We start from the raw sequence: 57,671 nt of genomic DNA on the forward strand, positions 1-57,671 counted from the left end.
TCTTGGTATTCATGCTCATCTGGAATTGGAAGATAGGATTGGTTGCAGTCTGCGGTTTCCTTGCCTTTTTCCTGGTGAATGCAAAGATACAGAAAGTTTCTGCATCCATTACTTCAAGGAAAGTCAAGGCCGATTTGGACATTACTGATGCCATATTGGAATTTGTCCAGGGGATTTCAGTGATACGGTCCTATAATCTTGTTGGAACTTCAAGTCGGAAAGTACAGTCAAGCATTGAAGAATGTACTGCCGTAAACTATAAGATGGAACGCAAGTTCATTCCATGGATAGGGTTGCAGAAGTTTGTCCTCAAATTTGCATCCTTTATGATTATCCTGATGTCAATCAAGGTGTATCTGTCAGGAGAAACAAGTCTTCTGCTCAGCACGATGTTCATCATAGCTGCTTTTGGTATCTTCCAGGATCTTGAACTTGCAGGCGGCATGGCTACCTTGTTGAGGCTGTTGGACAGGAATATTGATCGGATACAGGCCCTTCTGGAAGCTGACGGTATGTCGGAAGGTTCACGTACTTCTGCGCCTGTAAGACATGATATCAAGATTGAGGACGTGACATTCAGCTATGAAGCCAGACAGGTCATAGACCATGTCAGTTTTACTGTACCGCAAGGTACCACTACGGCTCTTATCGGTCCTTCCGGTTGTGGTAAAACCACTATATGCAATTTGATTGCCCGTTTTTGGGATGTGGATGGTGGTTCAATCAGCATCGGTGGCATAGATGTCAGACATTACTCATTGGATGAACTGATGGAACAGATCAGCATGGTATTCCAGGAAGTCTATCTGTTCAATGACACTATAGAGAACAATATCCGTTTCGGAAGTCCGCAGGCAACCCATGAAATGGTTATAGAGGCGGCACGGGCTGCCTGCTGTGATGAATTCATTTCCAAGTTGGAAAACGGCTATGACACGGTAGTCGGTGAAGGAGGTGCAACTATTTCAGGAGGAGAAAAACAAAGGATTTCCATAGCAAGGGCTATATTGAAAGATGCGCCCATTGTCATCCTTGATGAGGCAACTGCCAATGTCGATCCTGAAAACGAATCAAGGTTACAGCTTGCCATTGAGCGGTTGGCTAAGGACAAGACGCTGCTTATCATTGCCCATCGCATGAATACGGTACGTAATGCTGACCAGATCATTGCGCTCAAAGACGGAATGATAGTACAGCAAGGGACCCATGATCAACTGATGAAGATGGGTGGGCTTTATGCTGATTTCATTATGACCCGAGAAAAGAGTATTGGCTGGAAGCTTGCCTGATAGCTATGTCCATCCTGGCAGGCTGGTGCCAGGCCAGCCTGCTGACATGGTTTTTTGTTGAGTAGTTGTTCGGAGCTTACCACTTGTTTTGGACTTTTTCCGCAAAACCAAGCAAGTGTGGAATCTGAAGTACCGTCCCATCGTCAAGGACTGCAGTTCCTTCAAAGGTACCGAAGACCTGATGCTGGAGACTTTTTATTACCTTGAAGTTGAAATGTGAATTTCTGTCCAGGGTAGGGGTGAAACTGAGATCCAATCGCCGTGGGCTCTGAATTTTCCACGGTCCTTCGGTATAGCCCTTAGGAATGGTGAAGGAAACTTCTTCCAGTTTATGGATCTTTCCATCATAAAAGATGACATTTTCACTTGCACTGGTCCGGTCGGAAAATCCATAGCCCAGATTCAAGCCGAATGGCACCTGGTCAATCAGGCCTGATGTGCTGGCCCAGTACCATGTATTGCTGTATGTCCAGTTTCCCCGTCCCCAGTCCAATAGTGAGAAAGTCGTGTCCTTTTCAATTGTCTCCGCAGCAAACCCCCTGCGGATGATACCTGTTGTTTCCATACAGTTGACTTTTTGGTTGAGGTAGAAAGCTTTTCTGTTTTCTTTCCAGCTGGTGGCAATGTTCATGGTTTCCATTGTCTGTGGTTGCTTGAGGGCGATATTGACGTCCAGACCGACTGAACCGTCCGGTAGTTTGAGTTCAGGTGCCGCAAAAATAAGCCGTCTGACATTTCCTTTTCGTATGAACGATGCCCGTAGCGGTGGCTTAGAAACGGCAACGGCGCTGTCAGCTGAACAATTGGAAGAAAGATGAACCCTACCCAAAGGAAGCGGCCAGTTTCGGCTTGTCTGTGAGACTGTTTTCCTTTTGTAATCCATGTAGGCGATTGCAATGAATCCATCATAACCAAGGTCACTGATGGTAGCTGAAATAGCGTAGCCTTTCTGCTGGTTTGTCAGGAGGTAATAGTCCCATTCCTTGAGCCGCACACGGCTTGCCCGCGCTTGTTTGCGGTCATATTGCCAGTAAGGATATCTTGCCCATCCTTCTTTTGTTACATGACCTTTTTCATTCAGCAAGGGAATTTCTTTGGTTATTTCATACTGCATGGGTGGTAACCTCTTTTCCATATTTTAGCTTGAAAACAGGATATTGCAAGTGCAATCAGAACACAGCCGTCATAAAAGAATCAGGACCTGCTCTATACAGATCCTGATCCTTTTTATTACGTCAACAAAAGCAATGCTATTTGCCTGAGGCTTCTGTTGAAGTCGTACTGGTTCCTGTCGTCGATGTCGACCCGGAATCGGTTTTTGCCGTACTGTTTTCTGTTGTTCCTGATGCGGCAGATGCATTATTGTTGGTGAAGTTCGTCTTGCTGAAGATTTCATTGATGAATACATTTGTGAAATCATTCTTGAACTTTGGATTGTCATCGCTGAGAATTGCATTCTGTAAGTCAGATTCCATCAACTGTCCTGCATAGTACGGATAAGCCTTCTTTATGTAGTCTCCCATACCTGAAGCCTTGTCTTCCTTGACGACCTTTACTACTACATAGGAACTATTATACTTGATCGGATCAAGGATTGAGCCTACCTTTGCCTTGAAGAGTTTCTTCATATTGTCAGCATCAGAAGAAAGGGCGGTAAGGTATTTACCGGAATCACTGTAGGAGAAACTACCCATGAACTGACTTCCTCCGATATTGGCCGGTGTAGAGGAAACAGAAATCGCCTTGAGGTCTTCGTCCTTTGCTGCCTTGTCGAAATCCGTTGTTGCTGCATCAGTGAATTCCTTGGCTTTTGACAGTAGGAACTCATCCATCAGGGAACTGTCCTTGAGAGAGATATAACTCTTGATTTCGGTAAGTATCTTTGCATCAGTATAATCTGGATCGGTTGCTTTCGTATCTATCTCGTAGAGTGCATAGCCACCATCAGCAGTTTCATAGGGACCGAAGACAGAGCCTTTGCTACCGCTGAGCAATACGGTTGCTTCATCACTGTTTTTGAAATTGCTCAGGATGCTGTAGTAAGGCATGATTCCCAGCTTACCGCCTTCAGCGGCATAGCTGTCTTTGCTTGAAGCTTTGGCAACTGTTGCAAAAGCTTCACCGCCGTTGATCTTGTCAAGTGCGGCTTGGGCATCATCCTTGCTGGAAGCGGAGAGTACGGACAGACCAATCTGCTGGAACAGCTGTGGATTTGCCTGTGCATATTTGGTTGCCTGATCATCAGGATAAGAAGTAGGAGAAAAAACGACGTACTCAAATGAACGGGTGTCATCGGACATGGATGCTACGTAATCGGCTTCCGCGTCACTGGTAACGCCGGATGCGATATCATTAAGGACTGTTGATGAAGGCAGGTTTTCTTGTACTGATGCACGTATGCTTTCTTTTGTGGAAACATCGGCATTCTTGTAGGCGTTTACATCGAATTTGCCGTTTTCATCATTATAATAGCCACCTGCTTTTATTGCTTCATTGATGGTCGTGTCAGTGGTGATGATACCGGCTTTCTTTGCCATATCGGAAAGTGCGGTGTAGATTACCGTGCTCTGGAAAGCTGATTCCCATATCTGGAACATGGCAAGCTGTGGACTGCTGCTGGACGAGCCGGAATAATTCTTGCTGTAGTTCTCGTATTGCTTTGCGAAGTAGTTGCCCGGAGCATAGCTGATATCCTTGCCGTCGTATTCACCGAATTTGATTCCTGCACCGTTCTTCCGGCCTACGATAGCTTCAACAGCCGGTGCCGCGACGAAGGTCAAAGAAACAAGTATCAGGATGACCATACCGAATATCCAGCCTATGCTTTTTCTTTCAGCTTTGGCTTTTCCGGCGGATATGTTGGTTACTTTCTTGGTATCTGCCGTAGTTTTTTCAGTTTCAGTTTTCTTGTCTTTGGAAGGCATTGTCTGATATTACCTCTCTACTAATAGTTGGTGTCCACATGATTCATTGGACATATCTTATGAAAAATACCATTTCAGCAGTCAGCTGTCAATGAAAAGAACCGGTATCAGTGGTTTTCCTCATTCATTTGACTGCCTGTGTGTTATTTTTGTCATTTCTGATGGGAGTTGAAATCCCATACATTCCCTCTGCTGCCCGTATGCCGCTTGCCCACGCACCGGTAATACCTCTGGATGTACCCGCCCCGTCACCGGCAAAATATACGTCTTCTGCGACCTTGAACTGCTCATCCAAGTAAATAGGTTTGTTCGCATAGAGCTTGATTTCGGGATAGTACATGATCGTTGAAGGATGGAGTACGCCCGGTACGATAGTGTCGAGGTTCTTCATGGCTTTCCAGATGGCGCGGAGTATCTTGGCCGGCATAGCCAGGGAAATGTCACCGGGACAGCAGCTCGGAAGGGACGGCTTGAAGTCATATAAGTCGTCATTGAAAGAAAATTCCTTGCTTCTTGAACCAAGCCTGAAATCTCCGACCCGTTGCATGAGCGGGCGGCCGCCTCCCAGTTGGGCTGCAGTCGTGCCCAGGTTCTGCGCATACTGCTGGCCTGAGGCGAGCGGGGCTGTGAGCCTGACTGTTTTCAGAAGTGCAAAATTGACAAGTCCGTTGTTCTTTGAGGATTCTTCGGAGTAGGCATGTCCATTCACCGAGAACCATTTTTCATTTCTTTCGGTCAGATATGTTTCCTTGACTACATGGGCCCTGCCGCTGTTTGTACAGAAGGTCCTTACTTTTTCAGGGAAATAGAACTTCGGGTCATAGTAATCCTTTACGATCGGATAATGTTCAAGTCGTGTTTCGACTCTTATGCCGATATCGACGATGTTGTCAACAAAGCTGACTCCCATATGGTGCATTGCCTGCTGAAGGAAACGAAATCCATGTCTTCCTGGGGCTACCAACAGTTTCCCATAGGTCAACTGTCTTGTATCCGTTACGATCGTGTGTGCCTTGTCATGGATGGAAAGTACTTCTTCTCCCAAGGCAAGGACGACGCCTGCATCAGAAAGCTGTCGTAGGAGTTTCTTGATCAGCTGCAGTCCTCCATCCGTACCCAGGTGGGTCTGTTGGATTTCTACTAATCTGCATCCTAGCCTTTCTGCTCTTTTTTGATATCTTGCGATATTGTCTTTTTGCATGAAATTCGGCTTGAAGAATGCAATCTGTTTGTCCAGATATGTTTCAGCCTGTTCCTGTGTCCAGTATTCTTCAGGGAATCCGATAGGATAGGTAAAGTTCATCTTGCAGTCGTTTCGCATGCCGCCTGTCGAGTAGCTTTCCTTGTCAAGTATCAGTATATCGCTGCCTTTTACAGATTTCTCAAGCAGGGCAAAGGCGCAGCCCATTCCTGCCGGGCCTGAGCCGACGATTATATAATCATAGTGTTCCATTGAAGACAAGGTCCTTTTTTTAAGTATACCCTGCATTATCCATCAATTGGCTTCCTTGGTCAAACGGCCTTTTCTTACTTGCCCAGCTACCATGCAAATGGTATCATTTCACCCAGATTACAAGTCTGGAGGAGCGTCTTGGAATATATCAATATCAGACAAGCCAGCCAAAAATGGGGTATTTCTGAACGAAGGATCAGGATTCTATGCAGCGAAGGACGGGTAGACGGAGTAACACGGTCCGGTTGGGCCTGGAATATTCCTGCCACTGCCCCAAAACCATCAGATGGCCGTACGCTCAGACATCTGCGGAATTTTGACCTGAGAATCGGAGGTATTGATTTCCGGGAACTCGAGGAAATGCAGTCCAGATTGTCAACAGCCAAGCTTGATGAGGGTTTCCGCCGTTCCTGTTGGCAGAACAACCTACACAAGTTCCTCTATCTGGCTTTGGCAGATGAAGGCTATGGAAAAGATGACATTGATTCTGCATTGTCTGGCGTGATTCCCGAAGGCATGGGTGTCCGTCGCTTTCTTCTTGTCATCAATGCACACAACATCCTTGTCGAATTTCTCCGTGGCAGCAGGAATACCGGCGGAGAGAAGACTTTCTTCAGTGAGGAACGCCTGTATGAAACCTATCGGCAGCTGTTCCGGGGAATCGATGATTATATTGAACCTTCCTATCGGAATGTAAGCATACCTCATGCCGGTGCCTGGAGTGGCGACAATCGAAGTTATAGCGTCAGTGTGCAGATGAAGACGTTGTTCATCCAATATGAAAGGGAATGGGCTTTCCTCAATCCTGTTGTCCGTGCAGCTTTCATGTTCGGTGAACTGCTTCGGATTCAGCCCTATGAAGCGCACACTTATCTGTTTGCTTTCCTTGTGCTTGCCGGTAATCTGTTGGATGCGGGCTATCCGCTTCCGATACTTGCTCCGGACAGGATAGATGAACTGAAAGCAGACCTTGCGCTTACGCTGAAGCGGGGAAACTACAACAAGGTACTCAGGATATTTGAGGAAGCTTTGGTCTTGGAATTTTCCGTGTTTTTACAGGGAGAAGGAGAGAATGAAAAAAAATAATGGTACTGTTACCCTTTTGAAGGGCTGTACGATAGCTGATGGTACGGGCAGGCAGGCTTTTGTCGGCGATGTTGCCTTGAATGGTAGTGAAATTGCAGCAGTTGGAAAAAATTTAGGAACTGACGGGACTGTGGTAGACTGTGCAGGGCTTCATCTGATGCCTGGTTTCATTGATATACATGGGCACAGTGACCTGAAGGTCCTGAAAGATCCTTCAATGACCTGCAAGCTACAGCAGGGTATTACGACTGAAGTAGCAGGCAACTGCGGCGTAGGGACTTTTCCCCTCTGTGCGGAAAGCAGGGAAGTGACCTTGCTGGATACGCGTGATGTACTTGGAACTTATGATTATGATTGGACTGATTTTGCGTCCTATGCCTCGAAGGTGGAAGAGCAGGGAAGTGGTACAAATATCCTTTATCTGCAGAGCCATACAGCCTTGCGGACCTGTGTATTGCATGACGATTGCAACAGGCCTGCGACGAAGGAAGAAATTACGTCCATGTGCCATCTGCTTGATGTGTCACTGTCACAGGGATGCATCGGACTTTCAAGCGGGTTGTATTATGCTCCATGTGTATTTGCACAGCGGGATGAACTTGAAGCATTGCTGCGTGTCGTCAGTTCCCATGGAAAGCTGTTTGCTGTCCACCATAGATGTGAAGGTGATGAAGTAGTTTCATCCCTGCAGGAAGTGCTTGACCTTGCCCGGAGCACAGGGGTACGTCTTGAAGTCAGCCATCTCAAGGCCATAGGCATAAAGAACCAGCAGTATGTTCCCCGGCTGCTTACCATGTTGGAGGAAGCCCGAAGAGAGGGAATTGATGTGGCCTTTGACCAATATCCATATGATTTCGGTTCCACAAGCCTGTTCAGCCTTTTGCCACCCCAGTATCTGCGCCTGTCTCATGACCAACTGCATATGGCCTTAGGTAACAGGGAAGACAGGAAGAGGATGTCTGCTATGATCATGCATCCCCAAGGATGGGATTCGCTTGTCGAACTTTGTGGTTTTGACAAGATCATACCCATTGTCCTGGAAGGTCAGGAAAACTATCAGTACAAGACATTGCGGCAGATTGCCCTGGAAATGAAAGGAAGCAGTACCGATGAGGCTTGCATGGATGCTTTTCTTACCTTGCTTGAAAACGAGCAGGGTGTTGCCTTGATGGTTGACACTACCCAAAGCGAAGAGAGCCTTTGTACTATCATGAGACATCCTCTCATGTGTTTCGGCACTGATGCATTGTATGCAAGCAATCTGTGCCATCCCCGTTCTTACCAAGCTGCAATACATATGTTGCAAGAATATTGCCTTGGTCAGAAAGTGCTGGGATTGGAAGAAATGGTACATAGGATGAGCGGCAAGACCGCACAGCGACTGGGCCTTTCTGACAGAGGCACAATAGAAGCCGGGAAGAAGGCAGATATTGTCTTGCTTGATTTGTCCAGGCTTAAGGATAATTCTACCTTGACTGATCCCGCGGCAAGACCTGATGGAGTTGAAAAGGTTTTTGTCAACGGCCGGCTGGCCATTGAGGACGGAAGGCTTGTTGCCTCCTGTCCGTTCGGAAAGATACTGAGAATGCTGTAATGCAGGAATTGTGGCAATATGCGGAACCGTATTGCCGCCTCAGGTCCTGTATCGTGTAAGGAATTGTCTTGTCCTTTCATGTTTCGGATTGCCGAATACTTCTTCTGGCGTACCTTCTTCCGCGATGAGACCGTCATCCATGAAAATAACCCTGTCGCTGATACCTCTGGCAAAGGCCATTTCGTGGGTAACGACGACCATGGTCATCTTTTCCGCGGCCAGTTCCCTGATGACTTTCAGGATTTCCCCGGTAAGCTCGGGATCCAATGCACTTGTCGGTTCATCAAACCATAGGACCTGAGGTTTGAGCGCAAGGGCCCGTGCAATGGAAACCCTCTGTTGCTGTCCTCCTGACAATTGGCAGGGATAGCTGTCAGCTTTGTCAGCAAGCCCCATTTTTTCAAGTAATCCCATAGCTGTGGCATCGGCATCAGTTTTTTCCTTGTGCAGTACCGAAACCAAGGCTTCCGTGATGTTCCTTTTGACACTGAAGTGGGGAAAAAGGTTGAAATTTTGGAAAACCAATCCGCACATGAGCTGAATCTGCCTGAGTTTGTCAGCAGAAGGCTGGTGACCGTTGTCGTACAGGATTTCTCCGCAGATAGTCACTTTTCCTCCCTCGATGCTTTCCAATTGGTTGATGGCCCTGAGCAATGTGCTTTTACCTGAACCGGAGGGACCTATGATCGAAAGGACTTCTCCTCTGTCAACGTGGAATGAAATATCCTTGAGTACCCTGAGGTCTCCATAGTTCTTGACCATGTGTTCGACGTTTATCATCCTATCCATTTCAACATTCTCCCGTTCAATTGTAGTAATCAAGTTTTTTCTCAAGAAGATCGAAAGCCTTTGAGACAACACCGTTCATGACGAAGTAGAAGATTCCCGCGACAAACAGCGGTGTAGTGGAGAACTCCCTTGCCGAGGCTGTCTGGGCAACCCTGAAAAGCTCTGCAACACCGATAGTCTGGGCCAATGCGGTATCCTTGACCAGGGTAATCACTTCATTGCCCATGGCCGGAATGATTTTCTTGACTACCTGTGGCAGTACTATGTGGGTGAATGTATGAGATTTCGTGAATCCCAAGACCTTGCCTGCCTCATATTGTCCTTTCGGTATGGATTGGATACCACCTCGGTAGATTTCAGCAAAGTAAGCCGCGTAGTTGATGACATAAGCGATGATGGCTGCTGTAAAACGGTCTGTTGAGGAGCCGAAGACGTAGTAGGGTGCAAAATACACGAAGATGAGCTGGAGGATCAGCGGTGTGCCTCTCATGATCATGATGTAGATGTTGACGATTTGAGAAATGATCTTGATGTGGCTCATCCGCCCTTTTGCCACGAGCAAGCCAAGTGGCAGGGCAAACAGGAGCGTAAGGAAAAAAATCTGGAAACTTACCACAGTTCCTTGGAGCATTTGTTGGAGAAGCTTTTCCACGTTGACCTCCGTAGGTTAAAAAATTCATTCTACTATAAGCGAAAAGTTCCGGGATACGCAACCCGAGGGACAAAAACAAGCAGGGGATGCTTCAGCATCCCCCGCATTTCATTCCTGAATGATGTTATTTCCCTATGACAGTGATATCGCTGCCGAACCACTGTGTGGATATCTTTGCCATTGTACCATCATTTGCCATGGCATCCAGTTCTTCCTGTACCTTGTCTCTCAATGCAAGGTCACCTTTGCGGAAGCCCACTCCGAACTGTTCGTCGGCAAGTGTCTGCTTGAGAATACGGAAATCCTTGCCTGATCTCTTGATGTTGTCAGTAGCGACCATGAGATCCACTGCAACTGCATCGACGCCGCCGCTCTGCAGGTCCATCAATGCCGTCAGGTTATCCTTGAAGTCAATGATCTGCTTCAGGCTGGATTTGAACTGCACATTTGCGTCAATGGCATCATTGGAAGATGAACCAGCCTGCACGCCGATGGTCTTGCCGGCAAAATCAGCCAAGGCCTGGTAAGGGGCATTGCCTTTTACGACCAGGACCTGTGCATTGTTCATATATGGCTTTGTGAACGTAAGGACCTTTTCCCTTTCTGGGGTGATGGTAAAGCCATTCCAGATACAGTCAATGTTACCGGTTGCCAATTCCTGTTCCTTGCTGTTCCAGTCGATAGGCTGGCATTTGAGTTCCACACCCATTCTCTTGGTGACTTCCTTTGCCAGGTCTATGTCAAAGCCTACGATTTCATTGTCGTCATTGCGATATCCCATGGGAGGGAATGAATCGTCAAGTCCAAGTACGAAAACACCCTTTTTCATTACCTTGTCCAAGGAATCATCCTTCCCCGGGACCTCTTGGTTACCGTTGGCAAAGAGAGCCAGGCCTGTGACTGCCACAAGCAGAACTGTAAGAAATCTTTTCATCTGTATGTTTCTCCCATAGTGTGTGTAAGGCAATTGCCTTGTTTCTGATACTATCGGAAAAAACACATCGTTTCTAGAGTCGTGATGCATAAATATACAAAAAAGTGTAATAATATGCAGAAATCGTAACCAACCCTTTGCCTAAGGTCTCCGGTCGCAATGCTCACAATCCTGTTCGCCATGGCAGAAGGTACAGTTGCATTCCTTGTTCTTTTTCTTGGTACGGATTCCCTTTATTGCAAGGAGGACCATTGTTGTTATTGCAGCCAAGACTGCAATGTTGGCTATAACTGAAACGAATGACATCAGAACACCCCCTTGGCAATAGTATATACCACTAAGGAGACTATGTAAGCCAGGCCTGTCTGCCAAAGAATTGTCAAAAAGAACAGCTTTCGGTCTTCAAGTTCACTTGCCATGGCCGACAACGAAGCTATGCAAGGAGAGGCAAGCAGTATGAACAGCATATATGAAAGTGCCGAAGCCGGGGTCAGAAGCAATGAAAAAGGTTGTCCTTGCATCGTGACGCTCAATGTGCTGACAATTGATTCCTTGGCTGCAATGCCAGTCAACAGTGCGACTGAAAGTTGCCATTTCCCGAACCCAAGAGGCTTGAATATCGGGGCAATGAATTTGCCGATTTGGGAAAGCATGCTTTTTTCAGCTTCGACTTCCATAAAACTGAAGCTGTATGTCTGCAGCAGCCAGATTACGACGCTGGCCAGCAGGATGGTGGTTCCTGCCTTGAGCAGAAATCCCTTTGTCCTGTCCCATGTCTGTATGGCAGTGTTCTTTAATGTCGGTACTTGGTAGCGTGGCAGTTCCATGATGAATGCATTGTTTTCCTTGTGCGTATCAAGGGCTTGTGCCAGGATACCGGTCAGCATGATAGCCAAGATACCTGTAAAATACATCAGCGGAGCCATGTACCATGCATTGTTGAAGAAATAAGTAATCATCAGCGAAAAAATCGGAAGCTTTGCACTGCAAGGAATAAACGGGGTGACGGCTATGGTAAGCCTGCGCATCTTCGGATGTTCGATGGTTCTGCTGGACATGATGGCAGGCACGGAACAACCGGTTCCGATGACAAGTGGAATGATGGATTTGCCGCTCAGTCCCAAGTCTCTCATCATCCGGTCCATGATGAAGGCTATACGGGCCATGTAGCCGCAGTCTTCCAATATCGAGAGGAGGGCAAAAAGCACGATGAGCTGGGGAACGAAAGAAAGCACGGAGCCACAGCCGGCTATGATACCGTCTACCAGCATGTGAGATAGGAAGGGAAGTACACCAAGCTGGGCAAACCATGTGGTAAGCGATTGCCTGAGTACCAGGATTCCTTTTTCAAAGAGTGGGACGGTCGCTCCTCCCACTATGCCGATGCTGAGAAAGAAAACCCCTGCCATGATAAGGATGAACAGGGGAATTGCCAAAATCCTGTTTGTCAGTATGGTATCGAGTGTAAATCTGTCTTCTGATTTCAGCTTGATTTGACAAGCCTTGCTGACTCTTTCGGCTACATGGTAGCGCTGGTCGATGATAATTGCTTCTATGTCATCATTGAATACTTTTTCCAGTTCAGTCCTTTCTCTATCAAGGACTTTGTGCAGTCTTTCCGGAACCGGTGGCATGTGAGTCCTGAACAGTTCATCCCGCTCAAGGAGCTTTATGGCACACCAACGGGGAGGATACCCGACCGGGATTGTATGGAGATAATCATCTTCGATCAATCGGGTGATGCAGGTTTCGACCGGAGGAGCAAAAATAGGACAGCTTGGAGCATGGGGATCAGCAAGAAGTTTTTCAGCTACTTTGGTAAATCCATCCAGCCCGATTCCCTTGCTGGCGGAAATTGATACGACCGGAGTTCCGAACATCTGGCTGAGCTGCTTTTCATCCAGCTTGATGCCCTCTTTTTCCAGCAGATCCTGCATGTTGAGTACCAGGATCATCGGCCTTGCCAGTTCGCTTAGCTGTGAAGTAAGATACAGGCTTCTTTCCAAGTTCGTGGCATCGATGACATCAACGACGATATCCGGTTTTTGATCCAGGATGAAACGTCGTGAGAGTTTTTCTTCCGGACTATAGGGAGAAAGGGAATAGATCCCCGGCAGGTCAACGACCTTGTGGCCTCTCCATAGCCCATCCTTTTCTTCTACGGTGACTCCAGGCCAGTTGCCTACATGTGCTGTCGTACCTGTGAGTTGATTGAAAAGAGTCGTCTTTCCGCAGTTCGGGTTACCGATCAAGGCTAGTGTCTTCATCTTTACCTCTACCGCAGAACCAGGTTTTCAGCCTGTTCATTCCGAAGGCAGAGGTGGTATCCTCTCAGCGACACTTCGATAGGATCACCCATCGGAGCCCTTTTGACTACCGAGACCTTGATGCCTCTGGTAAATCCCATGTCCATCAGCCGTCGCTTGATTTCCTTAGGTGCATTGATTGCCCCTATGGTTCCGCTTTGACCGACATCCAGTTTAGCCAGTGTCTTTGTATTTTCCATTTCAGCTATACTGTACTGAAATGGGCCGCGTTGGGCAATACAAAAATAAGCAAATGCTAACATTTTTCATGTATTTTTCATGTATCAGTATCCTACCCTTGTGTCAGAAAGGGGGCCGGTGTTTTTTCCTGTCTATATCGGCAGGGTAGAGAACTGTTTTCTGAAAGCCTCATGCAACCTGTTGTTACGTTGTGGACCTTCATAAAGGAGCGTGGAAATGCCTACTTCCGCTGCAGCTGCCCGGTTTTCAGCAAGGTCATCGATAAAATATGTCTTGTCTGCAGGATATCCCTCTTTCTTCAATATGTAGCGGAAAAATGCCGGTTGAGGCTTATATAAGCCGATTTCATTGCTTGCATATACAGCGTCAAACAATTTGCTGAAGCCAAGCTGTCCTTGGAAAATTTCCAAGTGCGGCTGGAATGTGTTGGATCCGAGAACCACTCGTTTACCTTCTGATTTCAATAATTTGACCAATGCCATCGTCTGTTCATTCAGCATCGGATGGAAGTGTTTGGCAAACGGTTCTCCTTCTACCCTGATGCCGAGCATATGTTCCAGATGCTTCCAGTACGCTGGTGTAGAAATATTGCCATCCATCAACGGGGCCGCATATGCCGTAAAATCAGCGAGGAATTCCTTTTTTGTCTTGCTGTCCATTCCATATTCCTTGATGATGCCTTCCAAACAGCTGATGCTGTCAATCATGACATTGCCTGCATCAAAGATGAACAACTGCGCAGAAGAAGTGGCGTCGCTGATATTGTCGTACAAGCCTTTCCATGACAATATATCTGAAAGACCTTGTATCGTCCGGTTACCTTCAGTACCGATGCCGACGGTATACATGCCTGCCTGATGGGCTGCTTCGATTCCGGTGGGCGCATCTTCATAGGCTACGCAGTCACATGGTTTCTGTCCAAGCATGGCTGCAGCTGAAAGAAAGATAGCGGGATTCGGTTTGCCTTGGCTGATTTTGCTTATGTCTACGATTTTGCTGAAGTAGGGCATGAGACCTGTCTTTGTAAGCACAAATGAGGCATTGGCACTTGCTGAAGCAATTATCATCGGTATGGAAGCTTCTGCCAGACGTTCAAGAAGGGCGACTGTGCCCGGAAGTACCAAGGATTTTCCCTTTTTGCTGACAAGTTCCTGGAATACTTTGTTTTTCCGTTCAGAAATACTATGGATGTTTTCCTCTGTCGGTGACTGTCCTACGGCTGTCAGAAAATTCCTTGCTCCTTCTTTTCTCAGGACTCCTCGTAGCCCTTCCAGGTCTTTTTCAGTCAATTCCTTGTTGAATTCAGTTCTTCCGAGCTCAATGTAACAGGATTCATGCAGTTCCTGGGTGTTGCACAAGACTCCATCCAAGTCAAAGACAGCAGCTTTCATACGTGGTACCTCCGGATTTTCCCTACATACTACAGGATGAAGGCAGATATGGAAAGTCTGTTTCCTTTTCTTTGTTTTCAATTTTACCTGCGGAGACAGCGGACTTATCGGAGATTGGTTTTATTTAGGTTCAAAACATAAATCCGATGATACTGAATACCATAGCAGCTGCCAGCATGATGATCTCAGGAAGGGGCAGGATCATATGTCTGACTTGTTTCTTATAGAGTCCATATGTTTCCTTGAATATCGGAATCAGTTGCTTCTTTTCCTCAAAGACTGCATTTATATATTGGAAGATCGCTATAAGCAAGGCAATTGCCATCCCTATGGAAGATCTGAGGGAAAGCATGAGTCCTGCCTGCAGTATAACGAACGTGCCATACATGGGATGCCGCACTTTTGCATAGTATCCGTCAGTTACGAGAGTAATGGGAGATCTTTTGTCATCCTTGCTTTTTGCCTTGTGGTTCTGTTGCGTTGCCTGTGAAAGTTTTACCATGCCATAACAACTCAGGATAAGGCCATATGTGAAGTAAGGTAGGTCAATTTTTGAGAATTCCACGCCAATGAAGGAAAACCATACAGGAAAAACGTGCCAAGGTCGGAAATCCGGTACAAAGCCAAGCAGATACTTGATGAGGTAATAGAGTAGGGTATATTCTACGATTCCCCATGCAAACATACTGAATGTGTGCAGGAAGCTACTTGACTGTAATTTTTCATATTGTTTGTCCCAGTGTAGCTTTTCTTCATATTTTAACAAAGTTGTTACCTCGTACGCCAAGATTCTATGCTATGGGGGCAATTGAAACACCCAGCATAAGCAATTTTTATCTTTTAGCAAATTCTATCTTTTAGTACAAGTGATAGATTGTATGGTAACGACATATTCTTGTGATTTTTGTGGCATCATGTAATTTAGGTTAATAAAAGAAGAACGTATGGATAAATCAATGAAATTTCAACTGTTGCGATCAATCAAGGTAGGTGCTACCATGACAGTCCTCTGGACTGTTGCCTTATGTCCAAGCAGGTCCACCATCATCCGTGCTGCAGAATTTCCCATCTGTGCAGGGTTCTGTGAGATTGTTGACAAATTCCATGCCTTTGTATCATTGATACCGTTGAATCCGATGATCCTGACTGTCGAGCCGATGGCCCTGAGATGTCGGAGAATGTCGATTGCAAGTTCATCATTGCAGCAGGATATGCCTGTGATGCCATGTTTTTCTACGAACCAGTCCAATATGAGGAACCTGTCTGCCTGCCTCATGGAAAAGGAACAGCTGTAGCAACGGCATTGTCCTTTGGCCTTTAGCTCATCACGGAATCCTTTTTCTTGGGATGTCAGTCCGTTGATGCCTTTGGCTTCACAGATGTACAGCAGGGAAGAGCAGTTCTTGTCCAGCAGGTAGTCTGCGGCCAATTTACCTCCCAGATACTTGTCACTTTGTATAGACGGATATCCTTCTGCCATGCAGCTGAGGAATACCATGGGGATGTTCTTCTGTGACAGCAGTTTGATGTCACTTGTTTCCGGTAGTACGGAGAGAAAGAGCAGGCCTGATACGGGAATATCGGCAAACTGTGGCAGGAAGGATTCTTTTTCCTTCTGATAATCCATGAAAATAAGATGGATCTGTTTCTGCTGGAGCATCTGGTAGACTTCCTCAAGCAGGTCATATGTATACCGGGAGAGAAAATCGTGTGTCACAAAGCCGATATAACTCTGGCAACTTGCTTTCATTGCCAGATGAGAAGCCATGGAATTGGGCTGGAAATCATATGCCCTGATGACACTGAGGACTTTCCCCTTGGTCTTTTCGGAAATATTCGGACTATTGTTGAGGACCCTGGACACTGTGCCTATACCGACATGTGCCTCTTTTGCTATTTCCTTGATGGTCAGATGCACTTCCTTCATATCGGAAAGTATGGATTCTTGCAATAAAGCTGTCAAGTTGCATGGTTTTTCTTTTTCAAGTGGCTGAAGTGAATTGACAGGTAAGCCGAGTAGGTAGATAATGCATCCCGTGGAAGCGTTTCCAAATTAAAACAAACATAGGAGTTTTCTATGAAGATTGTACTAGTAGGTGCCGGCAGTGCCCAGTTTGGTGCCGTGACATTAGGGGACCTGTTCCAGAGCGATATTCTGGCAGGAAGTGAGATCGTACTGGTAGATATTGACTGTGAAGCCTTGGACAAGATGCTCCATGCGGCACAGGATTACCTTGCAAAGACCGCACGTCCTTATTCTGTTTCTGCAACGACGGACCGTACGGAAGCCTTCAAAGGTGCTGATGCCGTTGTCATTTCAATTGAAGTCGGCAGTCGTTTTCCGCTATGGGATATGGATTGGAGCCTGCCGCAACAGTATGGGATCCATCAGGTATACGGCGAGAACGGAGGAGCCGGAGGAACGTTCCATGCCCTGAGGATCGTACCTGTGATAGTCGGGATCTGTGATGATATCGTCAGATATTGCCCGCAGGCCTTGGTCCTCAACTATTCGAATCCGATGAGTGCAATCTGTACGACGGTGGAGAGAAAATATCCAGATCTGAAATTCATCGGACTTTGCCATGAGATCGCATCCCTTGAACGCTATCTTCCAGGCATGCTTGGTACTTCCTTTGACAATCTTTCGCTGAGAGCTGCAGGCCTCAATCATTTCAGCGTCCTTCTGGAAGCAACCTACAAAGATTCCGGTCGGAATGCCTATCCCGATATCCTTGCCAAGGCCGATAGTTTTTTTGAAAAGGAACCGGGTTATTCCGCTTTGCTGGACTATTACAGGAAAAATGGGAAGTCGGTGGAAACGGAAGGAAGCCATGAAAGGGTAGCAGGGCTGGACAGTGGCAAGCCTTGGGCAGACAGGACATTGTTCGAAGTAATCCTGCACCGGTATCATCTGCTTCCCATTACCACCGACAGTCATTTGGGTGAGTACATTTCCTGGGCTGCCGATGTAGCAGACCATAAGGGAATCAAGGATTTTTACAATTACTATCGCTTGGTCTTGGGGAACAAGAAAGTGAAGATTGACAGTTCTATACATGAACGGCTAGCCTATATTCTTGAAGGATATGCAGAAAACAGCGGTTATGAAGAACCTGCAGTCAATATCCGCAACGACGGCTTTATACCTGATCTGCCATCTTGGCTTTCTGTTGAAGTGCCTGCACGGATTACGGAAAAGGGTGCGGAAGGCATAGCTTTCCCCGATTATCCCAAGGGGTTTCTTGGCCTTTTGCGGAATTATAGCAGCAGCTATGATCTGATTGCCGAGGCGGTATTGCATGGAAGCAAGGAATATGCATTGCAGGCTCTTATGGCAAATCCTGTCATTGACGTCTGTGCACAGCTTCCTGAGTTACTTGACCAGGTGATTGCCATGCAGAGTCCATGGCTTGACTATCTCAAATAGCGGTACCATCAGCTGTCCCGGTCCACAAGGGTCGGGACTAAGCTGATGTGCAACTGTGGTTTGCTACGGTTTGCAAGAAGGGAAAGTATTGCACGGACAATGACTGCACCCAATTCATGCGGACCTTGGGAAATCGTGGACAATCCCCAGGCCTGTGTGATGCCCAATCCATCATAACCGATGATCCTGATATCTGCCTGTTTTTCCCGTATTGCCTGCAGTACGCCGATGGCGATTTCGTCACAGTATACGAAAACTCCGTCATATTTCCCTTGGAAACTGATTTCCTTGCCAATCCTATAGCCGTCTGTTTCTGCAATATCTGCAAAAAATTGTCTTGGCTTGCCATATCCCAGTTTCTGCAGTTCGTCAAAAAAACCTTTGTGCCGCTCTGAATTTGAGGAAGAATCTCCTGCCTGCTCAACAATGCAGGGGTTCCTTACACCTTTTTGGAACAAGTAACGGGCAGCAAGGCGTCCACCTTCTTCATTGTCGCATACAATACAGTTTTCTCCAGGAAAATCCTTGTCTGCAAATAGTACCGGTATGTTCCTGTTCTTCAGAAACTGTACTTCCGCAGAAGTCGGATCGAGACTGAAGAACACGACTGCCGAGAGTTTCATTTCTATGATTGTCCTGATGAAATCTGATGTTTTCCGCGCATAGTCAAGTATGACCAGCTGGTAACCGGATTTCTGCAGGTTGCCATAGGTGTTCTCAAAGATTTCGTAAAAATAATGTATGGAAAAGTTAGGTACGACCAGACCTATGCGTTTGTTCGGTTTCCTATTGCCTGCCAATGCCGTTGCCGAAGGGTTTGGTATGTAGTGGAGTTCCTTTATTGCTTCAAGTACCTTTTCCCTTGTTTCCTGTGATGTGTGAGGATTTTGGTTGAGGACACGTGAGACGGTGGCAATGCCCACCTGTGCCTTTGCGGCAATTTCCCTGATGGTTACCTTTGTTTCCGACATGGAAAAATCATACGTTTGCTTTTCCTGAAAGTCAATGTACGTGGTATCGGTAAGTCTTGCAGGAGCCTGGTTCCGGTATTTTGACAATTGCAATCATCCTATGTGAAGATACCGATGAAAAACGATGACAAAAACCCAAAAATAAGATACGATTGACAGCATGTATAAGTCGGGTGAAGATTATCTTGAGGCAATACTTGTTGTCGAAAATGAGAAAGGAAAGGTCCGCTCCATTGATATCGGACGTCAGCTCGGTGTCTCCAGACCTAGCGTGAACCGTGCGGTCAATGTATTGGCTTCACAGGGATATCTTGAACATGAGACGTATGGCAATGTCGTACTTACGGACAAAGGAAGACGTTATGCCCAGCGTGTATATGGACGGCATACTGCCCTTGCTCGTTATCTGCACGAAATCCTTGGGGTAAGCCAGGAAATCAGTGTCAGGGATGCCTGTCTGATCGAACATGATGTATCGCCCGAGACAATGGACAGGATCAAGGAACACTTGCAGGCTTTCGATGCGCAGAACAAAGGGAGCAAGGGCTGACTGTATCGGATTCCCTATTGGTTGTTGTTTGTCAGCTGGCTACGATATACACTCGGTGTCAGACCGCAGAAACGCTTGAATATCCTTGCGAAATATCCTGGGGTAGGGAAGCCGCTCAGAGCAGCAATTTTCTTGACGGACAGTTCCTTGTTGAACATGAGTTCAACGCTTCTGTTTACTCTCCAGGCGTTAAGGAACTGGAGAAAATTCATTCCCGTATACTGACGGAAAATCCTTGAAAGGTGACTTTCACTGACATTGAGGAACGTCGCTGCTTCCTGCAGGCCGATATTCTTGTCATAGTTGTCCCGGATATAGTCAATGGCCTTGTTGGCCAACTTGTTATCTGTCGTCAATGTCAGAGGAATTGCATCATCGGCAACCAAAGCATTGACTACTGATTTGATCTGACAATCCCTGACTTTGTCAAGTTTGTTGATCATTGCCTGCAGTACCTTGTCAACAAGCAGGAAATCAACCGGTGGAATTATGGTCCTGAAAGGGCCCTCAAGATCCTGTGAGGCAATGACGACCGTATGCTGGAGAGAACACTTGGAAAGGAACAATTGCCCTTCCGCATCCTTTACCTTGTCATCTGTGATCATGATGTCACAGCTGAGCAACTTAAGTAATTTTGAACCTATTTTGCCGTCTCCGGTGCTTCCTGCAAGTTCTAGGTCCAGGCTTTCCCATCTGATGTTGTCTGTCAGGCCCTGTCTGAGGCCATTGTCCTCGAGTACGATCAAAACTGTATGATGTCCCATAGCCAACCCCTTTGCCATTTACTGAAATGCAGACTTGTCATGATGCTACCTTATGATTCCTGATGAATCGGTAGGTATACATCAAATTCAAGACTTGGCGATATCAAATTTATGACAGATTTGTCGAAAAATGTCAATGATACTGCATATTCAAGGAATATCTATGCAATAAATGAATATTATTGATTTTTATTGCAATTTTGGGTTGACAAGGAAACGAAATTGAGTCTAAGGTAGTGACACCAGCTGAAAAGCGTATCTATCGCAAGGAGCACAGGATGAATACCGCATATATATCTTCTGTATCGCTATCCATTATTCCTGTCCATGTAGTAAACATGGTAGTAGCTCTGTATGCTGTCGTAATTCTTATTCTAGCAAGCCTACTAATTATTATTTAGCCACGGTACGTCAGAGATAAACAGACAAAACCGTGGCAAGCCTCCCCCAATCAGACCGTGGGAGCGTTTTTCTATATCCAAAGGAGAATCAAAGATGGAAGACAAGAAGGAACTGAGATACACACTGGCATTGTTGGTCAAAGACCATGCAGGTGTCCTTCAACGCGTAGTGGGCCTTTTTTCACGGCGTTGCTACAACATTGTCTCTCTCAGTGTCGGTCCTACCTCTACGGAGGGAATCAGCCGGATTACCATTGTCGTCGGTGGCAATGAATCCATAGTACGGCAGATCAAGAACCAGCTTGAAAAGCTTATAGATGTCCATCGGGTCGTCATACTGGACAGTGAAAGGTCAGTCCAGTCAGAACTCCTGCTTGTCAAGCTTCAGACCAAGGACGGCAACCGGAGCCAGGTGCTGGAACTTGGTGAGGTGTTCAAGGCAAAGATTGTTGATGTCACTCTTGAAACAATAACTTTTCAGATGATCGGGGGACTGAACAAGGTCCATTCATTCCTTGATTTGGCCAAACCTTTCGGCATTGTAGAAATGGCTAGGACCGGTATGACGGCGCTTGAGAGAGGACCCCTTCCTCTTTCGCTTCATCCCTATGATGAGGATGATGACTGAAACAGGTATTTTCGCGCATGCGAAACAGATATGAAAATTCAATGGCTGGAAGCCAAAGGACAAAAAAATGAGCAAGATGTATTATGACTCAGATGCAAACCTTGATTTTCTCAAGGGTAAGAAGGTAGCTATCATCGGGTATGGTAGCCAGGGACATGCACATGCACTTAACCTGCAGGAAAGCGGGGTTGATGTAGTCGTCGGTCTTTACAAAGGCTCAAAGAGCTGGAAAATTGCTGAGGAAGCTGGTTTGAAGGTCATGACAACTGCCGAAGCCGCCAAGCAGGCACAGATCATCATGATGCTGGTACCTGATGAAAAACAGGCAAAGATTTACAAGGAATCCATTGAACCTGGACTGGAAAAGGGCGATTATCTTGCATTTGCCCATGGATTTAACATCCATTTCGGTCAGATCGTACCTCCTGAAGATGTCAACGTCATCATGATTGCTCCGAAGGGGCCAGGTCACACGGTAAGGTCACAGTTCAAGGAAGGTAAGGGTGTCCCTTGCCTCATTGCCCAGACCCAGGATCCTTCAGGCAACAGCCATGATGTGGCACTTGCCTATGCAAAAGGATTGGGTGCCGGCCGTGCCGGTATCTTCGAAACGTCCTTCAAGGAAGAGACCGAGACCGACCTTTTCGGCGAACAGGCAGTACTGTGCGGCGGTGTCTCTGCATTGATCAAGGCTGGATTCGATACACTGGTCGAAGCAGGTTATCAGCCTGAGATGGCTTATTTCGAATGCTGCCATGAAATGAAGCTGATCGTCGATCTGATCAACCAGGGTGGACTTTCCTATATGAGATATTCCATTTCTGATACTGCAGAATATGGTGACTATACCTGTGGCCCTAAAGTCATTACCGATGACACCAAGAAGGCAATGAAGGGCATTCTCACGGACATACAGGAAGGAACCTTTGCACGCAACTGGTTGCTTGAAAACCAAGTCGGCCGTCCTTACTTCAATGCAAGAAGAAGAATGGAAGCTGACAGCCTTCTGGAGAAAACCGGCAAGAAACTACGCGGCCTGATGAGCTGGCTGAAGAAGTAACCGGTAGTATCCGGTCTGCGTTCTCTGCTGACGCAGACCGGATGCTGATCACTCTGCCTTTTCAAAAAAGGAATCGGCATATGCCCATGATATGGGACAGAAGGATATATACGACATGGATACGATTAGAATTTTTGATACGACACTCAGGGACGGGGAACAGGCTCCTGGTTATAGCATGAATCTGGAGGAGAAGCTCCGGATGGCCAAACAGCTTGAAAAATTGGGTGTTGATGTCATTGAGGCAGGTTTTGCCATTGCAAGTCCGGGGGATTTTGAATCCATACAGTCAATTGCAGAAAATATTGATGATGTAGTCATTGCATCGCTGTCGAGAGCTTTGGAAAAAGACATAGATGCAAGTGCGAGAGCTATTGCGAAAGCGAGGCATCCGAGGATACATACGTTTCTGGCAACAAGTGACCTACATCTGAAATACAAGCTGAAGATGACCCGGGAAACGGCATTGGAACGGATCGCAGCCATGGTCAGATATGCCAGGAACCTTTGTCCTGACGTGGAATTTTCTCTTGAAGATGCGTCCCGGACGGATCTTGATTACCTGTGCAAGGTCGTTGAGGTCGCTATCAGGGAAGGTGCCGGTACCATCAATCTGCCCGATACGGTAGGCTATGCCACGCCGACGGATATTGCGGAAATGTTTAGCAGGGTGAGAAACAGCGTTCCTAACATTGACAAGGCCGTACTGAGCTGCCATTGTCACAATGACCTTGGTATGGCCTTGGCCAATACATTGGCGGCCCTTTCCAATGGTGCGCGCCAGGTTGAAGGAACTATCTGCGGCATTGGCGAGCGGGCAGGCAATGTCGCGCTTGAAGAATTGGCAATGAACCTGCGTACACGTGCTGATGCGTATCCATTCCAGTGCAGGATACATACGGAGGAGATTACCCATACGGCCCGTCTGCTTACTTCCATTACCAATGTACGTCTGTTCCCGTCGAAGGCAATTGTAGGGGAGAATGCCTTTGCCCATGAGAGCGGTATCCATCAGCACGGCATCATGGCCAATGCCAAGACCTATGAAATCATGACACCGGAAAGTGTCGGTATGGTCAAGACAAAGCTCGTGCTCGGCAAACATAGCGGTATCCATGCCTTTACTGAACGGATGGGTGAGCTTGGCTACCATTTTGATGAAGAAGAGGACAAGCGCCTTTTCGGTGAATTCAAGACCTTATGTGACCGTAAGAAGACCATTGAGGATGACGACCTTATTGCTTTGGTGGAATCTACAGCCCCACGTAGCGAGAATGATTGGATCTTGGACAATTTTGTCGTGAACAGCGGTAATCTGATGAACAGTACGGCCTGTGTTACCCTTATACACAACGGAAAGAAACGGATGGAAGTAGCAGTGGGTACAGGGCCTGTCTATGCATCCCTGAGGGCTGTGGAAAAGATTATCCGTCATCCCTTCGGCCTTACGGAGTATAGCCTCAATGCTGTTACTGAGCATAGGGATGCGCAGGGCGAAGTAATCGTCAAGATTACTGATGGCAATGGATTCTATAGAGGTCGGGGAGTATCGACCGATGTAATCGAGGCATCCATACTTTCATGCCTTGCGGCAGTGAATCGGATGCTGAGCAATGAACCTCCCGTAGTGCGGGGAAGAAAACCACAGCAGCTGAGTCTTGATGACGATATGTTGGTCGGACACAGCGACAAAGGTAAGGAGGAAGATGATGAATGACCGGAGGGTCGAACTCTTTGACTCTACGCTACGTGACGGTGTACAGGGCGAAGGCATAAGCTATTCGGTTTCGGACAAACTGCGCATTGCTGCTTTGCTGGATTCATTGGAATTCGATTATATTGAGGCCGGTAATCCCGGCTCAAACCCAAAGGACATGATGTTTTTCCAGGAAATAGAAAAACGGAAGCTGCAGCATGCTACCTTGGTAGCCTTTGGTTCAACCAGGAGAAGGGGAACCGATGTCTGTCAGGACGCAAATATCAAATCATTGCTTGCAAGCGGTACCTCCTGCCTGTGCATCTTCGGGAAGTCCTGGGACTTTCAAGTAACGGATATAATCAGGACCAGACTGGAAGAGAATCTTGATATGATCGGCGATACCATCAGCTATCTCGTTGCACAAGGTAGGGAAGTCTTCTTCGATGCCGAACATTTCTTTGACGGGTATGTTGCCAACAGGGACTATGCGCTGGCTACATTGGAAAGGGCCAGGACTGCCGGAGCATCAAGATTGATTCTCTGTGAGACAAGAGGCGGCATGATGCCTGACAAGGTCGGCAGGATCACAGGAGAAGTGGCCAAGGCATTTCCTGATGTACGCATCGGGATACATGCACATGATGACTGTGGTGTTGCCGTGGCCGCATCCCTTATGGCAGTGCAGGCAGGGGCAACGCAAGTCCAGGGGACTCTTCTCGGTTTCGGAGAACGTTGCGGCAATGCAAACCTGGTCACGGTCGCTTCCGACCTGAAGTTCAAGATGGGATATTCATGCCTGAGTAACAAAAGCTATCCTAAGTTCTTTGAGACATGCAGGGAAGTGGCGGAGATCTCAAATATTAGGATTCCTCACCAGCAGGCGTTCATCGGTCATTCAGCTTTTTCACATAAGGGTGGCATGCACATAGATGGTGTGAGAAAAAATCCGGTATCCTTTGAACATGAAAAACCTGAATCATTCGGAAACTGCAGACACCTGTTGACCAGTGAAGTGGCGGGCAAGGCCTTGTTGCTTCAGAAGATAAAGGCAATAGTTCCTGGCTTTGACAAACAGGATCCCCGAGTAGAAGAACTGGTTGTAAGCTTGAAGAGACTGGAGGCTGCAGGTTATCACTATGAGGGTGCCGAAGCTTCATTTGACTTGATTATCCGCAAGAGCCTGGGACTTGACAAATCATATTTCAGACTGGTGCACTATAAGACGATAGGGGAGCAGGTAAACGGGAACAATGATGACCGGCAGATGCATACTGCCGTAATCAAGGTAATCTGTGCCGGACGTTCTGCAATCACGGCGGAAGAAGGTGCAGGTCCCGTCAATGCATTGGATAAAGCTTTGAGGAAAGTCCTTGAACCCTTTTATCCGCAACTTTCAGGCGTACACCTGAGTGACTATAAGGTCAGGGTCCTTGACGGTGTGGAAGCAACTGCTTCAAAAGTCAGGGTCCTGATTGAATCGACAGACGGAACCAGGTCATGGAATACGGTAGGCGTAAGCCATGACATCATTATAGCAAGCTGGCAGGCACTGAGCGACAGCATCAGCTGGTACCTTCAGACAACGGGTGCCGAACCTGCGATGATAGGAGAAAAATAGAAATGGGAATGACAATGTCACAGAAGGTGCTTGCAGCCAAAGCAGGGCTGGAGAGCGTCCGACCCGGACAATTGATCATGGCAAACCTGGATATGGTACTGGGCAATGATATCACAAGCCCGGTTGCCATAGCTGAGTTCGGAAAGTTCGGAAAGACCGAGGTCTTCGACAAGGACAAGGTAGCCCTTGTGCCTGACCACTTTGCCCCGAACAAGGACATCAAGGCTGCCCAGCAGTGCAAGTGTGTCAGGAACTTTGCCAAGGAAAAGGGAATTACCAACTACTTTGAGGTAGGTAAGATGGGCATAGAGCACGCACTGCTGCCTGAACAGGGGCTTGTGACCGCCGGAGATCTTGTCATCGGTGCTGATTCCCACACCTGTACCTATGGAGCTCTTGGCGCTTTTTCCACTGGCGTCGGTTCAACCGATATGGCCTGTGGCATGGCAACGGGAAAAGCTTGGTTCAAGGTCCCTTCGGCCATCAGATTCAATCTGTCCGGCAAACTGGGAAAAAACATCCAGGGCAAGGACCTGATCCTTCATATCATCGGTATGATCGGTGTTGACGGAGCTCTGTACAAGAGCATGGAATTTACCGGTGAAGGCGTGCATGCCCTGACCATGGATGATCGTTTTACGGTCAGCAACATGGCAATTGAAGCCGGTGCCAAGAATGGTATTTTCCCTGTAGATGCAGCTACGCTTGAGTATCTCAAGGCCCATGGCAAGAAAGTACCGAAGGTATATGAGGCTGATGCAGATGCAGTCTATGAAAAAACCTATGATATAGATTTGTCCAAGGTCAAGAGCACGGTAGCTTTTCCGCATCTGCCTTCCAACACAAAGACCATTGACGAGGTCGGTTCCGTAAAGATTGACCAGGTAGTCATCGGGTCCTGTACCAACGGCAGGCTTTCTGACCTTGAAGCTGCAGCTTCTATCCTCAAAGGCAAGAAGGTCGCTGAAGGTGTGAGGTGCATTGTCATACCGGCAACCCAACAGATCTGGAAGCAGGCAATGGATGAAGGACTCTTTGATATCTTCATTGACGCAGGCTGTGCAGTATCGACACCGACCTGCGGTCCTTGCCTGGGAGGCCATATGGGCATCCTGGCTGAGGGTGAAAGAGCGGTCTCTACTACCAATCGGAATTTCGTAGGAAGAATGGGACATGTGAAAAGTGAAGTATACCTGGCAAGTCCCCAGGTCGCTGCCGCCAGCGCTGTAGCGGGCTACATAGCAGATCCGAACAAGGAGAATTGAACAGATGAAAGCAAGTGGTAAGGTATTCAGATACGGAGACAATGTGGATACGGATGTCATCATACCGGCGCGGTACTTGAACACTTCTGACCATGCACAGCTGGCACAGCATTGCATGGAAGATATAGATGCCGGTTTCGTGGGCAAGGTCGAGAAGGGGGATATCATAGTCGCAGACAAGAACTTCGGCTGTGGCTCTTCCCGGGAACATGCACCGATTGCCATCAAGGAATGTGGGGTTTCCTGTGTCATTGCAAGGACTTTTGCCAGGATTTTCTATAGGAATGCCCTCAATATCGGCTTGCCGATCCTGGAATGTCCAGAGGCCTGTGATGCCATTGAACAAGGTGATCAGGTAGAGGTCGACTTTGCCAGCGGTGTCATCACTGATGTGACCAGGGGCCAGAAATTCCAAGCTGAACCGTTTCCCCCGTTCATGCAGAAGCTTATTGCTGCAGGTGGCTTGGCAAACTATATGACCCAGGAGGAGAAGTAGGATGGAATTCAAGATTGCCTTGGTAAAAGGGGACGGCATAGGTCCTGATATCGTAGAGGAAGGCTGCAAGGTCCTTGATGCAGTCTGTGCAAAGCATGGGCATAAGGTCAGTTATGTTGAAGCTCCTGCCGGTGGTGCAGCCATTGACAGTACCGGAAAACCGCTTCCTCCTGAAAGCCTTGAGGCCTGCAAGGGGGCAGATGCTGTATTGTTGGGAGCCGTAGGTGGTCCGAAATGGGATTCCGTTGATCCCATGTTACGGCCAGAGAAGGCTCTGCTTGGTCTGAGAAGCGGTCTTGGACTTTTCTGTAACCTGCGTACTGCAATGATTTATCCACAGCTGAAAGCTGCTTGTCCTCTTAAGGATGAGATAATCAAGGACGGGCTTGACCTTGTCATAGTCAGGGAGCTTACCGGTGGTATATACTTCGGCAAACGTGGGAACACCGACGATGGCGCCTATGATACGATGGCCTATACAATTCCTGAAATCGACAGAATTGTCCGCAATGGTTTTGAGATTGCAATGGCAAGGCGGAAGAAGCTTTGTTCAGTCGACAAGGCAAATATACTGAGTTCCAGCCAACTTTGGAGATCTCGTGTCAATCTGATGTCCAGAGAGTATCCACAGGTCGAGGTGAGCCATCTTTATGTTGACAATGCAGCCATGCAGCTTGTGAGGAATCCCCGTCAGTTTGATGTGATCGTAACCAGCAATATGTTCGGTGATATCCTTTCCGATGAGGCTTCCCAGATTACCGGTTCCATAGGCATGCTTCCGTCTGCTTCGACCAGAAGTGATGATTTCGGCATGTATGAACCGATTCATGGCAGTGCCCCTGACATTGCAGGAAAAGATTTGGCAAATCCGATTGCGACCATTCTTTCGGTAGCCATGATGCTTCGTTATTCCTTCCATCTTGGCAAGGAAGCGGACGAAGTGGAGGCTGCCGTAGGCAAGGTATTGGATGCAGGTTACCGTACTGCAGACATCTACAGTGACGGCATGAAAAAAGTCGGGACCATGGAAATGGGCCGGCTCATAGCGGAAGCACTTTAGGAGCGTAGTATGAATAATATGAAAGGCAGATCCAAGGCTATGACTGATGGCCTTGAACGCGGACCGCACAGGTCATTGATGAAAGCTCTTGGCTGGACTGATAGAGAAATTGCCATGCCGACTGTCGGAATTGTGAATTCGATGAATGAGATTATTCCTGGGCATATGCATCTCGGACAGATTACCGAAGCTGTCAAGGCAGGTGTACGGGAAGCCGGCGGCAATCCCGTGGCATTTCCTACCATTGGTGTCTGTGATGGCATTGCAATGGGCCACAAGGGAATGAAATATTCTTTGGCAAGCCGCGAGTTGATTGCTGATTCAGTTGAGATAATGGCAACTGCACATCCTTTTGATGCACTGGTATTCGTACCGAACTGTGACAAGATTGTACCAGGCATGCTGATGGCGGCCCTTAGGCTGAATATTCCCTGTATCTTTGTTTCAGGCGGACCGATGCTTGCAGGCCATGTCCCCGGAGAGAAAAGGGGAACTGACCTTGCTACTATGTTCGAGGCAATCGGACGTTATAAGGCCGGTACCATGGATGATGAGACTTTCGGTTGCTATGAGGACAATGTCTGTCCCACTTGCGGATCCTGTTCCGGTATGTTTACTGCCAATTCAATGAACTGCCTGTGTGAGGCATTGGGATTGGCACTTCCTGGCAATGGAACCATACCTGCAGTCTATTCCGCTAGGCTCCGGTTGGCCAAGGAAGCTGGATGGCAGGTTATGGATCTGCTCAAGAAGAATATCAGGCCGCTTGACATCGTTACTCCGGATGCTTTCCGCAATGCACTGACTGTTGATATGGCTTTGGGTTGCAGTACCAATACTATGCTGCATCTTCCAGCCATAGCACATAATGCCGGCATAGAATTCAACATCTTCCAAGCAAATGAGCTGAGCTCAAAGGTGCCGAACCTTTGTCATCTGGCCCCTGCGGGACCTCATCATGTCGAAGACCTGTATGCTGCCGGAGGCATTATGGCTGTCATGAAGGAGCTGGATTCGCTTGGCTTGCTCAATGGAGATCTCATTACCGTTACAGGTGCTTCCATAAGGGACAGCTACAAGGATGCAGAGAAACTATGATCCTGAGGTCATCCGCCCTGTTGACAATCCATATTCAAAGACTGGTGGCATAGCTGTACTCAGCGGCAATCTTGCTCCCGAGGGAGCGGTAGTCAAACGCAGTGCCGTTGCACCTGAGATGTTGAAACATACAGGTCCTGCAAAGGTCTATGAGAGTGAAGAGGAAAGCATCGCGGCCATATTCGGTGGAAAGATCAGTGAGGGTGATGTCATTGTCATCCGCTATGAAGGTCCTAAGGGTGGTCCTGGCATGAGAGAAATGCTTTCTCCGACCAGTGCCATTGCCGGCATGGGCTTGGACAAAAGCGTTGCATTGCTTACCGACGGCAGGTTCAGCGGAGCAACCAGGGGAGCTTCTATAGGACATGTCTGTCCTGAAGCAGCCCAAGGCGGACTTATCGGCTTGGTGGAAGACGGGGACATGATTTCCATCGATATTCCGGCGGGTAAGCTTGAACTGTTGGTAGATGACAAGATCCTTGCTGAACGAAGAAAACACTGGGTATGCAAGAAACCTTCGATTACGACAGGATATCTTGCTCGGTATGCAGCTATGGTGACAGACGCCAGCAAAGGTGCAGTATTCAAGGATTGACATTGAGAAGGGAGAATGCCATGAAATTGAGCGGTGCTCGTATTTTGATTGAATGTCTGTGTGAGCAGAAAGTGGATACGGTCTTCGGCTACCCCGGTGGTGCCGTCCTGCCCATTTATGACGCACTGTACGAGAACAGTGACCGGATCAGGCATATATTGACTGCCCATGAACAGGGGGCCAGCCATGCTGCGGATGGTTATGCAAGATCGACAGGTAAAGTCGGTGTCTGCATTGCCACCAGCGGTCCTGGTGCAACCAACTTGGTCACAGGTATTGCAACTGCCTATATGGATAGTGTGCCGATGGTAGCTATTACAGGAAATGTTCCTGTAGCACTGCTGGGCAGGGACAGTTTCCAAGAGGTGGATATTACCGGCATTACCATTCCGATTACAAAGCATAATTTCATCGTAAAGGATGTCAAGGACCTTGCGCAGACCGTAAGGGATGCTTTCTATATAGCTAAGGAAGGCCGTCCTGGGCCCGTGCTGATAGATATTACCAAGAATGTCATGGTAAGTGAGGATGAGTGGTCATATGTCGAGCCCAAGCCGATCAAACTGGTCAGTTCCCGTCTCAAGAAGGAAAACCTTACAATTGCCACTGACCTGCTCAAAAAGGCGAAACGTCCCATGTTTTATTTGGGCGGAGGCGTCGTGAGATCATCGGCATATCTGGCTGTACGGGACTTCCTTGAACTTATAGATGCTCCGGCCTGTGTTTCTCTTATGGGATGTGGCATCCTTGATTCTTCCTCTCCTCGGTATACGGGACTGGTCGGCATGCATGGGAGCCGGGTGTCAAATGTCTGTATCAGCAGATGTGACCTGCTAGTTGTCATCGGTGCCCGTTTTTCAGACAGGGTAGTATCTAAGGCAAGCAGTTTTGCGAAAAATGCATCGATCATACATATTGATGTTGATCCGGCTGAGATTGACAAGAACATCAAGACGACCTGTCATCTGATAGGAGATGTCAATATAGTTCTTGAACAGCTTTCTGCTTTGGTGGGGAAGCCCTTGGAACATGAGGCTTGGATGACAGAGGTTGCCAAGTATCGGCAGAAATATCCTATGAAGACGAATCAGGAAAGTCAGAGGGCAAGCCAGGTGCTGCATGCACTGAATGGTTTCCTAGGCGAGGATGATATCGTTGCTACTGAAGTCGGCCAGCATCAGATCTGGGCTGCCCAGTTCCTTCATCACCATAAACCTTGCAGGTTCCTGACCAGCGGAGGCCTTGGCACGATGGGATATGGTACCGGAGCTGCCATGGGCGCTCAGGTAGGCAATCCACAGGCCCGTGTGGTAAATGTAGCCGGAGACGGTTGTTTCAGGATGAACTGCAATGAGCTGACGACCTTGGTCCGTTATCAACTGCCTGTGGTCATCCTTGTGATGGATAACCACACCCTTGGTATGGTACGTCAATGGCAGACGCTTTTCTATGACGGCAGACACAGTCAGACGACTCTGGATACTCCGATAGATTGGATTATGCTTGCAAAGGCATATGGAGCGGAAGGCTTGCGCTTGACAAAGGAAGATGATCCGACTGAAGTGCTTGCAAAGGCTTTCAGAATGCATAAACCTGTGGTTGTCGATGTGGAAATCCCTATCGATGACAAGGTATATCCGATCGTGCCTCCGGGAGAAGCATTTGACAAGGTAATCGGTGTTGCAATCTGTGAAGACTAGGCAATAAGGAAACAGAGAGGGTCGTCATAGCATCTTGCCGGATGCATGATGGCCCTTTCTGTTTCTCTTGTTAAGTCCCTATAGCAGTGACTGGTGCACAAATCTTTATCTACGGCAAAAGCACTTGCTTTGATTTCAGATACAAAGTTCCTAGCCTTGAGGTGTAAGAATCTGCCTGAGGAATTCCTTGGTCCGTTCATTTTCAGGATGACTGAACATTTTTTCAGGAGGAGCCTCTTCTAGGATCTTACCTCCGTCCATGAACAGTACGCGGTCTGCGACTTCACGGGCAAACCACATCTCATGAGTTACCACTATCATGGTCATCCCTGCCTTGGCCAGGTCAGTCATGACGGTAAGCACTTCACCTACCAGCTCAGGATCCAACGCACTGGTAGGTTCATCGAACAGCATGATCTGCGGTTCCATGGCGAGGGCCCGTGCAATCGAGACCCGTTGTTTTTGTCCACCGGACAACATCGCGGGGTAGACATCTGCCTTTTCTTCAAGACCGACATCCCTGAGCAACCCAAGTGCCTTTTCCCTTGCCTTGCCCTTCGATATACCTTTGACCTGCACGAGCCCTTCCATGACATTTCCAGCTACTGTCATGTGCGGGAAAAGGTTGAAATGTTGGAATACCATTCCCAGTTCCTGCCTGACCTTGTTGAGCTGTTTCTCTTGGTTCCGTACCTGCTTGCCTTTGATATAGATTTTTCCTGAATTTGCTTTTTCAAGGAAGTTGATGCACCTGAGCAATGTGCTTTTGCCACTTCCTGAAGCCCCGATCAGTACGACGACCTCTCCTGTTGTTACTTCAAGGCTTATATCTTTAAGTACTTCAAGCTTTCCATACCATTTTCTCAGATGTTCTACCCTGAGGATCGGTTGGTTTGTCGAATCCAAGCAAGATGCTTGGCTTGTTGCAGTAGCTTCAACTGGTTGTTTTCTTTCATTATTGCTGTTCACGGTCACTTACCTTCAGTTTGTTCTCAATCTGATGCATTACGATGGAAAGGATACTTGTCATGATCAGGTACCAGATACCGACGATGAGAAACATTTCCATATACATGAATGTGGATGACCCCATCTGGCGTCCCTTGAGCATAAGTTCCGGCACGGCTATGGTCGATGCCAGAGAACTGTCCTTCAAGGCAATTATCAGCTGATTGCCCAAGGAAGGTACTGCCCGTTTGAAGGCTTGTGGAAGAATGATCCGCCGCATGGCTTTCGCATGAGTCATACCAAGGCTTCTGGCTGCTTCCATCTGCCCGTAATGGATTGACTGGATTGCCCCACGGAAAATCTCTGCAATGTATGCACCGTTATGGACTCCCAGTGCTATGATGGCAGAAGGGAGAGGATCAATCGTCACTACGGATGTCAATCCATAGTAGATTATGAAAAGTTGTACCAGAAGCGGAGTTCCCCTGATCAGAAAGATGTAGGCACGGGCAATGCCCGAACCTACAGGATTTTTTGCAATACGACCCAGCGCTGCAAACAGTCCGATTGCCAGCCCCAACAAGATACCGAAAAAAGTAATATGGATGGTGTAGCCGGCAGCAGTAGTAAATAAAAAGAATTTCTGTGGAATGACACTGAAATCCCATGGTAAAGCTTTCATGGTTTTTCCTATTCGACTGTAATGTCTTCGCCGTTGAACCACTTCTTGCTTATGGCTGTAAGCGTACCGTCTGTATGCATCTGCTCAAGAATTGAATTGACTTGTTCCCGCAGTGCATCTTCATTGTTTCTGAATGCTATGGCAATTTTTTCTGAACGTAGCACGGAACCGACCATCTCCAGCTTGTCTCCGCCATTCATTTTCTGAATAGCGTTCAGACCTACGATCCTGTCAGTTAGTACGCCATCTACGCGCCCGTTGAGTAATTCCAGAAGAGTTTGGTTGTCATCTTCATATAGCTTTACCTTGACCCCAAGTCTTTCTGCGTCTTTTTCATAGGTCGTTCCGGTAACCAAACCGATTACTGAGCTTGTAGTCAAGTTGTCGGGGCTGTTGATGCCGCTGTCTTTTCGGACAATCAGCTGTGGACCGCTGTAATAGTACGGAACTGAAAAATCTACGATTTTTTCTCTTTCTGCGGTAATGCCCATGCTTCCTAGGATTCCGTCATAACGACCAGCACGCAGGCCTTCGATGATACCGTCCCAAGCGGTTGTCTTATATTCCATTTTTCTGTCCAAGCGGTCTGCGATGGCTTGGGCTACGTCAACGTCAAAACCTATTACCTGACCTTTGTCGTTGATATAATTGAAGGGGGGGTAACCTCCCGAACCAGCAAAGGATATGGTTTCCGTATCCTCTTCAGTTTGTCCATTTGCGAATGCTGAAGGCAAGGAAGCCATCAGTACAATTGTGATACATGCCATTAAAATTTTAAATCGTTTTTTCTGCTGCACAATATCTCCTTATAAAATTAAGTATGTGGCCAGTATAACATTATTTTAAGTCGTTTTCAACCTACATGAAAAATAATGGTTTATTAGATAAGCAGATATAAAAAGTATTATATATGATTATTAGTCATTTAAATTAAATCTGTTACCTTTTCAAGTTCTGTTTACAGAAATATGATGTTGTGCTGTCAGTTTGCTTGCTGGAAAAACTGATTATATTCGTAACTATTATATTTCAAAATAATATTCCCAATACGGCATATAATATCAGTTAAATCTATATAAAATGACAGCCATATACAAAAAAATTTTTGCAGTCCTGCGATGATTGCTGTATACTTAGGACAAGTATGCAAAAAGGAAAGCCAAGATGAATGATGTCATGCTCGAGGCTCTGATGAAAGGGCCACTTTATAATTGTTATGGTTGCATAGGGGACCCAGTGGTCGGAAACCCGACTGAAAGGATGTTTCAGAATGTTTTTTCCAAAATGAAAATTGCAGCCAAGTACCTGACATTCACTGTCGGACGGGAACACTTGGGAACGGCCGTCAAAGGACTGGATTCATTGGGTTTTGCTGGGTTCAACGTGACCGCTCCACATAAGCAGACTATAATTCCCTATCTGCATGGGCTGAGTCGGTCTGCTGAGATCTGCGGAGCTGTCAATACTGTGTACCGTGACCATGGCAAGTTGATCGGGGACAATACTGACGGAAAAGGTTTCTATGCCTCTCTTTGCCAGCGAATACATACAGCAGAAGGCAAAAATTTTGTTATCATCGGAGCCGGTGGTGCTGCCAGTGCAATAGCTACGGAATTGGTCCTTGGCAAGGCAAAGGAAATAACAATAGTCAATCGCACGTTGGACTCTGCACGACGGCTTGCAAATCGGTTGGAGCGTATTGCTGATACACGCCTTGCTGCCGCTGAACTTTCAAGTCCTTATGCTGTCAGCGTAAAGACAGACGTAGTCGTGCAGGCGACCACTGTCGGATTGTTCGAGCCGGACAGAGCCATAGCTGTCGTGTATCCGAAACTGGAAAAACCGATGTATGCCTGTGATGTCGTGTTCAATCCTGTGGAGACAAAGTTCCTGAAAACGGCCGCTGCCGCAGGATTGGAAACCATTGATGGACTTGGCATGCTTGTCAACCAAGGCTTGGTTGCTTTTGAACGATGGTTCGGCTCTGCCGCAGATCCCCAGGTCATGCGGGCGGCGTTGGAAGAAGCTTTTGCCGTGATTGGATAAAAGGGCTCTTGCAAAAGCCTTTTATGAAAAGAAGGCCGGACTGGGTATAGGTCCGGCCTTCGGTATATATAAGCTAAATCAATAGGACGGTAAACAGAACTAACGAATTGCATTAAGGAGAATCATTGAGATAGCTTTTTACCCAATTGTCTGCATTGTTCCATGATTTTTTCATCTGGTTCGTTATTGCAGATGAGTCCATCCTGAACAAGTAAGGCGCCGCTGTCTTCCATTACAGTCTGCCAGTTTTGCATCCATGTGCCGTCACCCCAGCCATATGAGCCGAAAAGTGCAACCCGTTTTCCTTTCACTTTTGGCAGAAGTGCATCGATGAAAGGTTGGAACTCTTCTTCCTCCAGGGTTTCATCTCCCATGGCAGGACAGCCCAAAGCCAAGGCATCATAGGATAAGGCCTGTTCGGCGGTAATGTTGTCTACGTAGAAAATTTCACAGTTTCCGGCTCCGACCGCTACAGCCCTTGCCATTGCTTCGGTGTTTCCTGTCTGGCTCCAGTAGATTACGACAGTATTCATTTTGTCTTTTCTCCTTTGACGATGTCCCTGAAGGGGACTCCATCATATAATTTGCAAAGATTTTCCTTCCTGCATCTTTTGTAGGAAGCAAATTTCTGTACGGCCATTGTTTCGTTTCCATAGACTTTCCAATAACCGCAGACTCTATAATCCTTTCCTTTGTGTTCCAAGAAACCTTTGACATCTTCGGTAGGATAGCCGAGAAAAATGCCGATTTCATGTGGAAAGTCGCATGTAGTGGTGAATCTTTTCTGTAAGGTTGCAAGCAATTCATCAAGGTTGCCTTTTGGGTAGCCGAAATTCTGTAGGATGCAAAATCTTTCCGAGGTATAGACACATTCAGAAAGTGCCTTTCTTTCAAAGATCAGCAGCCGTGTCCGAAATGAACAGCTACCCATGGTCTTGATTTCAAATCCTTTTTCCTCAAGCTCTGCCAAATTCTTTTCCGTGGTTATCTGTGGGAGCATGCAGGTTTTTACCATCATAAGGGCAGATGGCTTGATACCGGTAAATACCGGGCTACAGTAGGAGAGCAACTGCTCAGCAACCATAAAACTCATAGATACTCCTCAATCATGTTAGCAATAACTAACATGATGATATGGTTGTTTTACCCTGATGTCAATGACTTTTACGAAAATAAGTTAGTTTTTGCAAACTTTTTGTGCGGAACTGTATCTGCAAGCCTAACATTTCCTTTTGGCAGTCTTTTTTGCACTTCTAGTCAGTAAGCAAGCCTAGTTTTCTGCAGCATTCCATCAGGTCCGGTTCATAGTAAACATTCATATCCTTCAGCTGTCTGTTGATAAGGACATAGTGTCCATGGTCCCGCCAGTTGCCGTCAATGAACAGGTAATCCTTTGAAGTCCCTTCATAAGAGAATCCCATGGACATGGCAAGCCTTTTGCTCGGTATATTGGTTGGTATAATGTTTGCTTCGATACGATGGAGGCCGAGACCTTTGAAAGCAATATCGATGCCAAGGGAGAGGGCTTCTTTCCCAAGACCCGTATGACGTACGTCGTTTCGGCAATACCATCCGGCATAACAACTTCTGAATGGTCCCCAGATTATTGCGGAAAAATTCAATGTGAATACCAGCTCATTCGTATCTTTTGAGAAAAATCCCAATGGCATGAGCTTTCCTGCCTGCAAGTCGGACCTGTTGGAAGCAAGTCTTTGCAATGTCTCTGTCCTGGTATAGTAAGAATCTGAATGTCTCACGAGGAATCCGCAATCTTCTGTTTTCTGTTTCAGAGCCAATGCATAGAATGCTTCCAATTCTTTTTCAACCAATGTCCTTGCTGTTAATCTGTCTGTGTTCATTTTTATTCCTGATGTTATTTTTCCATGCAAGGGTAGGCATAGGCTACGTCGGTAACATAAAACGCACTGTATTGCCGCAGGAGTATAACATGTACGGCTGTTTGTATCCAGTTGGTAATCAAGACATCGGACCTGTTGCCTGTGGAAGAATATCCCGCTTGACCAATATATCAATATGATATATCATACTGAAAAATATATGAGGAGAATACATATGAAACGCCAACAACTGAGGAAGTTATGCCTTATTGTATCTCTATTGCTTTTTCCCATTACGCTTTATTATTTTTCACCGGTACTCATTCTTTTTGCAGGTTTGCAAGGTATCATCAACGGTAGCTTTATTGTTTTCATACTCATGCTGGTTCTGTCCATTCCGTTCGGGAGAGTGTTCTGTGCCTATATATGCCCGGCGGGAGGGTTACAGGCTTGTCTGTGCAATGTCAACCAAAAGAAACCGGCGCAAGGTTGGAGGAATAGAATCAAATATGTAATCTGGTCAGTCTGGATCGTAGCCGTGGTGTTGTGCTACCTGAACAGAACAAGAAGCCTGAGCATTGATTTCTTTTTTATGACGGAACATGGGATTTCTGTTTCTGCGATATATGGCTATGTCATTTACTATGGTATCATTCTGCTAATTGCTGTCCCTTCCCTTGTTTTTGGGAAAAGGGCCTTTTGTCACTATCTGTGTTGGATGGCTCCTTTTATGGTCCTTGGAACGAAGTTGCGTAATCTGCTGCACTTGCCTGGGTTGCATGTCGCAGTACGTTCCCAGTCCTGCATCGGATGCGAAAAATGTACCAGAAGCTGTCCTATGGGATTGGATGTGGCACAAATGGTCAAAGACGGCAAGTTTGCTGACAGTGAGTGCATACAGTGTGGAGCTTGTGTTGATGTCTGCCCACGTGATGTGCTGTGTTATACGATGAAGGGAAAGAAGGAGGGTAACTGATGGCATCGGAAAAAAAACTGGATTGCGTGATTCTTGGATTGTTAAGTCATGAAGAACTCAGCGGATATGCGATTAAGAAATTGATAGATACAGAACTTTCCTATTTCTGGGGAGCCAGCTACGGGAGCATATATCCTACGCTGGCTGGTTTGGTGGACAGAGAACTTGCGACAAGACGGACCGGTTCAGACAACGGGCGCAACAAGTGGCTGTATGCCATTACGGGTGAAGGCCATCAGTATCTGCAGCAATGGTTGCTCCAACCGATATGCAAGGATGAGCTTAGATATGAAACTTTGCTGAAACTGTTTTTCGGCAATGAAGTAGGAGCTGACCAGACAGTTTCACATATCCGTGCTTTCAGAAAAAAATTTAAAAAGGAACTTGCAGACTTGCTTCTGGCTGAGCAGGTATTGGAGAAGATTTTGGGTGATGAGACGCATAGGTACTATCTTCTGACAGTCCGGTTCGGGATAAAAAGTTACCGAGCCTATCTTGAGTGGTGCGATGAAGCTGAGGCAATGCTACAGGGTAAGGAAAGGTCGTAACGGTCCAATAAGTAGTAGATTTTGAATTTTCCGGCGGAAGCCGACTTGTTTTTTAGAGTGGCTATGTAAGATGGTAAGGGAGTACCAACAAATTGTATAGTTATAGTATTATACATTGCAGATTTCTATATATCAACTTCTGATTTACCAAATGGAAATGACCAGAATAATATGTTTTAATTAATGACAGAGGACCTACTTGAATCCATAATTTGCTTAGATTTTTTGCTCAATGCTATGGTTCTGGGGAAATAACCCGATTGCCTTTGCGTAGGATATTTCCATACAAATACCCCAGAGTTCCATAAAGTACTAATTTCTGTTTCATTTGAACAATAGTTCCTTTATGGTAGCTATAACTTTTTCATAGTCTAAGCCTTTTGAAAATGGATTACTCTTTGCGTAACGATTCCAGAATTCCTTTAAATCAAGACTATTTTCAATTATAGAAAAATTGTCTTTTGATTTCATTATTCTTTCAAATGAACCGCGGTGCCTGCTTGTTTCTTCAAGTGCTTTGTCAAAAATGTCTTTATCAAATTGAGAAGTTTTTGTCAGGACATAGACATCATAAAAATCTTTTGGGCGCGTAGATAAAACTCCACGACTCAGAATTGTTTCAACTTTTTCGGCCAGAATTGTTTCTATTGGGTAAGCAAAAAGTTCAAATGAATTTTCTTCATTCAAAAGGCAATTCCATTTTCTTTTCTGAGGTTTTGGAGTAATAATGTCTCCTGTTGAAACATCAAGACTGAATGGAACTTGAATTGCTTTGTTATCAAAATAACCGTTCATAAAAATACGAAAGCCACCGTAAATATCATCATCGCGAATTGTTTCACAGCGTTTTAATTCAAAAGTTACATTGTCTTCAAGATTGATGCTGCAAATGGTTGAGAGTACTGCTTCTATTTCCTTTTCATTAAGAATAAAGCCAGTTACTGTAACATCAACATCCATTGTGGTTCTGCTTGTAAGTCCGACAAGCATAGAAACAAGAGATCCACCCTTTACAATAAAACTTTCTTTATATTTTGATAAAGCCACTCTATTTAGAAAACGTTCCATCATAAAATTCTGCAAGACAATTTGAGGAGCAATATCCTTTTCCTTTGCAACATTCTTTATTCTTGATTTCAAGCTCATTGATTTTGGCGTTCTGTTTTTCATAATAAGACTTCTAATGCTCTTCTGACCTTTTTTACCAATCCCATTTTTTCTGCATAACTAGAAAGTTTCGTCAGATCTTTATTCTTTGATATAGCATACATTTTAATTGAGGTAAGATAAGTTTCTGGATCAAGTTTGTTTTTATCACGAATAATGTCACATACCGTCCTTTCCAAATCATAACAAGGAACTTCATTGCCTTGAAATGTTTTTATGGTTGTTTTTCCAATATTGAAATACTCGTCTTTTACATGATGAATCTTACATTTTTTTGAAAGTGCAGAAGAGCGTCTTTTACCATTCGGAAGTGTGAATGAATTAAAAGCCGGAGTTCGTTCAGTAATTCCATGTAGAAATAAAGCTGTTTCGTGAGAGAAAACAATATTCTTGGAATAAAGACTAAGTATATATAATTCATCAGGGATAGAATCAGGAAGCATATAAATTCCTTTAGACACACGTTCAATCCTTCCATCTATGGACATCAATGATAACATAGCCCTTGAAATGCCGGCATTTTCTGCTGCATTGGCAGAAATAATACCGTTATTATTTGCAGACAATGTTTTGAGAATAGCTGTAAAGTTTTTCTTTTTATATTTGACAATCACTACATAATTATAAATATAGTTGTAGTAATTGTCAAATACTAGATTTTGCCTAAACATGCTTGTTTCGTTTTTTTTTATGCATTAGATTTTATTGTAGAAAAACTACTTTCCTGCATTCACTATTTATAGATGAAAGCATAGGTATTCCATATCAGTTATCTTTTACAAAACAGTTCCATAAGTTCTTTACAGTTTCGTAGATATTCGTTTTAGGTTTGTACAAGGGGTATAATGTACGTAATTTTGCAACGGTAGTGTCAAAATCGGCATAATCAAATGCACCCAGACGGGCTGCATACAACATTCCCATCGTTGGTCCACGTGATTCACCCTGATTGCAATGAATGAGTATTTTATATTCTTTGTTTCGGTAACCATCCAAGAAACTAAATGCTGTTTCAAACATTCGTTTATTGAAATCCAGATAGTTTTTACTGAAATAATCCATATCAACAAGATTGAGAGCCATCTCATTTCCTTTGATTTTGAAGGCATAATCGGGATGAGAAGGTGATAAATTTCCTTTGTATCCGACAAAATTACAATGAAATGGATATTTGCAACAATGAAGAATTGCCCATTCGGTCTTGTCAGGAATATTGTAATAATCCAGTTCAGTACCAATATAAATATTCGCCATCAATTCCATCATACTTTTACTCTCCCTATTTTGGTATTCTATTGTTGGATATTTGTTCTATATGTTGTTTTAATTCAAATGCCATTCTATCTGTTCCTTATTTATTGCAAAATGATATTTCTTGGATCCAATTATACCTAGAAGTATCCATTTCAACTATCTAGTCACACTGTTTTTTCTTTTCGACTCTTGCTTGCTTCCTTTTCTGCTTTACCTCTGCCATTTTGTTGTAAACTTTGAAACTTGTTTCTTTCTGAAATGCTCAGTTGCTCTGCAATAGTTTCGTTTATTCAACAGAAACAAATGCCGGCAACTTCCTGCAGGTGAGGAGCGTTTCAGTGTCCTCAAGACTGCTGAAGATATCCTCGTCAACGAAGACAGCGCAGTGATGCCTCTCTACTACTATGTCACCCTCAACATGATTGACACAAGCAAGTGGGGCGGCTGGTATCCTAACACGATGGATATCCATCCTGTGAAGGACATCTATTTGCGTCAGTAGATAAGGGCTTCATAAAAACACGTTGTTTTTTTAAGTTATTTTATCCGTTATGATCAATGCATGAGATAAAAGTGAATGATTTTGCTTGTCATGATGGGACACGATGGTCCTTGCTGTATTGTTTTTGATTTTCTAAGTTTGATGTTACAAAATAAAAGATAACAAATTGAACTGTTTTGACAGTTGAGCAGAAACATCTTGTCTCTGGAATCCTTTCTCTTTAACATGTCACCATCACATTGCAAAGGTGCAATCAGTATGAATGCTGGTTGCGTTTTTTTTATTACGGAGGCGGAAAATGAATTTGATGAAGAAATTCCTGGTAACTGGCGTGCTTTGTGCCATGGCAGTGAATATCTTTGCAAACGGCACTGCTGAAACCCAGTCGAGTGGTTCAATTGTTGACCAGATCAAGGCACGTGGAGTAGTAAAGGTTGCTACCGGGACCTATGTACCTTTTGAATTCAGGGATGCAAAGACGGACAAGATTGTCGGATTCGATATAGACCTTGCCCAGTTGATTGCTGACAAGCTCGGTGTAAAACTTGAAGTGTCCGATATGCCTTTTACTACAATCATTCCTTCTGTTGAAAAGGGTGATTATGATTTTTCCATTGCCGCGATGTATGATACGCCCGCACGGAGAAAGATAGTCCTGATGAGTGACAGCTATATGAAAACGGGCATGGTGCTTGTTGCAAAGAAAGGTAATCCCCTTGGAATCAAGACCCTTCAGGATTGCAATGGACTCAAGGTAGGCGTAAAGGCCGGTGCAACTTCCCAGAAAGTCGCTGAGGATGCAAAGGAAAAGTATGGTCTCAATTACAAGATAGTGGGGTATGACGAGACCGTAGGCTGTGTGTCGGATCTGGAAGTAGGGCGAGTCGATGCCGTAGTCAATGACCTTCTCAATGAACTTGAGCTGGAGAAAGTACACCCGGGTGTCGAGATTGTCAGTGACGATCCTTTCACGACGGCAGACTTGGCATGTGCAACGAAAATTGGAAATGACGATCTGATGAAAATCATCAATGAAGTAATTGCAACCTATAAGACTGACGGAACATACGACAAATTGTATCAGAAATGGCTCAAGTAGTCTTATACCTTTCATGACCGAGGCATCTTTCCTGCTGGGAGATGATGCCTTTTTTATATCGGAACGCAAATGCATACTCTCGATTTTTCAGTTATATTGAATAAATGGACTTCAATTCTTCAAGGTGCTGCCGTTACCCTGATACTCTGTGGTGTTTCCATAGCCCTTGCATTGGTACTTGGTATCATCATCGCCTTGCTGAGGGACAGCAAGATCAAACTGCTTTCCTATCTTTGCAGGTTTTATGTATGGATATTCCGTGGTACACCGCTTATGGTCCAGCTTTTTCTTATTTACTTCGGATTACCTTCCTTAGGAATGAAGTTGTCGGCTGTTTCTGCCGGTATCCTGGGTCTCACCCTCAACTGTGGGGCATATATTTCGGAAATAGTGAGGAGCGGTATCAACGCAGTAGATCCTGGTCAACGGGAAGCTGCAAAAGCTTTGGGAATGTCACCATTTCAGGAAATGGCAAGAATAGTTTTTCCCCAAGCCGGGAAAATTTCCCTGCTGCCGCTTATCAACCAGGTCATTGCCACCATCAAGAATTCTTCACTGCTCAGTGCAATAACCATAACTGAGTTGACCCGGGCCGGCATGTTGATCAGCTATTCGACATTCAGATATTTCGAGGCATATCTTGCGATTGCCCTTTGCTATCTGATATTGACCAGTATCTTTTCCTCTTTGGGAAAGCATCTGGAGGAGAAAATGAAATGAGTGCAACATTTCTCGAAGTGCAGGACCTGAAGAAAAGTTATGGGGACCTGGAAGTTTTGAAAGATATCAGTTTCACGATGGAACAGGGAGAAAAGCTTGTTGTTCTCGGACCTAGCGGAAGCGGAAAGAGTACGGCTTTGAGGTGCATCAACCGCCTTGAGGAATATCAGCGAGGGACGATTTCACTGCAGGGGCAGGATATTTGTAACATGAATCTTCCTCAACTCAGGCAACAGGTTGGCATGGTTTTCCAGCGCTTCAATGTATTTTCACATATGAACGTACTTCAGAACATCATGGAAGCCCCTGTCCATGTACTCAAAAAAGGAAAGAAAGAAGCCAGGGAACAGGCTCTGAGTCTACTGTCGAAGGTAGGACTTTCAGACAAGGCAACCTATCGTCCTGACCAATTGTCAGGAGGACAGCTGCAGAGGGTAGCCATTGCCAGGGCTTTGGCAATGGAGCCGCTGCTGTTGCTTTTTGATGAACCTACCAGTGCCCTTGACCCTGAGCTGGTCGGGGAAGTACTGAAAGTAATGCGTGATATTGCAGAAAGTGGTACCACCATGATCGTCGTAACCCATGAGATGAATTTTGCAAGGAATGTTGCTGACCGTATCCTGTTTATGGATGGTGGTCATATACTTGCAGATGAACCACCTGCTACTTTCTTCCGCCCGAACAGGGATGACAGGATAGCCAGTTTCATAGCAAAGGTAGTGGATGTGTAGGGTGGAGTGGCTATAAAGCTACTTCAAAGGTCAAAAGACACTACTTCGCAATTCTGCATATGGTAGGCATTGTAGGCTTCAAGGGGCATGTCCAGAAAATATGTCCGCATGATTCGGGCAACCGTGCCATGACAGACGAAAAGTACATTATGTCCATTATGGCGTACCTTGATGTCGTCTATCAGATTATAAAGTCGTTGGGCAACCTGGACTTGGGATTCTCCACCGGGGTAGTTGGAGAAATACTCCCTTCTGAGCCTTTGGAAAAGAGGGTCGGTGAAGCTTGTACCTTCCATCTTGCCAAAGTTGATCTCAGCTAGTCGAGGCTCTACAGTTGCTGTAAGTCCCAATGCTTCTTCAATCGGCCTTGCGGTCCTGATGGCCCGTTCCAGGGGAGAGACATAAATGTATTCGATCCTGTTTGTCTGCTGTGTAGCTTCCAGTCTGTCTGCAAGTTGCTGTGCCTGTGCCAATCCCTTTGCAGTCAGTTGTCCATTGCTGTTGCCACAGATCCTATGGGCCAAGTTCATATCTGTTTCGCCATGTCGAGTAATGAATAGTTTCATTGGTGCCATACTAACAGGAAAAGAATATTCTGCCAATAAGGCAAAGGATCTCAATGTTTCCAGAAATCCAGATGGTCCTTCAATATTGCGGCTACAAGATCACTGTCCGCAGTTGGCCCTGCAACGACCATGTCCCTCTGTCCATGTCTGAGTACCTCGGCAGTCGAAAGGGAAAATGTGGGATTTTCATCATGGTCACCGGTAAGCTTCTTCAGTTGGGCTTCACTGACACCATAGACAATCCGGCTTACCCCGGTCCAGTACACGGCACCGGTACACATGACGCATGGTTCGAAGTTCGTATACATGGAACATTGTTCCAGGAACTGCCTGTCATAGAGCTTGCCGGCCCTGATCATCAGGGCCGTTTCAGCATGCAGGCAAGGAGAGGCATCTTTGTCATTGCCTTGTTCTATAAGGATATTGCCGTCTTTATCTGCCAAAAGGGCCCCAAAAGGATGGCAGCCTCTCATAAGAGCTTCATGGGCAACCCGCACTGTCTGATACAGCAGTGCAATGTCTTTGTCTGTCAATTTTTCCTGAATCTTTATATCTGGCATGTTGCTTATACTCGCTTTTCTCTATCGAATGGAATGCCAAGGGCTGTCGGTTCCTGCATTTTCTTATCCCTGCTGAAGGCAAGTGTCACGATGACCAAGACATATGGAAGCATGACAGCAAACTCATAGGGGAAGTTGATTCCCTGTGCCTGGATTGCGAACTGGAAACTTTGTGCCAAGGAGAACAGCAAGGCTCCCCACATGATGTTGACTGGGTTCCAATAACCGAAATAGACCAGTGCGACGGCAATGAAACCTCGCCCGGCGATGATTTCATCACTGAACATCTTGGCTTGGCAGAGTGAAAGGTATGCTCCTGCAAGACCTGCAAGGGCTCCACCTACGGCGAGTGACTGGAATCTGATCCGGTTGACGTCGATACCGAGGGAATCGGCAGCGCCAGGAAAGGTGCCGCAGGCCCGTACTTTGAGTCCCCATTGTGTCTTGAACAGGACCCAATAGCTGACCGGTACCAGAAGGAAGGCAATATAGACCAGGACATTGTTGGAAAAAAGCATGGGTCCCAATACAGGGATCTTGCTGAGGAGCGGTACCGGAGCTGTCCCGATGCCCGGCACGCTCTGGGTTCCGCCGATGAAATGACGGAACATAGTTCCTGCCAAGCCGACGCCGAACATCTGCAGTCCGATGCCTGCTATACCCTGCGGTGCCTTGAATGTGATGACTGACAGGCCGAAGAACAGGCCAAGCAGGGCTCCCACGGCTGTTGCAAGCAACAGTCCCAGCACATTGAAATATCCCGGTGTAGCTCCTCCTTGTCCATAGGCATAGGGAACAAGCATGCCTAGGAATGCACCCATTGCCATTATACCCTCACAACCAAGGTTGAAGATACCTGCCCGCTGGTTGAACATCTCACCTAAGGAAGCAAGCAACAGGGCAACGGAAAAAGGAATGCCCAATGTAATGATATTGATGACAAAGTTCATTTGACTGCCTCCTTGTGTACGAATCGGCGTTCAAGCCTATCCATCAGATACGTATCTCCCAGTACCATCTGCGCAGAAACGATGACGAGGATAATGATGCCCTCAAGTACTTGGATCATGTTGGCTGGGACACCTACCATTCGTTGTGTCATATCTGCACCGACCAGAAGCATGCCAAAGAAAAATGAAGCAGGAACAATTCCGGCTGGGTGCAGGGCGCCGAAGAGAGCTACGACGATACCGGAGAAGCCGTAGCCGCTTGTGATGCCTTCTATTGCCCTGTGATGCAATCCAAGGACTTCTATACCTCCGGCAAGTCCTGCAAAGGCACCGCTGATTACCATTGAGACTGTCAGATAGAGCCCTACGTTGATGCCACCATATCTGGCCGCTTTCTTTCCAGCTCCCGCTGCCCGCATCTTATAGCCATAGGTGGTTCTCCAGAGCAGAAAATAGACGAGCAAAGCCAAGCCAAGTGCAATGAAGATACCTGCATGGAGCCTTGTGCCTCTCAGTAATCTTCCCAGCCACAGGTCCTTTGGAAGTCTCATTGACTGTGGTGTCCCGGATCCTGTCGTCATTTCTGCGGGATCCAACAGGGGCCCTCTGAGGCAGAATGTATAGAACTGAGCCGCTATGTAGTTGAGCATGACTGTCGACAGCAGTTCGCTTACCTGGAATTTTGCTTTCAATATGCCCGGCACAAATCCCCAGATACCGCCTGTGATGCCGCCGGCAACAAGGGAAATGATGATGACCAATACAGGGGGAATCGGTGCGGAAGCCAATCCCAGTGCCATCGATGTCGTACCGAGTATGCCCATTGCCATCTGTCCTTCGGCACCGATGTTGATGATGCCGCTTCGATAGGCTACGGTAATGCCCAGTGCAATGATGCTCAGAGGGATAGCCCTGACCAATACTTCGGTAACTTCGATTTTATTCTTCAACGGTTCGAACAGAATGACGGCATAGGTCTTCATTACGTCTGCGCCGAGTATCAACAGTACTGCCGCACTCATTGCCAATGCTGCGAGAATGGCCAGGATGATGATACTGATCTTGTAGTAGATAGTGAAGTTGTGTTTAGTCAATTCTTAACTCCTGCCATCAAAAGGCCTATTTGTTTTCTGGTTGCTGTCTTTGCATCGAGTATTCCCTGGATCTGTCCCTTGAAGATGACAGAGATGCGATCAGAAAGTCTCATGATTTCATCCAGCTCTTCACTGATCAGCAGGATTCCTGTTCCTTTCTTTCTGATTTCAAGCAATCTGTCGTGGATGAATTCCGCAGCACCCAGATCAAGGCCTCTGGTCGGGTACACGGCAATAAGGAACTTCGGGGCTCTGGTAAGTTCACGGGCCAGGATGACTTTCTGTATATTGCCGCCGGAAAGGGAACCTGCAGAGATTGATGTGCCTGCGCAACGGATATCGTAGTTACCTACGAGTTTGTCAGCGTTTTCTTCGACGATGTGGTGATTCAGCAGATGGTGTGAAGAAAAAAGACTGGAATCTGCATCCTTGAGGATTAGGTTTTCCTTGATGGAAAAAGAAGGAACAATACCTTCGGTGTTTCTGTCTTCAGGAATATACCCCATACCTTTTTCTATGATCTGTCCTGGAGTAAGTCCAAGTAACTCTTTTCCGAGCAGGACAATGGAGCCGCTTTCAGCCTTACGCAGGCCGTTGATGACCTGGGCAAGTTCTTTCTGCCCGTTGCCGGAAACACCGGCCAATCCCATGATCTCACCTCTGTTGATGGTCAGGTTGAAACCGTTGAGTGCCAAGAAACCACGGTCACTTCTTACGTTCAGGTCCTTCAAGATCAGAGCCGGGGCGGTAGCATGCTTCTTTTCTGAGTTTCTGGCAAGCTTGACCTCATGTCCGGTCATGAGGGAAGCCATCTGTGCGATGTCACAGTCACAGGTATTGCCTTGGTAGACTATTTTCCCATGTCGAAGCACTGCAAAATCATCTGACAGTTCCTTGACTTCCTTCAGCTTGTGGCTGATGAAAATAAGCGGGATTTCTTTCTTCATGACCCTGAGCAAATCGATGAGCTCATCGATTTCCTGAGGGGTAAGAGCCGAGGTCGGCTCATCAAGTATCATGAGCTTGGCACCGAGGCAAAGGGCCTTTACCAATTCTACTTTCTGCTGTTCTCCGACTGAAAGTTGCCAGATATAGGCATTCGGGTCAACGGAAAGGCCATATTTGGATGAAACTTCATCTATTCTGCTACGAACGGTATCCAAGTCAAGCCTAAGCCTGTGCACAGTATGTCTGTATCCCAATGCAATGTTTTCCGTAACCGTGAGGTTTGGGACCAACATATAGCGTTGGTGTACCATACCGATGCCATGGCTATAGGCATCACTTGGAGACTGGAAGCTGACCGTTTCATCATTGATGGAAATGCGCCCCTCGTCACTTTTGTAGAGACCCATCAGCACGTTCATCAAAGTCGTTTTTCCGGCACCGTTTTCCCCGACAAGGGCAAGTACCTGGCCTGCATTGACTTCAATGGAAACGTCGTCCAAGGCAAGGATGCCCGGAAAACGCTTGGTAATATGATGCATTTTCAGGTTATGTATGGTTGTATTCATTATGTTCCGATCCATAGGCCGATGCGGCATCCCTTGGGGAAAACCGCGCCGGTACATGGTTGTCAAAGTTTCGAATAATCTACTGATTTCCAATCAATGGTATTGGGAGTTGCCTTGAATTTTGCAATCTGGGCATTTACAGCATCTTCGATCTTTCCTTCATACATGCTCTTGAGTGAAGGATTGAAGCCGAAGACAAAACCATTGTTGTTGAAATTCATCGGGATGCATTCGCCACCTTTGACTCCGGCATCAAGTTTCTTGACCATTGAGACGATGACTGCCCCGTAATTGTAGGAAGAAGCTGCCACACACTTGTAGCCTTCTTCAGTAGCCATCTGGGCCATATCCTGTCCGACCCACCAGATATCCTTGTCTTTATATTCTGCAACGCTTCTCAGTGCGCCCAAAGCCTGCTGTGATGAACCTGTCAGTACATCTGCGCCTTCCTGGATGTCTGTCTTGGCCAATTGTCCTGCCTTGATATAATCGGAGAAGGAACCTGTGTGTCCGACCATGATTTTCACTGATGGATTGACACTCTGTGCGCCCAGTACAAAACCTCTGTTGTAACGTGCGCTGTCGCCGCCATCGACGGGCCCTACGACACCGAGCTTGTCCTTCTTTGTCAGCATACCTGCAATCATGCCGGAAAGGTAACCCGTTTCTTCGGATTCAGGCATGTAGGTAAAAACATTGTCTGCAACGATCTGTGAGCTTGTGCCGAACGCAAAGGTGACATCTGGGAACTCATCTGCCATTTCCGTAATGACATTGGCATACTGCGCGCCATGGCCGATGATGATGTTGTATCCATCAGCTACGTACTGGCGTGCAGCTGAACCTGCATCGACAGGTTTCATCTTCTCGGAGTAGGCCATTTCAATCCTGCCCGGCATTTCTTTCTGGGCTTCCTTGATACCGTCATACATTGCCTGGCACCATCCTTTGTCGTCAATGGTGTTTTCAACAATCAAGGCAACCTTTACTGTATTGGAAGTAGCTGCCGGAGCTGCAGTTTCCGGTTTGGCTGTTTCATTCTGGCCATTGGCAAATATAGGAAGGGCCAAAGCCGACATCAGGACAATTGCAAGCATCGATTTTTTCATAACTTTCATCTCCTTGGGCTCAGTATGGAAAATGTACAACTTCCTGTCAATTTGTTTTCCTGGAATTCCTTGATATTCTCTGAGCCAGATCAAAAATAATATCGTTGACTGCTAATTATGTTGCAGTATGGTGCAATTTTAGATTGCTTCAAATCTGCTAGGTTCATATAAGACAAATCATTAGTTGCTGAATGGAATTAACATTTGTGTTGCTTCCAGTTCGCTTAGTTTTCCTTTGCAAACGAGGACCTGAGCGAGAGGAATACTACCATACAAGCGCACAGTATCAGACCATTGATGACGAATGTCGTCCTATAGCTCCATTTGCTGACCATCAGGCCGGAAAGGAGCGGGCCCAATGCAAAACCTGCAGTAGTCAGCATGCTCATGATTGATGAAAAGCGTGCCCTATGTCCCAATGGTGTATGGTTGACGATGAAATAATCATGGTTCGTTGCATGCAGGATTTCTCCCAATGTATAGATGAATACAAGGAACAGCAGTACTACGTAGGAATCAGTAAAACCCATGCAGAGTATGCTTACCGCATATAGGAACGTTGCCATGGATATTGCTGTAAGGGTACGATGATTCCTGGAAAATCGCACGGCCAGTGGCGTCAGGACGATGACAGTTACTGCATTTGTCGTCATGAAAGTCCCATAGAGTCTCGGTCCCTCGGTTCCGAACAGCTTTGTTGCGTAAAGAGGAAGCACAAAATAGATGGCTGCGATTGATGTGAACAGGAACAAGGTCACGAACATATAGAACGTAAGTTTCGGCCTGGCTTTCAAAGCCGCAAAGACGTCTCCTTTGACCGCTTTGTCGGAATTGTCCGATTCCATGCTCTTTTTGATCATCTGTGCATCGGGTTTTCGGTCAGGTATCTTGACCATGACGATGCTGACAGCCAGGAAAGCTGCAGCAGCATTGCCGAAGAAGATGCCCTGGGGATAGACCGAAAACAGCAGTCCTGCGGTGGCTGGACCAAAGGCGAAGCCGATATTATGGCAGAGGTAGAAGAATGAATAGGCAACCTGCCTGTTCTGGAGGTTTGTCTGGTCTGCCTGGAACGCTGCCCTGGCAGGGTCTGTCATGCCGTCGAAGAAATAGACGGTAAGTATGAGATAGGGGACAAGTGCTGGCCTTACTGCCAGGAAAATACCGCTGACAAGCAACATGGTAGACATGCACATCTGGGTCAGCACCATGACTTTTTTCCGCGAGACCTTGTCTGCAAACTTGCTTGTGATCAATGAAGCTGGCAAGGCTACCAGCATGCTTGCCATAGAGAAAAAGCCGGCTTCCTTTACTGAATAACCGAGGTTTTGAGTCAGCATCAGCGATAGAAACGGATAAAGGAAGGATCCGGCACCGTTGATCAATTCAACGAGCCCAATGATGTAGATCCGGGCAGGAAGCCCGGTGTAAAGAGAATTTTTAAAAAGTTTCATAAGTGTTGTTTTTGTTAATCTAATATTCTTTCCATTTCGAGGGCAAAGCCTTCATGATCCATATCCTGGATGCTTGTGCGGCTTGCGCAAGACTTTACAGCCTGCGGACTGTTTGCCATGGCAATGGAAGTACCGGCTGCTTTCAGCATGCCGATGTCATTATAGTAATTGCCGATGGCAAGGGTGTCTGCTATGTCGATGTCCCAATGCGAGGCAACATCATTTATGGTAGTTCCCTTGTCAATATTCATCGGATTGACTTCGATGAAAAAAGGTGAGGACTTGAATATCATCAGTCCAAGTCCAAGTCCACGCAGAGCATCTTCGATTTGCTGGAGAATGTTCGGGTCTTCCTGCATGATGACAAGCTTGTAGAGTGGGATACCTGCTGTTTCATGTTCTTTGAGGAGGGTGTTGAAATCAATGACAATACCGTCGTAGTGCACGATTTTACATTCTTTCCAGTACCATTGATCAGCTGTCTGGCTGTACCAATCATTGGTTCCGTATATGAATGTACTGCATGAAAACCCTTCAAGCAAATGAAGAATTGCCCTAAAATGATCAAATGGCAGTGCATGCGACCCTACTTTTTGCCCGTCGAGGAAAGTGAGGGCTCCGCTGTAACAGCCCAGAGCCATATTGACACCAAGTTCTTCCATCAGAAAACCCATGGCCTGCGGGGCTCTGCCGCTGGCCAGACAGAAGCGGATACCTCTTCTGTCCGCTTCTCTGACTGCAGCCTTTGCCCTAGCAGAAATTCTTTTTCTGCTGTCGAGCAATGTATCATCGATATCTGTGGCAATTAACTTTATAGTATTCATGGCATTCGAGCATATAACACATGCTTTGCCTTGCTGTCAATACCTGAATGAAAGACAGCAAGGAAGAAATCCTGCCGAAAATTTTATGAAACTATTTTTCTTCCTCCCATTTTCTTCCATAATAGCAGTCCAGATACAGTTGTTTGATCTGGCTTATCAGCGGATACCGTGGGTTTGTCCCCGTGCATTGGTCATCGAAGGCGTTTATGGACATCTGGTCGACGGCAGAGAGGAACTGATCCTCCGATACTCCCCACTGTTGTATGGAAGTTGGGATATCGAGATCCTTTTTCAGTGATTCTATTGCATCTATCAGTGCGGCGACCTTATCCATGGGAGTTGCATCGTCCGGTATATGCAGGAAGGTCGTGTTTTTCTGTTGGTTTGCCTTCATGTTGATGTAATCGGCAACCCTGGCATATCTGCTGATAGCAGAGGGATACTCATACTGGGGAAATGCTGCCTGTTTGGTAGGATTGTCCGTAGCATTGAACCTGATGATATTTGTCAGCAGTAGTGCATTGGCCATGCCATGGGGGACATGAAAACGCGCACCGAGCTTGTGTGCCATGGAATGGCAGAGGCCAAGGAATGCATTTGCAAAGGCCATACCTGCGATGGTTGAGGCATTATGGACCTTTTCCCTGGCTTTCCTGTCGGTGCCGTCATGGTATGCAGAAGGAAGATACTTGAAGATGATCCTTGCAGCCTCCATAGCCAAGCCGTTGGTATAATCCGTACTCATCGTCGAGACCAATGCTTCCAGACTGTGGGTCAGCACATCGAGGCCGCATGCTGCGGTCAGACCTTTCGGCAATCCCAATGTCAGCTGGCTGTCCACGATAGCCATCGAGGGAGTCAATGCATAGTCGGCAATGGCATATTTCATGCCGGATTCTTCATCGGTGATGATGGCAAAGGGGGTAACTTCAGCTCCTGTGCCACTGGTGGTAGGAATACAGACAAGCTGTGCCTTCTTTCCCATGTTCGGGAAAGAGTAGATCCGCTTCCTGATATCCATGAAACGCAAAGCCAATCCTTCGAATTTGACTTCAGGATGCTCATAGAGCAACCAGATTATCTTGGCTGCATCCATGGGAGAGCCTCCACCGAATGCTATGAAGATGTCAGGTTTGAAAGTCTGTACCAGGTTCATGGCAAGGGAAACCGTGCCGAGGGTAGGATCCGGCTTGACCTGATGGAAGACTTCGCATTCTATGCCCAGTTCTTCCAATCGGTCGGTAACCATATCCGTCATGCCGCTGGAAAACAGATAGTCGTCTGTTACCAAGAATGCTCTTTTCTTGCCCTCAAGTTCTCCCAGAGCGACAGGAAGACATCCATATTTGAAATATACCTTCGGGGGCAACCTGAACCACAGCATGTTTTCTCTCCTTGCAGCAACGGTCTTGATGTTGAGCAGATGTTTCGGGCCGACGTTTTCACTGATTGAATTGTTGCCCCATGAGCCGCAGCCCAAAGTCAACGACGGTTCCAGACGGAAGTTGTAGATATCACCGATGGCACCCTGGCTGGTCGGCATGTTGATCAGCACGCGGCTGGTCTTGAGTATCCGACCGAAGGTGTCGACCTTATCCTGTTCAGATTCATCAATATACAGTACCGAGGTATGTCCGAATCCTCCCAAGGCAACAAGTTGTGCTGCCTTGGCTGCTCCGTCCCCGAAATTCTCACATTGGAACATGCCGAGAACTGGTGAAAGCTTCTCATGGGCAAAGGGTTCAGAAGCGGTAATCTTTTCACATTCGGCAATGAGGACCTTTGCTGTTTCAGGTACTTTGAATCCCGCCAGCTTTGCAATGGTACTTGCTTTTTGTCCGACGATTGCAGGGTTGACTGATCCTCTTTTCGGATCAATGAGTATCTTCCTTAGCTTGTCTGCTTCCTCGGCAGAAAGGAAATAGGCTCCCTGCTGCTGCAGTTCTTTTTTGAAGAGGTCATATACCTCTTTGTGGCAGATGATTGATTGTTCGGATGCACATACCACGCCATTGTCGAAGGTCTTGCTCATGAGGATGGAAGAGGCTGCCATTTTCAGATCTGCACTCTTGTCAATGAGCGCAGGTGTGTTTCCCGCACCGACACCTATGGCTGGTTTGCCGGACGAATAGGCTGCCTTTACCATGCCGGGTCCTCCTGTGGCGAGGATGATATTCGTAAGAGGACTTTTCATCAGATAGTCAGTCTTTTCCAATGTCGGATTGTCTATCCATCCGATTATATCCTCAGGAGCTCCTGCCTTTACTGCGGCGTCGAGAATGATTTCTGCTGCATGGTTCGTGCAGTTCTTGGCCCGTGGATGGGGGCTGAATATGATGGCGTTGCGTGTCTTGAGGGCTATCAGGCTCTTGAAGATGGCTGTGCTCGTGGGATTCGTCGTGGGGATGATACCACAGACAACACCGATAGGAGCTGCTACCTTTTCAATGCCGAAGCTTTGGTCCTTTTCTATAATGCCACAAGTCTTTTCGTCCTTGTATTTGTTGAAGATATATTCAGAGGCAAAATGGTTCTTGATCACCTTGTCTTCTACGATGCCCATTCCCGTTTCCGCTACTGCTTCCTGTGCAAGGGAAATACGCGCATTGTTTGCGGCGATGGCAGCAGCCTGGAAGATCTTGTCTACTTGCTGCTGGCTGTAGGTCGCATACCTTACCTGTGCCCGATGTACCCGTTCGATCAGGTCCTGCAGCTGAAGCTGCCCGTCGAACAATTCCTTTGCTCCGATGGTTTCTGACATGTGTTGCTTTGCTCTCCATTTTGTTTGTATAGTATAACTGTACCTGCATGTATAAATGCAGTCAAGAAAATTATTTTAACCTATGCGGAAAGTAAAACCAATATTATCTGCTTGAAATAAGGAAATAAGTCAATCTATACATATCTTGTTGATATAAATATGAGAGATGGCAGACTATAAGGGCAGAAAAGTATTTATGCAGACAGATGATTGGCTTAATCAGTTCTTCCAGTCATATTCTCATATTTTTGTGGGCTGGGTTGAAAATTGTCTGATTGTCCGAGCAATGACTCATCGATCCTTTTGAAAAGGGTTCCTGAGGTCTTTGAAAAACGTGCTACGGTTCTGGCAGAGAGAGAGAAGATGCTTCCCAACAATGGTAGACGCAGTATTTTTGTGGCACTGAGTATCTGGCTTGATGCCATGATCATCAAAATCCGAAGGCCTCTTGCCAAGGCTGAAACCAATGCTCCCTGCGTAACCTGCAGTGGGCCCAGTGACAGCAGGACTTTCCCGTTTCGGTCCAGCAAGGAGAGGATGACCATTGAAATCATCAATCCTATGTCGATGCCGAGCATTACCTTCCTTCCGCTTAGTTTCTGGCACACAAGCAGGATGACTGTCCCGATGGCGAGCAGTACCGGATTGCTTGTAAGAAACGAAGCCACGATTCCGGCAATGGATATGGAAATGAAGGTTACCTGTCGTACAGAAAGCCGTTTTTCTGCAAGTTTTTCATTATCAGCTTGAAAGTGAGGGAGGCTGTTGGATATTGCCAATGTATAGAATTTAGTATTTTCCACCATTGCTTGTGCAAACAATCCAAGCAGTGGGGCTGCAATCAGACCCACTGCCAGGAGCAGGGGCGTTGCAATGAAGATTGTCTTGCCGTAGATGAGCAGTGCCGCAAGTGCCAGCTGTGTAAGGTTGTTCGCCATAGCTCCGAGCGTGGAGATGGAAAACAAAGTTACCTTCTTTTTCAGTAATCTATGGAAGATCAGCATGACGGCAGCGGAAGCAAAAGTACCGCAAAAGGAAAGTACAAAGAACGGAGAGACCAATGTGCCCCCGATGATGCCTTGGCAGATTGTCTTGAGCAGGGCAAGGAGAAAATACTCTTTTACGGGAAGCAGGGTGAGTCCCAGCAGCAATGGCAGATTTCCCAGTCCGAGTTTGAGGAACGGGAGTGGTTTCGGAATAAGGTACTCAATGCTGCTCAGCATGAGGGAAAGGGCTGCCAGATAGACAAGCCTGTCTTTGTTATCATCAATGTGCCACATCGTCAACCTCATTGTCGGCATCCTTGCCTTTGATGGTAATCAGGACCCCATTGGGAAGGCAGGCCGCAAACTGTCCTGGTCTGCTGATCCATCCCATCTTTATGCATATCTTGTTCTTGCAGGGGCTTTCGATGAATGCCGCCTTGCCGTCTTTGATCTCTATTGTCGTCGGACCCAGCAGTCCCGTGAATGTAAGTTCCTTGTCCTTGTCCAATGAATAGAGATAATGGTTCCCTTTGCATTGTACATCCAGATAGGTCGATGAGGAACTGCTGCCATGCAAACCAAAGGAAAGCACCAATGTCAATGCAATGGCCAAAGCTAGAATAAGATAGTCTGCAAATGTAGGTTTGTCGGACAGTTTCATGGGCATAGTCTACCTGTCCCCATGGTTTCCTGCAACTGCTTGCAATATGTTTTTTCAGGGAGTATGTTACAGATTATGATGGAAATGACAGAGTATCCTGACAAAGACTTTCTGGCTACGGAACCTGTCAGAAAACTGGTATTGCGGCTTGCATTTCCTGCAGTCGTCGCACAGGTCGTGAACCTGCTGTACAATCTGGTGGATCGCATCTATATCGGGCATATGGGAGCTGGCAGTACAGTGGCTTTGACAGCTCTTGGCGTGTGCTTTCCCATACTTACCATGGTAGCGGCTTTCACTGCGTTGGTTGCCAACGGCAGTGCTCCCCGTGCGTCCATATTCTTAGGAAGGAGAAAGACTGCTGAAGCTGAGAAAATCATGGGAAACAGTTTCTCGGCCCTCGTAGCTGTGGCGTGTGTCCTGACGTTCCTGTTGATTGTCTTTGACCGGCCATTGCTGCTGTTCTTCGGAGCCAGTCCAGTGACTTTGGACTATGCCAAAAGCTACCTGGACATCTATGCAGTCGGTACCATATTCGTCCAGCTTGCCATGGGAATGAACAATTTCATCACTGCCCAAGGTTATTCTCGGCAGGCAATGATTTCTGTAGTAATTGGGGCAGCGCTGAATATTGCCTTGGACCCCATTTTTATCTTTGTCTTTCATATGGGTGTCCGCGGGGCTGCCTTGGCAACGATTATTTCCCAGGCCTGTTCTGCCTTGTATG

54 protein-coding genes and 1 pseudogene (2 of these 55 running past the window's edge) are annotated in these 57,671 nt (G+C 46.6%); 21 read left to right on the forward strand and 34 right to left on the reverse strand.

Annotation, left to right across the window (positions count from 1 at the left end; genetic code table 11):
- Positions 1-1,289: the 3' portion of an ABC transporter ATP-binding protein/permease gene (locus LKE40_15190; GenBank protein ID MCH3918773.1), read on the forward strand. The gene continues 445 nt to the left of window position 1, outside the view; only the last 1,289 of its 1,734 coding nucleotides appear in the window; its start codon lies beyond the left edge, outside the window; the stop codon is at positions 1,287-1,289.
- Between the two features lie 76 nt (positions 1,290-1,365).
- On the opposite strand, the gene LKE40_15195 is transcribed toward LKE40_15190, so the two are convergent.
- The 3 genes from LKE40_15195 to LKE40_15205 form a co-directional block, all read right to left on the reverse strand.
- Positions 1,366-2,424, reverse strand: coding sequence for a DUF2804 domain-containing protein (locus LKE40_15195; GenBank protein MCH3918774.1), 1,059 nt, complete (start codon positions 2,422-2,424; stop codon positions 1,366-1,368).
- 115 nt (positions 2,425-2,539) lie between these two features.
- Entirely contained in the window at positions 2,540-4,213 is a 1,674-nt protein-coding gene (locus LKE40_15200; protein MCH3918775.1) for a SurA N-terminal domain-containing protein, read from the reverse strand.
- A 124-nt stretch (positions 4,214-4,337) separates the two neighbouring features.
- Entirely contained in the window at positions 4,338-5,666 is a 1,329-nt protein-coding gene (locus tag LKE40_15205) for an FAD-dependent oxidoreductase (protein ID MCH3918776.1), read from the reverse strand.
- A 138-nt stretch (positions 5,667-5,804) separates the two neighbouring features.
- On the opposite strand from LKE40_15205, the gene LKE40_15210 reads away from it, so the two are divergent.
- Positions 5,805-6,752, forward strand: a complete 948-nt coding sequence (locus LKE40_15210) for a hypothetical protein (GenBank protein MCH3918777.1) — start codon at positions 5,805-5,807, stop codon at positions 6,750-6,752.
- Positions 6,739-8,346, forward strand: coding sequence for a D-aminoacylase (locus LKE40_15215; protein ID MCH3918778.1), 1,608 nt, complete (start codon positions 6,739-6,741; stop codon positions 8,344-8,346). The genes LKE40_15210 and LKE40_15215 overlap by 14 nt, the downstream gene beginning before the upstream one ends.
- Positions 8,347-8,385: 39 nt before the next feature.
- On the opposite strand, the gene LKE40_15220 is transcribed toward LKE40_15215, so the two are convergent.
- The 9 genes from LKE40_15220 to LKE40_15260 form a co-directional block, all read right to left on the reverse strand.
- On the reverse strand, positions 8,386-9,126 hold the full coding sequence (locus LKE40_15220) for an amino acid ABC transporter ATP-binding protein (protein ID MCH3918779.1): 741 nt from the start codon (positions 9,124-9,126) through the stop codon (positions 8,386-8,388).
- 25 nt (positions 9,127-9,151) lie between these two features.
- The gene (locus LKE40_15225) at positions 9,152-9,787 is read right to left on the reverse strand and encodes an amino acid ABC transporter permease (GenBank protein ID MCH3918780.1); all 636 of its coding nucleotides are present in this window, start codon (positions 9,785-9,787) and stop codon (positions 9,152-9,154) included.
- 124 nt (positions 9,788-9,911) lie between these two features.
- Positions 9,912-10,721, reverse strand: a complete 810-nt coding sequence (locus LKE40_15230; GenBank protein MCH3918781.1) for an amino acid ABC transporter substrate-binding protein — start codon at positions 10,719-10,721, stop codon at positions 9,912-9,914.
- A 141-nt stretch (positions 10,722-10,862) separates the two neighbouring features.
- Positions 10,863-11,027, reverse strand: a complete 165-nt coding sequence (locus LKE40_15235; protein ID MCH3918782.1) for a hypothetical protein — start codon at positions 11,025-11,027, stop codon at positions 10,863-10,865.
- Positions 11,027-12,988: a ferrous iron transport protein B gene (feoB, locus tag LKE40_15240; GenBank protein ID MCH3918783.1), complete on the reverse strand. Its 1,962-nt coding sequence runs from the start codon at positions 12,986-12,988 to the stop codon at positions 11,027-11,029. Before feoB ends, LKE40_15235 begins: the two co-directional genes overlap by 1 nt.
- Before the next feature lie 8 nt (positions 12,989-12,996).
- Positions 12,997-13,227, reverse strand: coding sequence for a ferrous iron transport protein A (locus tag LKE40_15245; protein ID MCH3918784.1), 231 nt, complete (start codon positions 13,225-13,227; stop codon positions 12,997-12,999).
- A gap of 132 nt (positions 13,228-13,359) precedes the next feature.
- On the reverse strand, positions 13,360-14,619 hold the full coding sequence (locus LKE40_15250) for an HAD-IA family hydrolase (protein ID MCH3918785.1): 1,260 nt from the start codon (positions 14,617-14,619) through the stop codon (positions 13,360-13,362).
- Positions 14,620-14,749: 130 nt separating this feature from the next.
- Positions 14,750-15,385 carry an isoprenylcysteine carboxylmethyltransferase family protein gene (locus LKE40_15255; protein MCH3918786.1) on the reverse strand — a complete coding sequence of 212 codons (636 nt, stop codon included), beginning with the start codon at positions 15,383-15,385 and terminating at the stop codon, positions 14,750-14,752.
- Between the two features lie 198 nt (positions 15,386-15,583).
- Positions 15,584-16,546, reverse strand: a complete 963-nt coding sequence (locus LKE40_15260; GenBank protein MCH3918787.1) for a LacI family transcriptional regulator — start codon at positions 16,544-16,546, stop codon at positions 15,584-15,586.
- Between the two features lie 150 nt (positions 16,547-16,696).
- On the opposite strand from LKE40_15260, the gene LKE40_15265 reads away from it, so the two are divergent.
- Entirely contained in the window at positions 16,697-18,049 is a 1,353-nt protein-coding gene (locus LKE40_15265) for an alpha-glucosidase (protein ID MCH3918788.1), read from the forward strand.
- An 8-nt stretch (positions 18,050-18,057) separates the two neighbouring features.
- Here LKE40_15265 and LKE40_15270 read toward each other — a convergent pair whose 3' ends face one another.
- The gene (locus tag LKE40_15270; protein MCH3918789.1) at positions 18,058-19,020 is read right to left on the reverse strand and encodes a LacI family transcriptional regulator; all 963 of its coding nucleotides are present in this window, start codon (positions 19,018-19,020) and stop codon (positions 18,058-18,060) included.
- Between the two features lie 160 nt (positions 19,021-19,180).
- Here LKE40_15270 and LKE40_15275 point away from each other — a divergent pair, with 160 nt between their 5' ends.
- Positions 19,181-19,570, forward strand: a complete 390-nt coding sequence (locus tag LKE40_15275) for a metal-dependent transcriptional regulator (protein ID MCH3918790.1) — start codon at positions 19,181-19,183, stop codon at positions 19,568-19,570.
- A gap of 14 nt (positions 19,571-19,584) precedes the next feature.
- Here the strand turns inward: LKE40_15275 and LKE40_15280 are convergent, their stop codons facing one another.
- Positions 19,585-20,334 carry a DNA-binding response regulator gene (locus LKE40_15280; protein ID MCH3918791.1) on the reverse strand — a complete coding sequence of 250 codons (750 nt, stop codon included), beginning with the start codon at positions 20,332-20,334 and terminating at the stop codon, positions 19,585-19,587.
- A 495-nt stretch (positions 20,335-20,829) separates the two neighbouring features.
- On the opposite strand from LKE40_15280, the gene ilvN reads away from it, so the two are divergent.
- The 9 genes and pseudogenes from ilvN to ilvB all read left to right on the forward strand — a co-directional run bounded on the left by ilvN (position 20,830) and on the right by ilvB (position 31,954).
- Positions 20,830-21,363, forward strand: coding sequence for an acetolactate synthase small subunit (gene ilvN, locus LKE40_15285; GenBank protein ID MCH3918792.1), 534 nt, complete (start codon positions 20,830-20,832; stop codon positions 21,361-21,363).
- Positions 21,364-21,430: 67 nt separating this feature from the next.
- Positions 21,431-22,423 (forward strand): ketol-acid reductoisomerase, encoded by a 993-nt coding sequence (gene ilvC / locus LKE40_15290; GenBank protein MCH3918793.1) that lies wholly within the window; start codon positions 21,431-21,433, stop codon positions 22,421-22,423.
- Between the two features lie 115 nt (positions 22,424-22,538).
- Complete coding sequence (locus LKE40_15295; protein MCH3918794.1) at positions 22,539-24,140, forward strand: 2-isopropylmalate synthase; 1,602 nt, start codon at positions 22,539-22,541, stop codon at positions 24,138-24,140.
- A complete protein-coding gene (gene cimA / locus LKE40_15300; protein MCH3918795.1) occupies positions 24,133-25,740 on the forward strand; it encodes a citramalate synthase in 1,608 nt (535 codons plus the stop codon). Before LKE40_15295 ends, cimA begins: the two co-directional genes overlap by 8 nt.
- Before the next feature lie 2 nt (positions 25,741-25,742).
- Complete coding sequence (gene leuC / locus LKE40_15305) at positions 25,743-27,005, forward strand: 3-isopropylmalate dehydratase large subunit (protein ID MCH3918796.1); 1,263 nt, start codon at positions 25,743-25,745, stop codon at positions 27,003-27,005.
- A gap of 4 nt (positions 27,006-27,009) precedes the next feature.
- Complete coding sequence (leuD, locus tag LKE40_15310) at positions 27,010-27,501, forward strand: 3-isopropylmalate dehydratase small subunit (GenBank protein MCH3918797.1); 492 nt, start codon at positions 27,010-27,012, stop codon at positions 27,499-27,501.
- Between the two features lies 1 nt (position 27,502).
- Complete coding sequence (gene leuB, locus LKE40_15315) at positions 27,503-28,561, forward strand: 3-isopropylmalate dehydrogenase (GenBank protein MCH3918798.1); 1,059 nt, start codon at positions 27,503-27,505, stop codon at positions 28,559-28,561.
- A 9-nt stretch (positions 28,562-28,570) separates the two neighbouring features.
- Positions 28,571-30,254: pseudogene (gene ilvD / locus LKE40_15320) on the forward strand (dihydroxy-acid dehydratase).
- 20 nt (positions 30,255-30,274) lie between these two features.
- Positions 30,275-31,954: a biosynthetic-type acetolactate synthase large subunit gene (gene ilvB / locus LKE40_15325; GenBank protein MCH3918799.1), complete on the forward strand. Its 1,680-nt coding sequence runs from the start codon at positions 30,275-30,277 to the stop codon at positions 31,952-31,954.
- A 150-nt stretch (positions 31,955-32,104) separates the two neighbouring features.
- On the opposite strand, the gene LKE40_15330 is transcribed toward ilvB, so the two are convergent.
- The 3 genes from LKE40_15330 to LKE40_15340 all read right to left on the reverse strand — a co-directional run bounded on the left by LKE40_15330 (position 32,105) and on the right by LKE40_15340 (position 34,351).
- Complete coding sequence (locus tag LKE40_15330) at positions 32,105-32,839, reverse strand: amino acid ABC transporter ATP-binding protein (GenBank protein MCH3918800.1); 735 nt, start codon at positions 32,837-32,839, stop codon at positions 32,105-32,107.
- Positions 32,840-32,909: 70 nt separating this feature from the next.
- Positions 32,910-33,584 carry an amino acid ABC transporter permease gene (locus tag LKE40_15335; protein MCH3918801.1) on the reverse strand — a complete coding sequence of 225 codons (675 nt, stop codon included), beginning with the start codon at positions 33,582-33,584 and terminating at the stop codon, positions 32,910-32,912.
- Positions 33,585-33,592: 8 nt separating this feature from the next.
- Positions 33,593-34,351: an ABC transporter substrate-binding protein gene (locus LKE40_15340; GenBank protein MCH3918802.1), complete on the reverse strand. Its 759-nt coding sequence runs from the start codon at positions 34,349-34,351 to the stop codon at positions 33,593-33,595.
- A 397-nt stretch (positions 34,352-34,748) separates the two neighbouring features.
- On the opposite strand from LKE40_15340, the gene aroE reads away from it, so the two are divergent.
- Positions 34,749-35,630, forward strand: coding sequence for a shikimate dehydrogenase (aroE, locus tag LKE40_15345; GenBank protein ID MCH3918803.1), 882 nt, complete (start codon positions 34,749-34,751; stop codon positions 35,628-35,630).
- A 122-nt stretch (positions 35,631-35,752) separates the two neighbouring features.
- Here aroE and LKE40_15350 read toward each other — a convergent pair whose 3' ends face one another.
- The 3 genes from LKE40_15350 to LKE40_15360 all read right to left on the reverse strand — a co-directional run bounded on the left by LKE40_15350 (position 35,753) and on the right by LKE40_15360 (position 37,489).
- A complete protein-coding gene (locus LKE40_15350) occupies positions 35,753-36,163 on the reverse strand; it encodes a flavodoxin (protein ID MCH3918804.1) in 411 nt (136 codons plus the stop codon).
- Positions 36,160-36,723, reverse strand: a complete 564-nt coding sequence (locus LKE40_15355; protein ID MCH3918805.1) for a DUF3793 family protein — start codon at positions 36,721-36,723, stop codon at positions 36,160-36,162. The genes LKE40_15350 and LKE40_15355 overlap by 4 nt, the downstream gene beginning before the upstream one ends.
- Before the next feature lie 160 nt (positions 36,724-36,883).
- Entirely contained in the window at positions 36,884-37,489 is a 606-nt protein-coding gene (locus LKE40_15360; protein ID MCH3918806.1) for a GNAT family N-acetyltransferase, read from the reverse strand.
- Positions 37,490-37,703: 214 nt separating this feature from the next.
- On the opposite strand from LKE40_15360, the gene LKE40_15365 reads away from it, so the two are divergent.
- Positions 37,704-38,444 carry a 4Fe-4S binding protein gene (locus tag LKE40_15365; protein ID MCH3918807.1) on the forward strand — a complete coding sequence of 247 codons (741 nt, stop codon included), beginning with the start codon at positions 37,704-37,706 and terminating at the stop codon, positions 38,442-38,444.
- Complete coding sequence (locus LKE40_15370) at positions 38,444-38,992, forward strand: PadR family transcriptional regulator (GenBank protein ID MCH3918808.1); 549 nt, start codon at positions 38,444-38,446, stop codon at positions 38,990-38,992. The genes LKE40_15365 and LKE40_15370 overlap by 1 nt, the downstream gene beginning before the upstream one ends.
- 324 nt (positions 38,993-39,316) lie before the next feature.
- Here LKE40_15370 and LKE40_15375 read toward each other — a convergent pair whose 3' ends face one another.
- The 3 genes from LKE40_15375 to LKE40_15385 all read right to left on the reverse strand — a co-directional run bounded on the left by LKE40_15375 (position 39,317) and on the right by LKE40_15385 (position 41,425).
- Positions 39,317-40,162, reverse strand: coding sequence for a nucleotidyl transferase AbiEii/AbiGii toxin family protein (locus LKE40_15375; protein MCH3918809.1), 846 nt, complete (start codon positions 40,160-40,162; stop codon positions 39,317-39,319).
- Positions 40,159-40,773 carry a type IV toxin-antitoxin system AbiEi family antitoxin domain-containing protein gene (locus tag LKE40_15380; GenBank protein ID MCH3918810.1) on the reverse strand — a complete coding sequence of 205 codons (615 nt, stop codon included), beginning with the start codon at positions 40,771-40,773 and terminating at the stop codon, positions 40,159-40,161. The genes LKE40_15375 and LKE40_15380 overlap by 4 nt, the downstream gene beginning before the upstream one ends.
- 151 nt (positions 40,774-40,924) lie before the next feature.
- Entirely contained in the window at positions 40,925-41,425 is a 501-nt protein-coding gene (locus LKE40_15385) for a hypothetical protein (protein ID MCH3918811.1), read from the reverse strand.
- Between the two features lie 788 nt (positions 41,426-42,213).
- Here LKE40_15385 and LKE40_15390 point away from each other — a divergent pair.
- From LKE40_15390 to LKE40_15400, 3 genes are all read left to right on the forward strand, one after another.
- Entirely contained in the window at positions 42,214-43,014 is an 801-nt protein-coding gene (locus LKE40_15390) for an ABC transporter substrate-binding protein (protein ID MCH3918812.1), read from the forward strand.
- Between the two features lie 96 nt (positions 43,015-43,110).
- The gene (locus LKE40_15395) at positions 43,111-43,734 is read left to right on the forward strand and encodes an amino acid ABC transporter permease (protein ID MCH3918813.1); all 624 of its coding nucleotides are present in this window, start codon (positions 43,111-43,113) and stop codon (positions 43,732-43,734) included.
- Positions 43,731-44,465, forward strand: a complete 735-nt coding sequence (locus tag LKE40_15400; protein MCH3918814.1) for an amino acid ABC transporter ATP-binding protein — start codon at positions 43,731-43,733, stop codon at positions 44,463-44,465. The genes LKE40_15395 and LKE40_15400 overlap by 4 nt, the downstream gene beginning before the upstream one ends.
- 23 nt (positions 44,466-44,488) lie before the next feature.
- Here LKE40_15400 and LKE40_15405 read toward each other — a convergent pair whose 3' ends face one another.
- The 11 genes from LKE40_15405 to LKE40_15455 form a co-directional block, all read right to left on the reverse strand.
- Positions 44,489-45,031: a histidine phosphatase family protein gene (locus LKE40_15405; GenBank protein MCH3918815.1), complete on the reverse strand. Its 543-nt coding sequence runs from the start codon at positions 45,029-45,031 to the stop codon at positions 44,489-44,491.
- 50 nt (positions 45,032-45,081) lie between these two features.
- Positions 45,082-45,591: a nucleoside deaminase gene (locus LKE40_15410; GenBank protein ID MCH3918816.1), complete on the reverse strand. Its 510-nt coding sequence runs from the start codon at positions 45,589-45,591 to the stop codon at positions 45,082-45,084.
- Positions 45,592-45,596: 5 nt separating this feature from the next.
- Complete coding sequence (locus LKE40_15415) at positions 45,597-46,541, reverse strand: ABC transporter permease (protein ID MCH3918817.1); 945 nt, start codon at positions 46,539-46,541, stop codon at positions 45,597-45,599.
- A complete protein-coding gene (locus tag LKE40_15420; GenBank protein ID MCH3918818.1) occupies positions 46,538-47,635 on the reverse strand; it encodes an ABC transporter permease in 1,098 nt (365 codons plus the stop codon). Before LKE40_15420 ends, LKE40_15415 begins: the two co-directional genes overlap by 4 nt.
- Positions 47,632-49,206 carry an ABC transporter ATP-binding protein gene (locus tag LKE40_15425; GenBank protein ID MCH3918819.1) on the reverse strand — a complete coding sequence of 525 codons (1,575 nt, stop codon included), beginning with the start codon at positions 49,204-49,206 and terminating at the stop codon, positions 47,632-47,634. Before LKE40_15425 ends, LKE40_15420 begins: the two co-directional genes overlap by 4 nt.
- Before the next feature lie 5 nt (positions 49,207-49,211).
- Positions 49,212-50,258: a BMP family protein gene (locus tag LKE40_15430; protein ID MCH3918820.1), complete on the reverse strand. Its 1,047-nt coding sequence runs from the start codon at positions 50,256-50,258 to the stop codon at positions 49,212-49,214.
- A gap of 224 nt (positions 50,259-50,482) precedes the next feature.
- Positions 50,483-51,712 carry an MFS transporter gene (locus LKE40_15435; GenBank protein MCH3918821.1) on the reverse strand — a complete coding sequence of 410 codons (1,230 nt, stop codon included), beginning with the start codon at positions 51,710-51,712 and terminating at the stop codon, positions 50,483-50,485.
- Positions 51,713-51,726: 14 nt separating this feature from the next.
- Complete coding sequence (locus tag LKE40_15440; GenBank protein MCH3918822.1) at positions 51,727-52,536, reverse strand: Cof-type HAD-IIB family hydrolase; 810 nt, start codon at positions 52,534-52,536, stop codon at positions 51,727-51,729.
- 91 nt (positions 52,537-52,627) lie between these two features.
- Positions 52,628-55,297 carry a bifunctional acetaldehyde-CoA/alcohol dehydrogenase gene (gene adhE / locus LKE40_15445; GenBank protein MCH3918823.1) on the reverse strand — a complete coding sequence of 890 codons (2,670 nt, stop codon included), beginning with the start codon at positions 55,295-55,297 and terminating at the stop codon, positions 52,628-52,630.
- Between the two features lie 215 nt (positions 55,298-55,512).
- Complete coding sequence (locus tag LKE40_15450; protein MCH3918824.1) at positions 55,513-56,589, reverse strand: Gx transporter family protein; 1,077 nt, start codon at positions 56,587-56,589, stop codon at positions 55,513-55,515.
- Entirely contained in the window at positions 56,564-56,944 is a 381-nt protein-coding gene (locus LKE40_15455; GenBank protein ID MCH3918825.1) for a NusG domain II-containing protein, read from the reverse strand. Before LKE40_15455 ends, LKE40_15450 begins: the two co-directional genes overlap by 26 nt.
- Before the next feature lie 78 nt (positions 56,945-57,022).
- Between LKE40_15455 and LKE40_15460 the strand changes: the two genes are divergently transcribed.
- Positions 57,023-57,671 carry the 5' end (the start) of an MATE family efflux transporter gene (locus tag LKE40_15460; protein MCH3918826.1) on the forward strand. The gene runs 725 nt beyond the window's last position, so the window shows 649 of its 1,374 coding nt (coding positions 1-649); it begins with the start codon at positions 57,023-57,025; its stop codon lies beyond the right edge, outside the window.

The sequence above is a fragment of the Spirochaetia bacterium genome (genome assembly GCA_022482625.1).
In the GTDB taxonomy this organism is placed as follows: Bacteria; Spirochaetota; Spirochaetia; order Sphaerochaetales; family Sphaerochaetaceae; genus Pleomorphochaeta.

Excerpts from the sequence above, each read along its gene's own strand:
- LKE40_15435 (MCH3918821.1), bottom strand. The coding sequence starts at position 51,712 with ATGAAACTTTTTAAAAATTCTCTTTACACCGGGCTTCCTGCCCGGATC.
- LKE40_15230 (MCH3918781.1), bottom strand. The coding sequence starts at position 10,721 with ATGAAAAGATTTCTTACAGTTCTGCTTGTGGCAGTCACAGGCCTGGCT.
- LKE40_15200 (MCH3918775.1), bottom strand. The coding sequence starts at position 4,213 with ATGCCTTCCAAAGACAAGAAAACTGAAACTGAAAAAACTACGGCAGAT.
- LKE40_15270 (MCH3918789.1), bottom strand. The coding sequence starts at position 19,020 with ATGTCGGAAACAAAGGTAACCATCAGGGAAATTGCCGCAAAGGCACAG.
- LKE40_15455 (MCH3918825.1), bottom strand. The coding sequence starts at position 56,944 with ATGAAACTGTCCGACAAACCTACATTTGCAGACTATCTTATTCTAGCT.
- leuC (MCH3918796.1), top strand. The coding sequence starts at position 25,743 with ATGGGAATGACAATGTCACAGAAGGTGCTTGCAGCCAAAGCAGGGCTG.
- LKE40_15260 (MCH3918787.1), bottom strand. The coding sequence starts at position 16,546 with ATGAAGGAAGTGCATCTGACCATCAAGGAAATAGCAAAAGAGGCACAT.
- LKE40_15385 (MCH3918811.1), bottom strand. The coding sequence starts at position 41,425 with ATGATGGAATTGATGGCGAATATTTATATTGGTACTGAACTGGATTAT.
- LKE40_15405 (MCH3918815.1), bottom strand. The coding sequence starts at position 45,031 with ATGAAACTATTCATTACTCGACATGGCGAAACAGATATGAACTTGGCC.
- ilvC (MCH3918793.1), top strand. The coding sequence starts at position 21,431 with ATGAGCAAGATGTATTATGACTCAGATGCAAACCTTGATTTTCTCAAG.
- LKE40_15415 (MCH3918817.1), bottom strand. The coding sequence starts at position 46,541 with ATGAACTTTGTCATCAATATCATTACATTGGGCATTCCTTTTTCCGTT.
- LKE40_15375 (MCH3918809.1), bottom strand. The coding sequence starts at position 40,162 with ATGAAAAACAGAACGCCAAAATCAATGAGCTTGAAATCAAGAATAAAG.
- LKE40_15245 (MCH3918784.1), bottom strand. The coding sequence starts at position 13,227 with ATGGAAAATACAAAGACACTGGCTAAACTGGATGTCGGTCAAAGCGGA.
- LKE40_15390 (MCH3918812.1), top strand. The coding sequence starts at position 42,214 with ATGAATTTGATGAAGAAATTCCTGGTAACTGGCGTGCTTTGTGCCATG.
- LKE40_15410 (MCH3918816.1), bottom strand. The coding sequence starts at position 45,591 with ATGCCAGATATAAAGATTCAGGAAAAATTGACAGACAAAGACATTGCA.
- LKE40_15430 (MCH3918820.1), bottom strand. The coding sequence starts at position 50,258 with ATGAAAAAATCGATGCTTGCAATTGTCCTGATGTCGGCTTTGGCCCTT.
- cimA (MCH3918795.1), top strand. The coding sequence starts at position 24,133 with ATGAATGACCGGAGGGTCGAACTCTTTGACTCTACGCTACGTGACGGT.
- LKE40_15235 (MCH3918782.1), bottom strand. The coding sequence starts at position 11,027 with ATGTCATTCGTTTCAGTTATAGCCAACATTGCAGTCTTGGCTGCAATA.
- LKE40_15450 (MCH3918824.1), bottom strand. The coding sequence starts at position 56,589 with ATGAGGTTGACGATGTGGCACATTGATGATAACAAAGACAGGCTTGTC.
- ilvB (MCH3918799.1), top strand. The coding sequence starts at position 30,275 with ATGAAATTGAGCGGTGCTCGTATTTTGATTGAATGTCTGTGTGAGCAG.
- LKE40_15280 (MCH3918791.1), bottom strand. The coding sequence starts at position 20,334 with ATGGGACATCATACAGTTTTGATCGTACTCGAGGACAATGGCCTCAGA.
- leuD (MCH3918797.1), top strand. The coding sequence starts at position 27,010 with ATGAAAGCAAGTGGTAAGGTATTCAGATACGGAGACAATGTGGATACG.
- LKE40_15265 (MCH3918788.1), top strand. The coding sequence starts at position 16,697 with ATGAAGATTGTACTAGTAGGTGCCGGCAGTGCCCAGTTTGGTGCCGTG.
- LKE40_15295 (MCH3918794.1), top strand. The coding sequence starts at position 22,539 with ATGGATACGATTAGAATTTTTGATACGACACTCAGGGACGGGGAACAG.
- LKE40_15370 (MCH3918808.1), top strand. The coding sequence starts at position 38,444 with ATGGCATCGGAAAAAAAACTGGATTGCGTGATTCTTGGATTGTTAAGT.
- LKE40_15275 (MCH3918790.1), top strand. The coding sequence starts at position 19,181 with ATGTATAAGTCGGGTGAAGATTATCTTGAGGCAATACTTGTTGTCGAA.
- LKE40_15360 (MCH3918806.1), bottom strand. The coding sequence starts at position 37,489 with ATGAACACAGACAGATTAACAGCAAGGACATTGGTTGAAAAAGAATTG.
- LKE40_15195 (MCH3918774.1), bottom strand. The coding sequence starts at position 2,424 with ATGGAAAAGAGGTTACCACCCATGCAGTATGAAATAACCAAAGAAATT.
- feoB (MCH3918783.1), bottom strand. The coding sequence starts at position 12,988 with ATGAAGACACTAGCCTTGATCGGTAACCCGAACTGCGGAAAGACGACT.
- LKE40_15220 (MCH3918779.1), bottom strand. The coding sequence starts at position 9,126 with ATGATAAACGTCGAACACATGGTCAAGAACTATGGAGACCTCAGGGTA.
- aroE (MCH3918803.1), top strand. The coding sequence starts at position 34,749 with ATGAATGATGTCATGCTCGAGGCTCTGATGAAAGGGCCACTTTATAAT.
- leuB (MCH3918798.1), top strand. The coding sequence starts at position 27,503 with ATGGAATTCAAGATTGCCTTGGTAAAAGGGGACGGCATAGGTCCTGAT.
- LKE40_15215 (MCH3918778.1), top strand. The coding sequence starts at position 6,739 with ATGAAAAAAAATAATGGTACTGTTACCCTTTTGAAGGGCTGTACGATA.
- LKE40_15425 (MCH3918819.1), bottom strand. The coding sequence starts at position 49,206 with ATGTACCGGCGCGGTTTTCCCCAAGGGATGCCGCATCGGCCTATGGAT.
- adhE (MCH3918823.1), bottom strand. The coding sequence starts at position 55,297 with ATGTCAGAAACCATCGGAGCAAAGGAATTGTTCGACGGGCAGCTTCAG.
- LKE40_15440 (MCH3918822.1), bottom strand. The coding sequence starts at position 52,536 with ATGAATACTATAAAGTTAATTGCCACAGATATCGATGATACATTGCTC.
- LKE40_15335 (MCH3918801.1), bottom strand. The coding sequence starts at position 33,584 with ATGAAAGCTTTACCATGGGATTTCAGTGTCATTCCACAGAAATTCTTT.
- LKE40_15250 (MCH3918785.1), bottom strand. The coding sequence starts at position 14,619 with ATGAAAGCTGCTGTCTTTGACTTGGATGGAGTCTTGTGCAACACCCAG.
- LKE40_15355 (MCH3918805.1), bottom strand. The coding sequence starts at position 36,723 with ATGAGTTTTATGGTTGCTGAGCAGTTGCTCTCCTACTGTAGCCCGGTA.
- LKE40_15400 (MCH3918814.1), top strand. The coding sequence starts at position 43,731 with ATGAGTGCAACATTTCTCGAAGTGCAGGACCTGAAGAAAAGTTATGGG.
- LKE40_15340 (MCH3918802.1), bottom strand. The coding sequence starts at position 34,351 with ATGGCATGTATCACAATTGTACTGATGGCTTCCTTGCCTTCAGCATTC.
- ilvN (MCH3918792.1), top strand. The coding sequence starts at position 20,830 with ATGGAAGACAAGAAGGAACTGAGATACACACTGGCATTGTTGGTCAAA.
- LKE40_15365 (MCH3918807.1), top strand. The coding sequence starts at position 37,704 with ATGAAACGCCAACAACTGAGGAAGTTATGCCTTATTGTATCTCTATTG.
- LKE40_15205 (MCH3918776.1), bottom strand. The coding sequence starts at position 5,666 with ATGGAACACTATGATTATATAATCGTCGGCTCAGGCCCGGCAGGAATG.
- LKE40_15350 (MCH3918804.1), bottom strand. The coding sequence starts at position 36,163 with ATGAATACTGTCGTAATCTACTGGAGCCAGACAGGAAACACCGAAGCA.